This is a genomic window from Streptomyces sp. NPDC012769 (assembly GCF_042901205.1).
Lineage (GTDB): Bacteria > Actinomycetota > Actinomycetes > Streptomycetales > Streptomycetaceae > Streptomyces.
Window position 1 is genome coordinate 1 of sequence record NZ_JBIBCP010000002.1, and the last position, 57,671, is coordinate 57,671.

Sequence of the window (57,671 nt, forward strand, 5' to 3'; positions counted from 1 at the left end):
CATTCCGAACCCGGAAGCTAAGCCTTTCAGCGCCGATGGTACTGCAGGGGGGACCCTGTGGGAGAGTAGGACACCGCCGAACAATCATTGTGGGAGAGCCCCGCACCTTATGGTGCGGGGCTTTTCTGCGTTCACGGCCCGGTCGGAAAGCAGGCCGGCAGAGCTCGTCTCCGTGAGGGAGCGCGAGCTCAGAGCCGGCCGGCTGCCTTGAGGGCGAGATAGGCGTCCGCGAGGGCGGGCGCGAAGTCGTCCGGGGCGGAGTCCACGACGGTCACGCCGTGGCGCTGGAGCTGTTCCGCGGTGCGGAGACGCTGGGACTGGGCCTGTGTCGCGGCGGCGGCCTCGTAGACGCCCTCGATCGTGCCCCGGGTCGCGGCCATGCGGGCGACGTGCGGGTCGGAGGGAGAGGCCACCAGGACCGTGTGGCGCTGGGTGAGCTGGGGGAGGACCGGGAGGAGGCCCTCCTCGACGGGGGCCGCGTCCAGGCCCGTGAGCAGGACGATCAGGGAGCGGCGCGGAGCCCGGGCCAGGGCGGTGGCGGCCAGGCCGCGGGCGTCGGTCTCGACCAGTTCGGGTTCGAGCGGGGCCAGCGCGTCCACCACGGCGGGAAGGACGTCGCTCGCGGAGCGGCCCTGGACCTGGGCGCGCAGACGGCGGTCGTAGGCCAGCAGGTCGACGCGGTCGCCGGCGCGGGAGGCCAGGGCGGTGAGGAGCAGGGCGGCGTCTATCGCCGCGTCGAGGCGGGGGACGTCACCCACGCGGCCGGCGGTGGTGCGGCCGGTGTCCAGGACGATGAGGATGTGGCGGTCGCGTTCGGGGCGCCAGGTGCGTACGGCGACCGCGGTCTGACGGGCGGTGGCCCGCCAGTCGATGGAACGGGTGTCGTCGCCGGGGACGTACTCGCGGAGGCTGTCGAACTCGGTGCCCTCGCCGCGGGTGAGGACGCTGGTGCGGCCGTCGAGTTCGCGGAGGCGGGCCAGGCGCGAGGGCAGGTGCTTGCGGCTGGTGAAGGGCGGCAGGACGCGGACGGTCCAGGGCACGTTGTGGTTGCCCTGGCGGGCTGCGAGGCCGAGCGGGCCGTAGGAGCGGACCGTGACGCGTTCGGCGCGGCGGTCGCCCCGCCGGGTCGGACGCAGGGACGTGGTGACGCGGCGGCGTTCGCCGGCGGGGACGGTCAGCTTCTGACGTGCGGGGGCCTGGGCGGCGCTCGGCGGCCAGGCGTCGCGGAGCTGGGCGCGGAGGCGGCGCCGGGACGGGTTGGTGACCGTGAGCTGGACGTCGGCGCCGTCACCCAATCGAACAGCTGTATCACCAGTTCGAGTGAACTGGAGCGTTCGCACTGGCGCGGCCATGGCGTAGTCGCACAGAATTGCGAGTGTGAGGGGCGCGTTCACCGCGAGCATCCCGGCCCAGCTGGGCGCGAGGATGCCCACGGGGAGCGACCCGATGGCGGCGAGCAGGGCGGTTCGTCCGGTGAGGGCCATGGGGGCGCCGTTCTCAGCGGGGTACGGGGACGTGGGCGAGGATCGACTGGAGGACGGAGTCGGAGGTGACTCCCTCCATCTCGGCCTCGGGCCGCAGTTGGACGCGATGGCGCAGGGTCGGCAGGGCCAGGGCCTTCACATCGTCCGGGGTGACGTAGTCCCGGCCGGTGAGCCACGCCCAGGCACGGGCGGTGGAGAGCAGTGCGGTGGCGCCTCGGGGGGAGACGCCGAGGGTGAGCGAGGGGGATTCACGCGTGGCACGACAGATATCGACGACATAGCCGGCGATCTCGGCGGAGACCGTCACCTTGGCCACCGCTTCGCGGGCGGCCTGGAGTTCGGCGACCCCGGCGACGGGACGGACTCCGGCGGCCTTCAGGTCGCGGGGGTCAAAGCCCTGGGCGTGCCGGGTGAGGACATCGATCTCGTTCTCGCGTGAGGGCAGCGGGACCGTCAGTTTCAGCAGGAACCGGTCGAGTTGGGCCTCGGGCAGCGGATAGGTGCCCTCGTACTCGACCGGGTTCTGGGTGGCGGCGACGAGGAACGGCTCCGGCAGCGGGCGGGGTGTGCCGTCCACGGTGACCTGGCGCTCCTCCATGGCCTCCAGGAGCGAGGACTGGGTCTTCGGGGGCGTCCGGTTGATCTCGTCGGCGAGCAGCAGATGGGTGAAGACCGGGCCGGGCTGGAAGGAGAACTCGGCGGTCCGGGCGTCGTAGACGAGCGAGCCGGTGATGTCGCTGGGCATCAGGTCCGGGGTGAACTGCACGCGCTTGGTGTCGAGTTCGAGCGCGGCGGCGAGCGCCCGCACCAGGAGGGTCTTGGCGACGCCGGGGACGCCCTCGAGCAGGACGTGGCCCTTGCAGAGCAGGGCGACGACGAGACCGGTGACGGCGGGGTCCTGGCCGACCACGGCCTTCCCGATCTCGGTGCGCAGGGCCTCCAGGGAGGCGCGGGCGCTGTCCGAGCTCATCACGGTCTCGGGGGTCGGGGCGCTCATGAGGTGCGTACCTCTCTTTCGAGGGCGTCGAGTTGGTCCGTGAGGCGGATGAGGGCGGCGTCGTCGGCGGGAGCCGGGCCGAAGAGGAGGTCCCGGTGCTGCGCGGCGGCGGGGAGCCGGGAGGAGAGTGCGGAGAGGAGCAGATCGGGGGAGTGGGCGTCCTTGGCGGGGACGCCGAGGAGCGGGGCGATCCGGCCGCGGGTCGCGGTGCGCAGGACGGTGGCCGCGCGGTCGCGGGCGTCGGCCCTGCGGTAGAGGCGGGCGCGGCCCTCGGTGGCCTCGGAGGCACGGACGGCGACGGGCAGGCGCTCGGGAACCAGGGGGCCGAGGCGGCGGCCGCGCCAGATCGCGGCGAGGACGGCGGCGACGGCGAGCTGGAGGGTGCCCCACAGCCAGCCGGAGGGGATCAGGCCGAGGAAGGTGCCGGTGGCGTCGTCGGCGGCGTTCGGGTCGGCGGGTACGTCGGTGAGCGAGGGGAGGTACCAGACGAGATGAGGGCGGGAGCCGAGGAGTTGCAGAGCGAGGGAGGCGTTGCCCTGCTGGGCGAGACGCCTGTTGGTGAGGAGTTCGGCGGAGCCGAGGAGGACCGTGTCGGCGGTGCCGGTGCCGGGGAGGCGCACCAGGGTCGGCAGGCCGTCGGAGAGGTAGCAGGCATCGGCGGAGGTCGCGCCGGTGACATAGCGCTCGCCGCCCAGGTCGACGCTGCCGGCGCGGGTGGCGGCCGGGAGGGCGCAGTCGGGCTCCAGGGCGGAGACCGTGGTGCTGAGGTCGGCGTCGACTCCGGGGGCGAGGGTTCCGAGGGAGGCTGTGCCGGGGCCGAGGAGGACGGTGCGTCCGGCCGAACCGGTCATCGCCTGGTACAGGGCGGTCTGCTGCTCCCCGGTGAGCAGGTCCGGGGTGGTGACGAGGAGGGTGGAGTCGGCTCCGGTGGCGGCGGTGGCCTCGGCGAGGCTGTCGGAGACGGTGAGCCGCACGCCCTGGGCCTTGAGGAGCTCGGCGACGGCACGGCTGCCCTGAGGCGCGGCGGAGCGCGGGTCCAGACGGCCGTGGTGGCCCCCGGAGCGCAGGGTGGCCAGGATGACCCCGCCGATCAGGAGCAGGGCGACGATCAGCAGGGTGCCGCGGGCGCGGGTCCAGAGCCGGCGGGGCGTGAGCGAGGTCGAGGTGCTGCTCCTGGCCGGCCGGGTCATCGGGGCGCCTCCGTGAAGGCGGGCGCCGCGGCGGCGGCCGTGTCGAGGGTCGGCCTGGCCCGCTCCACGGCGGTGTCCAGCTGCTCGATGCGGCGGTACGCGGGTTCGTCGGCGGTGCGGCCGCCGTATGTGACGTCGTCGAAGGCACGGGCGGCGGACCTCAGGCCGTCGGCGTGGGCCGGCAGGGAGCGGGCGGCCTCGGCCGCCGCCTCGTCGGCGGTGCGGCCGGGCCGCGGGTCGAGCAGGGTGCGTTCTTCGAGGGAGCGGACGATCGCCCGCATGCGTTCCTGGACGGCCTGGTTCCACTGGCCGGCGGAGGCGTGGCGGGCGGCGGCGGCCCGGTGGTCGGCGGCCGTGCGGGGGCCGTCGTCGAAGAGTGAGTCGCCACCGGCCGTGGGCGTGCGGTGGGGTGTGCCCAGACGCCACCAGAGGGCGGTGACCAGGGCGAGCACGACGATGACGACGGCCACGACGCCGACGACGCCTCCCGGCGTCGCGTGTGCGGCCGTGTCGAAGAGGCCGCCGACCCAGTCCCAGAAGCGGTCGAGTCCGCGCTGGAGCAGGCTGGGATCGTTCTCGTGGTACATCGGCTTGGACAGTTCCCGCTCCGCCGCCTCCCGGGCGGGGACGCGGGGAACGTCCACCGGTACGTCGCCGGTCGTGCCCCCCGTGATGGTCACGCCATCAGCCTCCGTAGCCGGGGAGTCCGGCGGCGCGGCCGAGTTCGAGGTCGAGTGCCTCGCGGCGGATGCGCTGGTCGATGTAGAGGAGGACGGTCACCCCGGCGGAGACCGGGTAGGCGATGGCGTTGGTGATGACCCCGCCGATGCCGGTGATGATCAGGAACGACCAGCTGTTGTCCGCGACGCTGCCGTCGAGCAGGCCGCCGAGGCCGTTGCCGGAGGCGGCGCCGGCGATGAGGACGAACGGCACCGCGATGATCATCGCCAGGATGAACACCAGGAGCTGGGTCAGGATGCTGATGCCGAAGATCCGCCACCAGGAGCCCTGGACCAGCTTGGCCGAGCGCTGCAGCGCCTTCATGACGCCCTGGCGCTCCAGCATCAGCGCGGGCGAGGCGAGGCTGAAGCGGACCGTCAGCCAGAGCACGACCACGAAGGCGCAGGCACCGCCGAGGAAGGCGAGTCCCGCGCCGCCGCTGCCGCCGAGGAGCAGGCCGGGCAGCAGTCCGACGAACATGACGGCGGCGCTCAGCAGGGGCACGAGCAGGGTCAGCCCGAGCAGCTGGAGCAGCCGCGGCCGGGCCTCCTGCCAGGCGGCTCCGAGAGTGACCGGGCGGCCGAGGACGGCGCGGCTGATGACGACGGTGAGCAGGGCGGCGCTGACGAGGGTGGCGGCCACCATGATGAGGAAGGCCGGACCCATCCCGATCACCTGGGCCTGCGCGGCGTCCATGGACTGCGCGAGCGCCTCGGCGGGGCTGGCGTCCGGGTGGACCGGCTCCGGCGCGGGGACGAGATAGCGCTGGGCGAGGATCTCCGCGACCTGCATGACGACGGCGACGGTGACGCTGACGGCGAGGACGGTCTGCCAGTAGCGGCGCAGGGTCGTCACGGCGCCGTCGAGGATCTCGCCCAGGGTCAGCGGGCGCAGCGGGATCACACCCGGCTTCGCGGCCGGCGGCGGGCCCCACTGTCCGTGCGGCGGCGGGGCGCCCCAGCCGGGGCCGCTCTGCGCGCGGGCCGGCGGCGGTGCGCCGTGCACGGGGGCGGTCGGCGGCTGCCACTGCCCGGCGGGAGGCTGGTCCTTGGACCACTGGGGGGCGGAGTCGTTCGCGTCGCCGGGCGAGGAGGGCCGGGGCACGCCGGCGTTGTCCTGGCCGTCGGAGGGAGCAGATCCGGGCGAGGCCCAGCCCGGAGTGTCGTTCACGGTCGTCCACCTCGAGGAATGGTCGCGGGGCCGGATCGGCGAACCGGCTCGGTCTCTGCGGCCGACCGCCTGGCGCGGCGGGCCGGGGGCCATCGTGCCACGCGGGACCCGCCGACGGGCGGGCTCAGGCCCGGCTTCCCGGCGCGGGGCCCGCCGCCGAAGCGGCCGAGACCGTCAAGGCCCGGTCCATGGGCCGGAGCGGGCTGCGCAGGGTACGGTTCAGGACGGACACGGGGGCCACGGGGGTGACATCCACGTCTGACATCGACACCCACAGACACCGGCGGTCAACGGCGGGCAATCACGGACGTCACCGCAGGTCAGTGAGGTATCTCACCAGCCGCCTTGAGACTGATACGGAAATGGGATGATGTCGATATGAAGGGACGCGTTCTTGTCGTCGACGACGACACCGCACTGGCCGAGATGCTCGGGATCGTGCTGCGAGGTGAAGGGTTCGAGCCGTCGTTCGTCTCGGACGGCGACAAGGCTCTCGCCGCTTTCCGGGAGGCCAAGCCCGACCTGGTGCTGCTCGACCTGATGCTGCCCGGGCGGGACGGCATCGAGGTGTGCCGGCTCATCCGGGCCGAATCCGGGGTGCCGATCGTCATGCTCACGGCCAAGAGCGACACCGTCGACGTGGTGGTGGGCCTGGAGTCCGGGGCCGACGACTACATCGTGAAGCCGTTCAAGCCGAAGGAGCTCGTCGCCCGGATCCGGGCGCGGCTGCGGAGGTCGGAGGAGCCGGCGCCCGAGCAGCTGACCATCGGTGACCTGGTCATCGACGTGGCGGGGCACTCCGTGAAGCGGGACGGGCAGTCCATCGCCCTGACGCCGCTGGAGTTCGACCTGCTCGTCGCCCTGGCCCGCAAGCCGTGGCAGGTGTTCACCCGCGAGGTGCTCCTGGAGCAGGTGTGGGGTTACCGGCACGCCGCCGACACCCGTCTGGTGAACGTGCACGTCCAGCGGCTGCGCTCGAAGGTCGAGAAGGACCCCGAGCGCCCGGAGATCGTGGTGACCGTCCGCGGTGTCGGTTACAAGGCAGGACCGAGCTGACATGAGTGCGGGCAGTACTGCTCCGAAGCCCGGGAACCCGGGAGTCCGTACGGGGCGGGCTGCCGGACCGGGACGCGGGGGTTCCTCGGGTCTCGGCCGTCTGCTCCAGGACGGGACACCGGGCGGTCGGGTGTTCCGGCTCCTCGCGCGCTGGGTGCGCCGCCCGCTGCTGCCCGCCGTACGGCTGTGGCGGCGCAACCTCCAGGTGCGGGTGGTCGCGGGCACCCTGCTCATGTCGCTCGGTGTGGTGTTGCTCCTCGGCCTGGTCGTCATCGGCCAGGTCCGCAACGGTCTGCTCGACGCCAAGGAGAAGGCCGCGCAGAGCCAGGCGGCCGGCGGGTTCTCCGCCGCCCAGGACCGGGCGGCCACCACGCCGCCCGCACCGGGCGGGCAGGACGGCGGCCGCAACGGCGTCTCCGTGAACTGGCGCTCCACCCTGGTCGAGCAGCTCGCCAGCGGCGGCCAGAGCGCGTTCAACGTCGTCGCGCTCTCCCTGGAGACCGGGGACATCGCGAGCCGCGGCGCCCGCGCCTCCGGCGAGGTCGATCCGACCACGAGCATCCCCGCCGACCTGCGGCACAACGTCGCCCAGGGCACCAGCACCTTCCAGACCTACGCCCGCATCCACTACACCAGCGGCAAGGCGTCCGAGCCCGGCCTGGTGGTCGGCAAGCGGCTGAACGACGCCGACGGCATCCCCTACGAGCTGTACTACCTCTTCCCGCTGACGCAGGAGGAGGACTCCCTCGCCCTGGTCAAGGGCACCCTGGCGACCGCCGGTCTGTTCGTCGTCGTTCTGCTCGGCGCCATCGCGTGGCTGGTGGTGCGCCAGGTCGTGACGCCCGTGCGGATGGCCGCCGGGATCGCCGAACGGCTCTCGGCGGGACGGCTCCAGGAGCGGATGAAGGTCACCGGCGAGGACGACATCGCGCGCCTCGGCGAGGCCTTCAACAAGATGGCGCAGAACCTCCAGCTGAAGATCCAGCAGCTGGAGGACCTGTCGCGGATGCAGCGCCGGTTCGTCTCCGACGTCTCGCACGAGCTGCGCACCCCGCTGACGACCGTGCGGATGGCGGCCGACGTCATCCACGACGCCCGGGCCGACTTCGACCCGGTCACCGCGCGCTCGGCGGAGCTGCTCGGCGACCAGCTCGACCGTTTCGAGTCGCTGCTGGCCGACCTGCTGGAGATCAGCCGCTTCGACGCGGGCGCGGCGGCCCTGGAGGCCGCTCCGATAGACCTGCGCGAGGTCGTACGACGGGTCATCGGCGGCGCGGAGCCGCTGGCCGAGCGCAAGGGCAGCCGGATCGTCGTCATCGGCGACGAGCAGCCCGTCGTGGCCGAGGCGGACGCCCGCCGCGTCGAGCGGGTCCTGCGCAACCTGGTCGTCAACGCCGTCGAGCACGGCGAGGGCCGGGACGTGATCGTGCGGCTGGCCGCCGCGGGCGGGGCCGTCGCCCTCGCCGTACGCGACTACGGCGTGGGGCTGAAGCCGGGCGAGGCGACCCGGGTGTTCAACCGCTTCTGGCGCGCCGACCCGGCCCGAGCCCGCACCACCGGTGGTACGGGCCTGGGCCTGTCGATCGCGGTGGAGGACGCCCGGCTGCACGGCGGCTGGCTCCAGGCGTGGGGCGAGCCGGGCGGCGGCTCGCAGTTCCGGCTGACCCTGCCGCGGACCGCGGACGAGCCGCTGCGCGGCTCCCCGATCCCGCTGGAGCCGGACGACTCGCGGCGCAATCGCGCGCAGGCGGCGGCCGGTGCGACGGACGGCGCCGGTGGCTCCGGCTCGGCCGGGCGCCTGACGGCGGTGCCGGCTCAGCCGGTGGGCGACCGTCCCGCCCTGCCCGTACCGCCGAGGATGTCGCAGGTGCCGCGGGCCGCGGTGGATCCGACGGCGCTGCCGGGCAGCGGTGCGCGCGTGGTGGCCAGGCCCGCGGACGGGAGGGCCGGGGCGGACGGCGACGGTGGTGAGGCGATGGCGGCGACGCGCGCCGAGGGGGAGGACGGAACAGGTGGGCGCTGACCTTCGAGGGAAGCGGCAGGCCCTGGGGGGTGTCGTGTCGCTCGGGCCGGATCAGGGACTCGGGCCGGATCAGGGAGCGGTGCCAGGCGTCGCGAGCCCGGCGAGGTCGGCGGGACGTCCCCTGGGGCGGGGACGGTCGATGCGCGGGACGGTGCTGCTGGCGTGCGGTGCGCTGCTGGTGGCCGGCTGCGCGAGCATGCCCGACAGCGGCGACGTGCAGCCGGTGAAGGCGTCCAACGCGGGCGACTCGCAGGTGCGCGTCTACGCCGTCGCGCCACGGGAGAACGCCGACCCGGACGAGATCGTCGACGGCTTCCTGGAGGCGATGACGAGTGACGACCCCGGGTTCGCCACGGCGCGGAAGTACCTGACGACGCGGGCGGCCGCCGCCTGGCGGCCGGAGGAGAGCATCACGGTGCTCACCAACGCCCCCGACCGCGACCCGGCCGATCACCTCGCCGACCCCGAGAGCAAGGGGCGGACGTATCCGATCTCCGGGCGGCGGATCGCGACGGTGGACGCCAGCCGCGCGTACCAGCCGCAGGCACCGGCCGAGTTCAACCAGCCGATCCACGTGGTGCAGCAGCCGTCCGCGGACGGCAAGAGCAAGGAATGGCGCATCGACAGCCTGCCGAAGGGGCTGATCCTCGGCGAGGCCGACTTCCTGCGCAACTATCGTTCCGTCAACAAGTACTACTTCGCCTCCGGCGAGAACTGGGTCGTCGCCGATCCCGTCTACATCCGGCAGCGCCAGGACCCGGTCACCCGCATGGATCCGGTCACCCAGACCGTCAAGGCACTGCTCGAAGGCCCGACGGGCTGGCTGAGCCCCGCCGTCGACTCGCGCTTCCCGTCCGGTACGCAACTGCGCGCGGGCGTGCGGACGCTGACGACGGACGACCAGTCGACCCTGAAGGTCCCGCTCAACTCCAAGGCCGACCACGTCAGTGCCCTGGCCTGCAAGGGCATGGCGGCGCAACTGCTGTTCACGCTCGGCGACCTGACGTCGGTGCGGGTCGAGCAGGTCGAGATCCAGGGCAGTGACGGCAAGGCGCTGTGCCTGCTGGGCAAGGGACAGGCCATCGAGGAGTACTCGCCGGTGCGCGACCCGCGCCGCGGTGAGAACCCGTACTTCGTCGACGGGCACGGCAAGCTGATGATGCTGTCGGTCGGCGGCAGGCAGCCCGACAAGCCGACCGAGGTGCCCGGTCCGTTCGGCAAGGGCGTGGTGCCGCTGCGCTACGTGGCCGTGGACCGCGAGGAGAGCCACGCCGCCGGCATCCTGCAGGAGGGGCGCGAGCTGCGGGTCGGCTCGATCACGGCCGACGAGGAACTTCCCGCCCCGGTGGTGATCAGCAGCGCCCTGCGGCCCGACGACCGGCTGTCGGCACCGAGCTGGGACGGTCGCGGCGACCTGTGGGTCGCCGACCGCAACCCGGTGAAGCCGCGGCTGTGGATGGTGCCGGGCGGCCAGGGCGAGCGGATCGAGGTCAGCACCCCGTGGCTGAAGGACGGTGCCCGCATCGAGTCGCTGCGGGTCTCCGCCGACGGCGTGCGGATCGCGCTGCTCGTCACCAAGGACAAGCGCACGACCCTCCAGATCGGGCGGGTCGAGCGCTCCTACGCCGAGGGGCGCGCGACCGTCTCCGTCATGGACCTGCAGAACGCGGCGCCCCGTCTGGAGTCCGTCGCCGCCGTCTCCTGGGCCGGTCCGAGCCGTCTCGTCGTGGTCGGTACGGAGACCGGCGGCGTGCAGCAGGTGCGGTACGTGCAGACCGACGGGTCCACCTCCACCTCGTCGGTCCTGCCGGGCCTCAACGGGGTCACGGCGGTCGCCGCGCCGGGCAACGAGCAGGCCCCGGTGGTCGCGGACTCGGACCAGGACGGCATCGTGCGCCTGGCGCCCGGGACGAACTGGCAGCCCATGGTCAAGGAGGGCGGCCACCCGGTCTACCCGGGCTGACCGCCACCCGGGCTGACCCTCCCGGTCCACACCCGGTCCACCGCCACCCGGTCCACCGGCTGCCGGTCGGCCGGGACGCCGCCACCGCCGGGCCCCTGGCCGCCGCGCCGAGGGTTTTCCACAGGGGTGGCCGGAGGGCGCCCGCAGGAGGACAGTGGAGCCATGCGGGGGTGGTGGCGAGAGTTCGCCGGGCTGATGCTGCCGGTCTCCTGCGGAGGCTGCGGAAGACCGCGTACGGCGCTGTGCCCGCCGTGCGCGGCGGAGCTGACCGGGACCGGCGCCCGCAGGGTGCGGCCGAGTCCCGAGCCGCACGGGCTGCCGGCCGTGCACGCCGCGGCGCCGTACGAGGGCGGGGTGCGCGCGCTGCTCCTCGCCCACAAGGAGCGCGGTGCGCTGCCGCTCGCCCGGCCCCTGGGCGACGCGCTGGCCACCGCCGTGGAGGCCGCCACACGGCCCCTGCGCGCGGCGGGGGACCCGCCGCTGCTCCTCGTACCGGTGCCGTCCTCACGGCGCTCCGTGCGGGCGCGTGGCCACGACCCGACCCGGCGGATCGCGCTCGCCGCCGCCGGGCGGCTGCGGCGGAGCGGACGGGCCGCGCGGGTGCTGCCGGTGCTGCGGCAGTGCCGGCCGGTGTCCGACCAGGCGGGGCTCGGCGCGCGCGGACGGCTCGCCAACCTGGCCGGGGCCCTGGAGGTCTCCCGCGGCGGATTGCGGCTCCTGGACGAGGCCGCGCGGGCGGGCGGACGCGTGGTGCTCGTGGACGACCTGATGACGACCGGGGCGTCGCTCGCCGAGGCCGCGCGGGCGCTCGCGACGGCCCGCCACTCCGTACACCGTCCGTACATTCCTGGATTACCGGACAGCCCGGAGGGAGAGACGGCGGAAGGACTATTCGAACGGCCGGTGGCGGCCGTAGTCGCCTCTTCTCCCACCTCGTTCGAAATAAACCGGAACTCCCGGAGAAGTTGCATCGTTGCAGGTGGTGAGAGGTGAGAACACCCGAATGGAGGTAACTGACGCCAGCGGGTGCCGACACCCGTCCGAAGGAGCTATGTTCGGTTGTGAGGAATGGCGAATGCTACGCCTCACCGAATAACGGGTGCGCCTACCGGACAGGAGTTCAGGGCGAATTAACCTCAGGTTGGTGGGGTGGGGAGCTTGTCGACGGGGGAGGAGGAGGTCAGGTCGCCAAGTCCGAGACTCCGGTAATCGCCGGGGTCTGGTGCAAAGGGAGAAGCTCGCCGGCCAAGGAGCCGTACCGAGCGATCCGGGAACGGAGTTCTGCGTGGACATCGTCGTCAAGGGCCGCAAGACCGAGGTGCCCGAGCGGTTCCGGAAGCACGTGGCCGAGAAGCTGAACCTGGAGAAGATCCAGAAGCTCGACGGCAAGGTGATCAGCCTCGACGTCGAGGTGTCCAAGGAGCACAACCCGCGGCAGGCCGACCGGTCCGACCGCGTGGAGATCACCCTCCACTCCCGAGGCCCGGTGATCCGGGCGGAAGCGGCGGCAGGCGACCCGTACGCAGCGCTCGACCTCGCCCACGGCAAGCTCGAGGCGCGACTGCGCAAGCAGCACGACAAGCGGTTCACCCGCCGCGGCAGCGGCAGGCTGTCGGCCGCCGAGGTCGCCGACGTGGTGCCCGGCGTCGCCGCGCTCAACGGGAGCGGCCAGGTGGTGTCCGAGGAGACCGGCGGAGTGCCCACCACGAAGATGGGCTCGCTCGAGGTCCAGGGCGAAGGCCCGCTGGTCGTTCGCGAGAAGACCCACAAGGCAGCACCGATGACGCTCGACCAGGCGCTCTACGAGATGGAGCTGGTCGGGCACGACTTCTATCTCTTCGTCGACTCCGACACCAAGCAGCCCAGCGTCGTCTACCGGCGGCACGCGTACGACTACGGCGTCATCCACCTCGAGAGCGACCCGCTCGCCGAGGGCGGCGGTGCGGGCGGTGCGCTCGGCGGCTGAAGCCCCGGCCGCGGACCGCACCGCGGACCGGACACCGCGGCCGACGACACCGACTCGGACCTCCACACACCGCAGACATGACACGGTGCCCCTGGAGCGCCCCTCGCGCTCCCAGGGGCACCCCTGTGCGACCGCGCGCGCCCCCGTGCGACCACGGGATCACCGCACGGCCGCCGGGGCATGAAATCATGGCGTGCACGCCAACCGGTGCTCCCCGAGCAGCGGTTGGGGACCGAATGCGAATCAGCACAACGACTTCAGGCCACGGCCTTCAGGGGGAGGAACGATGGCGGACGGCTTCGGGCCGGTGCAGGGCGGGCGACAGCTCCATGACGCGGTGAATTCGGAGGTATCGGATTCGGCCACCGGCGCGACACGCGAGGAGCCGATCCGGGTCCTGGTCGTGGACGATCACGCCCTTTTCCGCCGCGGTCTGGAGATCGTCCTCGCCCAGGAAGAGGACATCCAGGTCGTCGGCGAGGCGGGAGACGGGGCCGAGGCCGTCGACAAGGCCGCGGATCTCCTTCCCGACATCGTCCTCATGGACGTCCGGATGCCCAAGCGGGGCGGGATCGAGGCCTGCACCTCCATCAAGGAGGTCGCACCCAGCGCCAAGATCATCATGCTGACGATCAGCGACGAGGAGGCCGACCTCTACGACGCGATCAAGGCGGGCGCGACCGGATATCTCCTCAAGGAGATCTCCACCGACGAGGTCGCCACCGCCATCCGCGCGGTCGCCGACGGCCAGTCGCAGATCAGCCCGTCGATGGCCTCGAAGCTGCTCACCGAGTTCAAGTCGATGATCCAGCGCACCGACGAGCGCCGGCTCGTGCCGGCGCCCCGGCTGACCGACCGGGAGCTGGAGGTCCTCAAGCTCGTCGCGACCGGGATGAACAACCGGGACATCGCCAAGGAGCTGTTCATCTCCGAGAACACCGTCAAGAACCATGTGCGGAACATCCTGGAGAAGCTCCAGCTGCACTCCCGCATGGAAGCCGTCGTCTACGCGATGCGGGAGAAGATCCTCGAGATCCGCTGAGCGGACCGGCCGCCTCGCCGTCTCAGCCGAGGGCCTTCACCAGCTCGGGCGCGAGCTCCGGAGCGTCCACCCGCTCCACGGCCACCGCGTCGCAGCCCACCCACTCGGCTGCCTCGCGCAGTGCCCGCGCCACCGCGGGCACCGCCTTGGCACCGTCCAGCGAGACCTGCCGGGCGACCAGCGTCCGGCCGTCCCGCGCCGGGTCCACCCGCCCGACGAGCCGGCCACCGGACAGGACGGGCATCGCGAAATAGCCGTACACCCGCTTCGGCTTGGGCACGTACGCCTCGAGGCGGTGGGTGAAGCCGAAGATCCGCTCGGTGCGGGCCCGCTCCCAGATCAGCGAGTCGAACGGCGAGAGCAGCGTCGTGCGGTGCCGGCCGCGCGGCTCGGTCGCGAGCGCCGCCGGGTCGGCCCAGGCCGGCTTTCCCCAGCCGGCCACCGTGACCGGGACCAGACCCGAGTCCGCCACGACCGCGTCAAAGGCCTCGGCCTTGATCCGGTGGTAGTCGGCGATGTCCGCGCGGGTGCCGACACCGAGCGCCTCGCCCGCCTGCCGTACGAGCCGGCGCAGGCACTCCGTGTCGTCCAGGTCGTCGTGGAGCAGCGCGTCGGGAATGGCCCGCTCCGCCAGGTCGTACACCCGCTTCCAGCCGCGCCGCTCGGTGACCACCACCTCGCCGTACATCAGCGCCCGCTCGACGGCGATCTTCGAGTCGGACCAGTCCCACCACTCGCCCTTGTTCTTGGCGCCGCCGAGCTCGGTCGCGGTCTGCGGCCCCTCGGCCCGCAGCTGCGCGATCACCGCCTCGTACGCCCCGTCCGACAGCTCGTGGCCCCAGTGCGGGCGGTCGCGGTAGGCGCGGCGGCGGAAGGCGAAGAGCGGCCACTCCTCGACGGGCAGGATGCAGGCGGCGTGCGACCAGTACTCGAAGGCGTGACCCTCCGTCCAGTACGCGTCCTCGACGGTGCGGCGGCCGACGGCGCCCAGGCGCGCGTACGGGATCAGCTCGTGCGAGCGGGCCAGCACGGAGATGGTGTCCAGCTGGACCTGCCCCAGATGCCGCAGCACGCCACGCACCCCGCCGCGCCGGTCGGGGGCTCCGAGGAATCCCTGGGCCCGCAGGGCGATCCGGCGGGCTTCGTCGGCGGACAGTTCGGCAGCGGGGCGCGGTGCGGCGGTCGTCATGATCCGCACCCTAGAGGGCGGCACTGACAACGGGCACGGGATTCCGACGAGAGGGGCAAGCACCACCGGTCCCCGGCCCCGCGCGCTCGGCCCGCCCCGGCTCGGGCCTCCGCCCGCGCGCTCGGCCCGCCCCGGCTCAGGCCTCCGCCCCGGCCTTCGCCGGGAGGTACGGCAGGGGCGCGGACAGGCCGAGGTCGGAAGGGAGCAGGGCGGCGAGCCAGGCGTCGCGGGCCGTGCCCTTGTTGACCAGGCCGGCGCGCTCGACGCCCTCCAGGACGAAGCCGACCCGTTCGGCCACCGCGCGCGAGGGGGCGTTGCCGACCTCGGCGCGCCACAGCAGGCGATGGACGCCGAGCGAGGTGAAGGCCCAGCGGGCCAGCGCGCCGACGGCCTCCGTCATGTAGCCGTGGCCGCGGTGCTCCCTGGCTCCCCAGAAGCCGACCTCGCGGATGCCCTCGCCCCTCGGGTGCAGTCCGACGGCGGCGATCAGCGGACCGCCCTGGAGGGGCTCGACGGCGAAGGCGTACTCCTTGTCCTCCCGCCAGCCGTCCGGCACCAGACGGGTCACGAAGAGTTCGGCGTCCGCGCGGGTGTAGGGCGAGGGGACCTGGGTCCAGCGCTGGATGTCGGGGTCCTGGCAGGCGGCGTCGACGGCGTCGATGTCCGCGGTGGTGAAGGGGCGCAGGCGCAGGCGGTCGGTGGTCAGTGTGATGGGCTCCATGACGGAATTCTGGTGACCCGCCCGGTCCGATGCGAACACTTTTCGGGCCGGGCGGCACCTTCCGGCGGCCTCGTGCGTTCTCTCTGTACGGGAGGCGTCACGGGCACGAGCGGGCTCCGGCACTGCGGGCCTCCCTTCGTGAGGGCGGTCTCGCTTACGATGGCCGTTGCGGTGGGGACCACCTGCCGTGCCCGTGCCCGAGTCATGACAAGACCCAGTGCCAGGCCCGACCGGCAAGGAGACCAGCCTCAGTGTCCGTCTTCAACAAGCTCATGCGTGCAGGCGAAGGCAAGATCCTGCGCAAACTGCACCGCATCGCGGACCAGGTCAACTCCATCGAAGAGGACTTCGTCACCCTCTCCGACGCCGAGTTGCGGGCGCTCACCGAGGAGTACAAAGAGCGCTACGCCAACGGCGAGAGCCTCGACGACCTGCTCCCGGAGGCGTTCGCGACCGTCCGCGAGGCGGCCAAGCGCGTGCTGGGCCAGCGCCACTACGACGTGCAGATCATGGGCGGCGCGGCCCTGCACCTCGGCTATGTCGCCGAGATGAAGACCGGTGAGGGCAAGACCCTCGTCGGCACGCTCCCCGCGTATCTGAACGCGCTGTCCGGCAAGGGCGTGCACCTGATCACGGTGAACGACTACCTGGCCGAGCGCGACTCCGAGATGATGGGGCGCGTCCACAAGTTCCTGGGCCTGAGCGTCGGCTGCATCCTCGCCAACATGACGCCGGCCCAGCGCCGCGAGCAGTACGCCTGCGACATCACGTACGGCACGAACAACGAGTTCGGCTTCGACTACCTCCGCGACAACATGGCGTGGTCCCAGGACGAGCTCGTCCAGCGCGGCCACAACTACGCGTGTGTCGACGAGGTCGACTCGATCCTCGTCGACGAGGCCCGTACGCCGCTGATCATCTCCGGCCCGGCGGACCAGGCCACCAAGTGGTACGGCGACTTCGCCAAGCTGGTCACCCGCCTCACCAAGGGCGAGCCCGGCAACCAGCTCAAGGGCATCGAGGAGACCGGCGACTACGAGGTCGACGAGAAGAAGCGGACCGTCGGCATCCACGAGTCCGGCGTCGCCAAGGTCGAGGACTGGCTGGGCATCGACAACCTGTACGAGTCGGTGAACACCCCGCTCGTCGGTTACCTGAACAACGCGATCAAGGCCAAGGAACTCTTCAAGAAGGACAAGGACTACGTCGTCATCGACGGCGAGGTCATGATCGTCGACGAGCACACCGGTCGTATCCTCGCCGGCCGCCGCTACAACGAGGGCATGCACCAGGCGATCGAGGCGAAGGAGGGGGTGCCGATCAAGGACGAGAACCAGACGCTCGCCACGATCACCCTCCAGAACTTCTTCCGCCTCTACGACAAGCTCTCCGGCATGACCGGTACGGCCATGACCGAGGCCGCCGAGTTCCACCAGATCTACAAGCTGGGCGTCGTGCCGATCCCGACGAACCGGCCCATGCAGCGCAAGGACCAGCCGGACCTGATCTACCGGACCGAGGTCGCCAAGTTCGCCGCCGTCGTCGACGACATCGCGGAGAAGCACGAGAAGGGCCAGCCGGTCCTCGTCGGCACCACCTCGGTCGAGAAGTCCGAGTACCTGTCGCAGCAGCTCAGCAAGCGCGGCATCCCGCACGAGGTGCTGAACGCCAAGCACCACGAGCGCGAGGCCGCGATCGTCGCGCAGGCGGGCCGCAGGGGCGCCGTCACGGTCGCCACGAACATGGCCGGCCGTGGTACGGACATCAAGCTCGGCGGCAACCCCGACGACCTCGCCGAGGCCGAGCTGCGGCAGGCGGGCCTGGACCCGGTCGAGCACGTCGAGGAGTGGGCGGCCGCCCTTCCGGGCGCGCTGGAGCGGGCCGAGAAGGCCGTGAAGGCGGAGTTCGAGGAGGTCAAGGAGCTCGGCGGGCTCTACGTCCTGGGCACCGAGCGCCACGAGTCGCGTCGTATCGACAACCAGCTGCGCGGTCGTTCCGGCCGTCAGGGCGACCCGGGCGAGTCCCGCTTCTACCTGTCGCTGGGCGACGACCTGATGCGTCTGTTCAAGGCGCAGATGGTCGAGCGCGTGATGGCCATGGCGAACGTGCCGGACGACGTGCCGATCGAGAACAAGATGGTCACCCGGGCCATCGCCTCCGCGCAGGGCCAGGTCGAGAGCCAGAACTTCGAGACCCGTAAGAACGTCCTGAAGTACGACGAGGTCCTCAACCGGCAGCGCGAGGTCATCTACGGCGAGCGCCGACGCGTCCTGGAGGGCGAGGACCTGCACGAGCAGATCCGCCACTTCATGGACGACACGATCGACGACTACATCCGCCAGGAGACCGCCGAGGGCTTCGCGGAGGAGTGGGACCTCGACCGCCTGTGGACCGCGTTCAAGCAGCTCTACCCGTGCAAGATCACGATCGAGGAGCTGGAGGACGCGGCCGGCGACCGGGCGGGCATCACCGCCGAGTTCATCGCCGAGTCGGTCAAGAACGACATCCACGAGCAGTACGACGCGCGGGAGAAGCAGCTCGGCTCGGAGATCATGCGTGAGCTGGAGCGGCGGGTCGTGCTGTCGGTCCTCGACCGCAAGTGGCGCGAGCACCTCTACGAGATGGACTACCTCCAGGAGGGCATCGGCCTGCGCGCGATGGCGCAGAAGGACCCGCTGGTCGAGTACCAGCGCGAGGGCTTCGACATGTTCACCGCGATGATGGAGGGCATCAAGGAGGAGTCCGTCGGCTATCTGTTCAACCTGGAGGTCCAGGTCGAGCAGCAGGTCGAGGAGGTCCCGGTGCAGGACGCGGCCCCGTCGCTGGAGAAGCAGGACGCCGTCCCGGCCGGCGCCGGCCGCCCGGAGATCCGCGCCAAGGGCCTGGACGCCCCGCAGCGCCCGGACCGCCTGCACTTCACCGCGCCGAAGGTCGACGGTGACGGCTCGGTCATCGAGGGCGACTTCGCCTCGGACGGCGGAGCGGACTCGGGTGACGGCATGACCCGCGCGGAGCGCCGCAAGGCGCAGAAGAGCGCGGGCGGGCGTCGCCGCAAGAAGTAGCGAGAAGTGGCGTCGAGCACGACGCCACCACCGGAAGGGCCGGTCGCCAGGAGGCGACCGGCCCTTCCGGCATGCGGGGGGCGCGGGCCAGGTGTGCCTGCGCCGCTCGGGGCCGTGGTCCCAGATCCCTGGGGTTCATCCGATCGGGTACGGGGAGGGGCTGATCCGGCGGTCGGACACGGGACGAGGAGGTCGCCCAGGAGGGAAGCCTGACCGGGCTCTCGGCGGGGGCTCTCGGCGGCGCCCTCCGCGCGTCCTTCGGACGGGCCCCGTGGGGCCGTGGCGAGGGCCTCGGCCATGCCCCCAGGCGTACGGACAGCGGCGCCGGCTGATGGCAGCGCCGCTGGGCCCGCGTCCCACATGAAGGGCCGAGGGGCCGCTCGCTCGTTGGCGGCGGCTCCTCGGCCCTTCATGAAGCTGGTGCTCGGCCCTCTACGGCCCCGTCACGGCCCCGGGCGGCCCTGAGGGAGGTGCCAGGGGAGGCCGTCGAGTTCGACGGCCGCGCAGCGCCAGCGGCGGTCGGGGCCGCGCTCGAGGCGGAAGGCCATGGCGCGGACGCGTTCGCCGGTGGTGATGGTGGCGCAGGCTTCGACGGCGTCGGTGTGGCCCGGGAGGTGGGCCGAGCAGCGGCGCAGGACCGGGCGGGGGCCGGGGGAGCGGAGAGGGGTCGCGGGGGCGAGCTGGACGAGCTGTTCGTAGGCCTCGCCGATCGTGTGGCCCAGCATCCAGTGGACCGGGCGTTCCCCGCTCAGGACGGCGAGGAGGCGCTCGGCGAACATGACGTGCGGCGGCTGTGTCCGCCGCGGGCCGGTGCCCGCGCGGCCGCGCGGGCGGGTGCCGGCCGGACCGGAGGGGTGTCGGGTGTACGTGGTCATGCGGGTCCCCGTTCGTCGCGATGGGCCACCGGCTACTGGCCGGTAACTTCGTCGGGGGATCTTGTACGAGCCGGGGCCGGACCCCGGCAAGAGCTCTCCGTCACCACGCCCCGACACAGGGTGATTCACCTATCCGGGGGACCCGGGCCCCGTGCGCGCTCCCCGCGTATCCTGAGGGCGTCTCCGACTACGAAAGCGGCCAGCCATGCGCGTGTACGTCCCCCTGACCCTTCCCGGTCTCGCACAGGCGCACAAGGCGGGCGAGCTCGGACCCGGGCCGCTCACCGCCTACGCCGTCACCCCGGCGTTGCGCGAGTGGTACGTCTCCGACGACATCGAGGAGCTGGAGTACGCCGCCCTCAGCCGCGCCGCCGCCGCCTCGCTCCGGCTGCTCGCCGGCGACCCCGAGGCCGCCCGGCGCAGGGTCGTCGTCGCCGTGGACGTCCCCGACAAGGCCGCCGTCGTCGACCCCGACCGCGGGCTCGACGCGAGCGCCCTCGGCGAGGTCCGTATCGCCGCCGCCGTACCGCTGGCGAAGGCCGCCGCCGTGCACGCCGACGCCGACGACGCCGAGGCCGACGTGTCGGCCGCCGCCGCCGCGCTCGGGGCCGCCGACCAGGGCGACGACGACGCGCAGTTCGTCGTCGACGGGGCCGACGACCACGAGCTGCTCTGGTACGGGGTGCAGGAGATCCCGGGCCTGCTCGGCTGAACCTGCCGGTACCGTGGCTCCCCATGGGGAAGCATGCGAAGCACCTGGTCTGGGACTGGAACGGCACTCTGCTCGACGACATCAGCGCCGTCATCGGCGCCACCAACGCCGCCTTCGCCGAACTGGGGCTCGAACCGATCACCCTGGAGCGGTACCGCGACCTCTACACGGTGCCGGTGCCCAAGTTCTACGAGCGTCTGATGGGGCGCCTGCCCACCGGTGAGGAATGGATCGTCATGGACGACGCCTTCCACCGGCACTACTGGGCCCTGGCCGAGGCCTGCGTGCTCGCCGCCGGTGCCGCGGAGCTGCTGGCCGCCCGGCAGGCGTCCGGCTTCACCCAGTCGCTGCTCTCCCTCGCACCCCACGAGGAGCTGGTGCCGCTGGTGCGGCGGCACGGGATCGCCGAGCGGTTCGTGCGCGTCGACGGACGCACCGACCGCTCCACGGAAGGCAAGTCCGGGCACATGGTGCGCCACCTCGCCGCGCTCCAGGGCGTCGCGCCCGAGCGGGTCGTGGTGATCGGCGACGCGGCGGACGACGCCCGCGCGGCGGCGCACGTCGGGGCGAAGGCGGTGCTCTACACCGGCGGCTCGCACAGCCGGCGCAGCCTGGAGGCGGCCGGGGTCCCGGTCGTCGACTCCCTCGAAGAGGCCGTCGCCGTCGCGGAGGAGCTGGTCTAGGGGGCCTCCTGGGGGCGGCCGGGCGGCGGCGCGGTCGGCCGCACCGTCCCGGCCGGCGCGCCCCGGTGGGCCGCACCTCGGCCGTGCGGCCCCGGAGGGCGCGCCCAGCGGCCGCCCCCGGTCACCCCGTACCCGGCCCCCCTACTCCTCCGTCTCCCTCAGCACCTTCAGGAACTCCCGCATCCACATCGGGTGGTCCGGCCACGCCCGCGACGACACCAGGCGGCCGTCCACCACCGCCGCCGTGTCCCGGAAGGTCGCGCCCGCGGCCTGCATGTCGAGTTCCAGGGCGGGGTACGCGGTGACCCGGCGGCCCTCCAGGCTGCCGACCGCCGCCGTGAGGAGAGGTCCGTGGCAGATCTGGGCGACCGGTTTGTCCGCGTCGAAGAAGGACTTCAGGATCTTGCGGAGCTCCGGGTCGTTGCGCAGGTACTCCGGCGCCCGCCCGCCCGGGATGACCACGGCCGCGTAGGAGCCCGGGTCGACCTCCGAGAAGGCCAGGTCCGCCGGCCAGGTGTAGCCGGCCTTCTCCGTGTACGTGTCGAAGCCCGGCTCGAAGTCGTGGACCACGAACCGCAGCCGTTTGCGGGCCGGGGCCGCGATGTCGACCTCGTAACCTTCTTCGAGCAGTCGCTGATACGGGTACAACACCTCCAGCGACTCCGCCGCGTCCCCGGTCACGATCAAGATCTTCGCCATGGCGACTCCCAGATCCGTCAGATCCCTAGATCCCTGATGTCGATGTGCCCGGATAACCCTGCGTCGCTGTCCACACTGTCAAACTTCGCGCCCCGCTTTTGTACACATAAGGCTCATGACGGCCGGGGGGTCAACAGCGATAGGCTTTTCTCGTGATCAGCGCGATACGCCGAGGGGGCAGCGCAGCCCCCGGCTTCCGCCCGGTCCGCCACAGCGGCCGGGCCGACGGTGCGTTCGCCGATCCCCAGGGCCGGGTGGCCGAGAACCGCCCGGACATCTCTCATCGCGGCACAACGCCGACTTCGACCGGTACGACCGCGTCGTGGCGTTGTGTCCTTTCTTCCACCGACGTCACGCAATGGCGCGCGACAGGAGTCAGAGGACATGCAGACCAAGCTGGACGAAGCCAAGGCCGAGCTGCTCGATCGGGCTGCCCGGGTAGCTGAGAACAGCCCGGTCGGGGGGCGACTTCCGACAGGGCCGGAGAACGGGGAGCGTCCGGACCACGCGAGCCTGCTCGACTACCTCCAGCGCTACTACCTGCACACCGCGCCCGAGGACCTCACCGACCGCGACCCCGTCGACGTGTTCGGTGCCGCCCTGTCGCACTACCGCCTCGCGGAGAACCGCCCCCAGGGCACCGCGAACGTCCGCGTCCACACCCCCACGGTGGAGGAGAACGGCTGGACCTGCAGCCACTCCGTCGTCGAGGTGGTCACCGACGACATGCCGTTCCTCGTCGACTCCGTCACCAACGAGCTGTCCCGCCAGGGCCGTGGCATCCACGTCGTCATCCACCCGCAGGTCCTCGTCCGCCGCGACGTGACCGGCCGCCTCATCGAGGTCCTCGCCAAGCAGCTCCCCAAGGACGCCCTGCCGCACGACGCGCTCACCGAGTCCTGGATCCACGTCGAGATCGACCGCGAGACCGACAAGGCCGACCTCAAGCAGATCACCAACGACCTGCTGCGCGTCCTGTCCGACGTCCGCGAGACCGTCGAGGACTGGGAGAAGATGCGCGACGCCGCGCTGCGCATCGCCGACGGCCTGCCCGACGAGCCCACCGCCTCCGACCTGCGGCCCACCGAGGTCGAGGAGGCCCGCGAGCTGCTGCGCTGGCTCGCCGACGACCACTTCACCTTCCTCGGATACCGCGAGTACGAGCTGGTCAACGGTGACGCCCTGGCCGCCGTCCCCGGCACCGGCCTCGGCATCCTGCGATCCGACCCGCACCACAGCGGCGACGACCACCACGCCCACCCCGTCTCGCCGTCCTTCAACCGGCTGCCCGCCGACGCCCGCGCCAAGGCCCGCGAGCACAAGCTGCTCATCCTGACGAAGGCCAACAGCCGCGCGACCGTGCACCGCCCCTCGTACCTCGACTACGTGGGCGTGAAGAAGTTCGACGCCGACGGCAACGTCATCGGCGAGCGCCGCTTCCTCGGCCTGTTCTCCTCGGCCGCCTACACCGAGTCCGTTCGCCGCGTCCCGGTCGTCAAGCGCAAGGTCCAGGAGGTCCTCGACGGCGCCGGCTTCTCGCCCAGCAGCCACGACGGCCGCGACCTGCTCCAGATCCTGGAGACCTACCCGCGCGACGAGCTGTTCCAGACCCCGGTCGACCAGCTCCAGGCCATCGTCACCAGCGTCCTGTACCTCCAGGAGCGGCGGCGGCTGCGGCTCTACCTGCGCCAGGACGAGTACGGCCGCTACTACTCGGCGCTCGTCTACCTGCCGCGCGACCGCTACACCACCCGCGTCCGGCTGCGGATCATCGACATCCTCAAGGAGGAGCTGCACGGCACCAGCGTCGACTTCACGGCCTGGAACACCGAGTCGATCCTCTCCCGCCTCCACTTCGTCATCCGCGTCGAGCCCGGCACCGCGCTCAGCAAGCTGACCGAGGCCGACGTCGACCGGATCGAGGCCCGGCTCGCCGACGCCGCCCGCTCCTGGTCCGACGGCTTCGCCGAGGCGCTCAACTCCGAGCTGGGCGAGGAGCGCGCCGCCGAGCTGCTGCGCCGCTACGGCAACGCCTTCCCCGAGGGCTACAAGGCCGACCACTCGCCGCGCGCCGCCGTCTCCGACCTCGTCCACATGGAGGCACTGGCCGACAGCGACAAGGACTTCTCGCTCTCGCTGTACGAGCCGGTCGCCTCCGGCAGCGGCGAGCGCCGCTTCAAGATCTACAAGACGGGTGACCAGATCTCCCTCTCCGCCGTGCTGCCGGTCCTCAACCGGCTCGGCGTCGAGGTCACCGACGAGCGCCCGTACGAGCTGCGCTGCGCCGACCGCACCCACGCCTGGATCTACGACTTCGGTCTGCGCATGCCGCTCCCGACGGGCAACGGCGGCGACTACCTCGGCGACGACGCCCGCGAGCGCTTCCAGGAGGCCTTCGCCGCCACCTGGAACGGCGAGGCCGAGAACGACAACTTCAACTCGCTCGTCCTGTCCGCCGGGCTCACCTGGCGCGAGGCGATGGTGCTGCGCGCCTACGCGAAGTACCTGCGCCAGGCCGGTTCGACGTTCAGCCAGGACTACATGGAGGACACCCTCCGCAACAACGTCCACACCACCCGGCTGCTCGTCTCCCTCTTCGAGGCCCGGATGGCGCCGGAGCGCCAGCGCGCCGGCACCGAGCTGATCGACGGCCTCCTGGAGGAGCTGGACGGTGCCCTCGACCAGGTCGCCTCCCTCGACGAGGACCGCATCCTGCGTTCCTTCCTCACCGTCATCAAGGCGACGCTGCGGACGAACTTCTTCCAGAAGTCCGTGGACGGCAAGCCGCACTCCTACGTGTCGATGAAGTTCGACCCGCAGGCCATCCCCGACCTGCCGGCCCCGCGCCCCGCCTTCGAGATCTGGGTGTACTCGCCGCGCGTCGAGGGCGTCCACCTGCGCTTCGGCAAGGTCGCCCGAGGCGGCCTGCGCTGGTCCGACCGGCGCGAGGACTTCCGTACCGAGATCCTCGGCCTGGTCAAGGCGCAGATGGTGAAGAACACCGTCATCGTGCCGGTCGGCGCCAAGGGCGGCTTCGTCGCCAAGCAGCTGCCGGACCCGTCGCTCGACCGTGACGCGTGGCTGGCCGAGGGCATCGCCTCGTACAAGACCTTCATCTCGGCGCTGCTCGACATCACCGACAACCTGGTCGGCGGCGAGGTCGTGCCGCCGGTCGACGTGGTCCGCCACGACGAGGACGACACCTACCTGGTCGTCGCCGCCGACAAGGGCACCGCGACCTTCTCCGACATCGCCAACGGCGTCGCGGAGTCGTACGGCTTCTGGCTCGGCGACGCGTTCGCCTCCGGCGGCTCGGCCGGCTACGACCACAAGGGCATGGGCATCACCGCCCGCGGCGCCTGGGAGTCGGTCAAGCGGCACTTCCGCGAGCTCGGCCACGACACCCAGACCGAGGACTTCACCGTCGTCGGCGTCGGCGACATGTCCGGCGACGTCTTCGGCAACGGCATGCTGCTCTCCGAGCACATCCGCCTCGTCGCCGCCTTCGACCACCGGCACATCTTCGTCGACCCGAACCCGGACGCGGCCGTCTCCTACGCCGAGCGCCGCCGCCTCTTCGAGCTGCCCCGCTCGTCCTGGGCCGACTACGACACCACGCTCCTCTCGCCCGGCGGCGGCATCCACCCGCGTACCGCCAAGTCGATCCCGGTCAACGCGCACATGCGGGCCGCCCTCGGCATCGAGGACGGGATCACCAAGATGACCCCGGCCGAGCTGATGAAGGCGATCCTGCAGTCGCCGGTCGACCTGCTGTGGAACGGCGGCATCGGCACGTACGTGAAGTCCTCCGTCGAGTCCAACGCGGACGTCGGCGACAAGGCCAACGACGCCATCCGCGTCGACGGCCAGGACGTGCGCGCCAAGGTCATCGGCGAGGGCGGCAACCTCGGCGCGACCCAGCTGGGCCGCATCGAGTTCGCCCGCTCCGGCGGACCCGAGGGCGAGGGCGGCAAGGTCAACACCGACGCCATCGACAACAGCGCCGGCGTCGACACCTCCGACCACGAGGTCAACATCAAGATCCTGCTGAACGGTCTGGTCACCGAGGGCGACATGACCGTCAAGCAGCGCAACGTGATCCTCGCCGAGATGACCGACGAGGTCGGCTCGCTCGTGCTGCGCAACAACTACGCGCAGAACACGGCCCTGGCCAACGCGGTCGCCCAGTCGCCGTCCCTGCTCCACGCCCACCAGCGCTTCATGCGCCGCCTGGGCCGCGACGGGGCCCTCGACCGCTCGCTGGAGTTCCTGCCCAACGACCGGCAGATCCGTGAGCTGCTGGGCGGCGGCAAGGGCCTGACGCAGCCGGAGCTCGCCGTCCTCCTCGCGTACACCAAGATCACGGTGGCCGACGAGCTCATCGGTACGGAGCTGCCCGACGACCCGTACCTGCGCGGGCTGCTCCACGCCTACTTCCCGACGCTGCTGCGCGAGCGGTTCCCCGAGGCCGTCGACCACCACCCGCTGCGCCGGGAGATCATCACCACGGTCCTGGTCAACGACACCGTCAACACCGGTGGCTCGACCTTCCTGCACCGCCTCCGCGAGGAGTCGGGCGCGTCGATCGAGGAGATCGTCCGCGCGCAGACCGCCGCCCGGGTGATCTTCCGTCTGGCCGAGGTCTGGGACGCCGTCGAGGCGCTCGACAACAAGGTCCCGGCCGAGTTCCAGACCCGGATGCGCCTGCACTCGCGTCGTCTGGTCGAGCGCGGCACCCGCTGGCTGCTCAACAACCGGCCGCAGCCGCTCCAGATCGGCGAGACCATCGACTTCTTCTCGGAGCGGGTCGAGCAGGTCTGGGAGAAGCTGCCGCAGCTGCTGCGCGGCGCGGACCTGGAGTGGTACGAGTCGATCTTCGAGGAGCTGACCGCGGTCGGCGTCCCGGAGGAGCTGGCGCTGCGCGTGGCCGGGTTCTCCTCCGCCTTCCCGACGCTCGACATCGTCGCGATCGCGGACCGCGTCGGCAAGGACCCGCTGGCGGTCGCCGAGGTCTACTACGACCTGGCCGACCGGCTGCGGATCACCGACCTCATGGACCGGATCATCGAGCTGCCGCGGGCCGACCGCTGGCAGTCGATGGCCCGCGCCTCCATCCGCGAGGACCTGTTCGCGGCGCACGCCGCGCTCACCTCGGACGTCCTCGCGGTCGGGAACGGCACCTCCACGCCGGAGGAGCGGTTCAAGGCGTGGGAGGAGAAGAACGCGGCGATCCTGGGCCGGGCGCGCACGACCCTGGAGGAGATCCAGGGCTCGGACGCCTTCGACCTGGCGAACCTGTCGGTGGCCATGCGGACGATGCGCACGCTGCTCCGTACGCACAGCTGACCCTGTTCGTGGAGGAGCCCCCGCCGGTACGGACCGGCGGGGGCTCCTCCCGTTACGCCTCGTCTCTCTACGACTCGTCTTTCTGCGGGTCGACCGATGACGTCCACAGGCGGCGGGCGGCCAGCAGTGCGGCCGCGAGCAGCAGCCCGTTGCGCAGCACCATGACGCCGAGGCCCTCCGGGGTGCCCGCGACGACGTCCAGGTAGAGGACCGGGTACGCGAGGGAGCTCAGGGCCGCGGCCGGCAGGAGCAGCAGCGCGACCGGGCGCATCACCGTGCGACGCGAGGTCAGACAGACGGCGGCCAGGCCGAGCAGCCAGACCATGTACTGGGGGCTGATGACCCGGCTGGTGACGGTGAAGAGCAGGACGGCGGCGAAGGCCGCGTCGAGCGGGGTGGCCTCGGTCCAGCTGTCGGCCCGCAGCCGCCACAGCAGGAGCCAGATGAAGGCCAGGGCGGTCAGCAGCAGGGCGAGGTGCCCGACGGTGGAGACGTAGGGGCCGACGTACTCGAAGGCGCCGTAGCGGAACCGGACCTCGCCGGTCCAGCCGCCGAAGGCCCTGGCCAGGGCCAGGGCGGTGCCGCCGAGGGACTCGATCTGGATGCCCCGGTTGCCCTGCTGGCGCAGGAAGCCGAGGGACTCGGAGAACAGCAGCCCCAGCGTGAGGAGCAGGGTCACGGCGGTGACGGCGGCGGCCGTCCAGGCCTCGCGGGTGGTGCGCCCGCGCGGGGTGCCGATGAGGGTCAGGGCGGGCCAGACCTTCACCAGGGCGCCGAGTCCGGCGAGTGCGCCGCCGATCCGGTGGGCGGCGGTGGAGCGGCACTTCAGGGCGAGCAGGGCGAGCACGGCGAGGGCGGTGCTCTGGACGTCGTACCGGGCGAGCGGCAGGTGCAGGAGCAGCGGGAGGCCGAGCACCCAGTACCAGGCGCCGTGGGTGAGGCGGGCGCTGTCGGCGCGGGCGAGGGCGGCGGCGACGGCGAGGTCGGCGAGCAGGGTGAGGAGGACGAAGCCCTGGAAGTACGTGAGCCAGGGCAGGATCCCGGGCGACATGATGACCAGGCCGGCGCCGGGCGGGTACTGCCAGGTGACGTCGCCGGGCGGGAAGGTGCCCTGCGCGAACTGGCCGTACCAGTGCCGGTAGAGGGAGTGCACCTCGCCGGCGACGCCGCCGATGCCGAGGCTGTCGCGGTACAGCAGGAGCAGCATGCCGACGCGGGTGAGCACCCAGACCACGGCGAGGGTGAGCAGCGGGCCGCGGCCGACGGCCACGAAGGTGGCGGAGGTGAACGTCTCCGACTCGAAGGGCGAACGGGTGAGGGACGGCGGCGCCGCCCCGGTGCGCGCGGGGGCACCCGCACCGGGTCCGGGGTCGGGACCGGTGTCGGCGGGGCCGGGGGCGGCTTCGTGCGGAGAGGGCTCGGGAGTCATCCCTCCGCACTTTAGTCAGGTATGTCCTAGTTCTTCCCGGTCTCGACGGCCGACCGGGTGCCATCCCTGGTGAATTCCTCGTACGCCGCCACGACCTCACCCGCCGGCCCGTCCATCCGCAGGGTGCCCGCCTCCAGCCACAGCGCGCGGTCGCAGGTCTCGGTGATCGTCGCGTTCGAGTGGCTCACCAGGAAGACGGTGCCCGCCTCGGCGCGCAGCTCGTCGATCCGTTGCCGGCTGCGGCGGCGGAAGGCCGCGTCGCCGGTCGCAAGGGCCTCGTCGATGAGGAGCACGTCATGGCTGCGGGCGGCGGCGATGGAGAAACGCAGCCGGGCGCCCATGCCGGAGGAGTAGGTGCGCATGGGGCGGGAGATGGCGTCGTCGCCCTTGTCGTCGATGCCGGAGAAGGCGACGATGTCGGCGTAGCGGGCGGTGATCTCCTTGCGGCTCATGCCCATCGCGAGGCCGCCCAGGATCACGTTCCGCTCCCCGGTCAGATCTCCCATCATGGCCGCGTTGACGCCGAGCAGGGCGGGGCGGCCTCGCGTGTAGACGTGGCCCGCGCTGGTGGGCAGCAGGCCCGCGACGGCCTTCAGGAGGGTCGATTTCCCTGATCCGTTCGAACCGATCAGGCCGATCGCCTCGCCCCGGTAGGCGGCGAAGGAAACGCCCCTGACCGCGTGGACGGTGCGGGTGCCGCCCCGTTCGGTGTAGGTGACATGGACGCCGTCGGCGACGACCGTCGGTTCTCGTTCCTCGCTCACGCGCGGGTGCTCAGCCACGGCCGTACGTCTCCTCGGCCTGCCAGAAGAAGAGGAAGCCGCCCGCGAAGGCCAGGGCCGCCCAGCCGGCGGCGAGGGGCCAGGCGTGGGGCGGGAGCTGGGAGCCATGGAAGCTCTCGATCAGCGCGAGGCGCATGAGGTCGATGTACACGGCGGCGGGGTTGCACTGGAGCAGGACGATCACCGCGTGCGGCAGGTCGCGGCCGTGGGTGAGGTGGGCGAGGGACCACATGATCCCGGAGGCGTACATCCAGGTGCGCAGCACGAACGGCATCAGCTGAGCGATGTCCGGCGTACGGGCGGCCAGCCGGGCGGTCGCCAGCGCGAGCCCGGTGCCGAAGAGGGTCTGGAGCGCCAGGGCGGGTACCGCGAGGAGCCAGCTCCAGCGCGGGAACTCGCCGAAGCAGAACAGGATCGCCACCAGGGCGCCCAGGGAGAAGACCAGCTGCTGGAGCTGCTGGAGCGCCAGGGCCAGGGGCAGGCCGGCGCGGGGGAAGTGCAGGGCGCGGACCAGGCCCAGGTTGCCGCTGATCGCGCGGGTGCCGGTCATGATCGTCTGCGAGGTGAAGGTCCAGGTGAAGACGCCCGTGATCAGGAACGGGACGTAGTCGGGGATGCCCCGCCGCACATCCATGAGGACGCCGAAGATCGCGTAGTAGACGGCCGCGTTGAGCAGGGGCGTCATCACCTGCCAGACCTGGCCGAGGCGGGCCTGGCTGTACTGCGCGGTCAGCCTGGCGGTCGCGAAGGCGGCGATGAAGTCGCGCCGCGACCAGAGCTGCCGCACATACGCGGGGAGCGAGGGGCGGGCACCGCTCACGGTGAGCCCGTGGCGCCGGGCGAGTTCGCGCAGCTCATCGGAGGAGAGGGGTGCCGGTGGTGCTGGTGGGGCGAGGGTTTCGGTCGTCACGGTCATCGCCTTCGGTGGAACGGGTCCGTATCGTCGCTACGTGGACGTTAGGCCACCTTGGCGTCGGAACGCAACCGTTTCGTCGTCTCGTGACGGGCGGGTTCGCCGCTGGCTAAGATCCTGTGCATGACGACACCCTCCGGACCTTCGGGAACTCCTCGCCGTGCCCCCGCGGGAGCCGCCGTGCTCCGGGAGGACGTCACCGAGGCCATCCGCGCCGCCGTCTTCGACGAGCTGGCTGCCGTCGGCTTCGCCCGTATGTCGATCGAGGGCATCGCCCGCCGCGCCGGAGTCGGCAAGACCGCCGTCTACCGGCGCTGGAAGTCCAAGCTCTCCCTCGTCCTCGACCTCGTCGGCGCCGTCACCGTCCAGGGCCTGCCCGCGCCCGCCACCGGCTCCCTGTACGGCGACGTCCGCGCCCTCCTGGAGGTCGCCGCCCAGGCCCTGCGCCACCCGGTGGCCTCGCAGGTCATCCCCGACCTCCTCGTCGAGGCCGTGCGGCACCCCGAGATCGCCGACGCGCTCAAGGCCGCCCTGCTCGACCCCCAGCAGGGGGTCGTGGCCCAGGTCGTCCGCGCCGCCGTCGAGCGCGGCGAGCTGCCCGGGGGCGCCGACCCCGACCGGGCGCTCGACCTCGTGGTCGGCCCGCTCTACTGGCGGCTGGTCGTCGTCCGCACCGAGCCGCCGCAGGGCCACGAGGGCTACCTCGACGACCTGGCGCGCTCGGCGGTGGCCGCCCTCACCGCGTAACAGCCGCCGCGTCACACCCGCCGGGCGCGGCTACTTCACCGCGCCCGCCATCACCCCGGACACGAACTGCCGCTGGAACGCGAAGAAGACCAGCAGCGGGACCACCATCGACACGAACGCGCCCGGCGCGAGCACGTCCACGTTGTTGCCGAACTGCCGGACCTGCTGCTGGAGCGCCACCGTGATCGGCGGCGACTGCGCGTCCGCGAAGATCAGCGCCACCAGCATGTCGTTCCACACCCACAGGAACTGGAAGATCCCCAGCGAGGCCAGCGCCGGGCCGCCCAGCGGCAGCACCACCCGGGCGAACAGACGGATCTCGCCCGCCCCGTCGAGCCGCGCCGCCTCCAGGAGCTCGCGCGGGATCTCCGCGAAGAAGTTCCGCAGCAGGAAGATCGCGAACGGCAGCCCGAAGGCCGTGTGGAACAGCACCACGCCCAGCGTCGTCTCGAAGATCCCGACCGCGCCGAACAGCTTCGAGACCGGGACCAGCGCCACCTGCACCGGCACCACCAGCAGCCCCACGACGAGCAGGAACCACCAGTCCCGGCCCGGGAAGTCCAGCCAGGCGAAGGCATAGCCGGCGAACGCGCCGATCACCACCACGAGGAGGGTGGCCGGCACGGTGATCAGGACCGTGGCGACCAGCGAGTCGGTGATCGCCCCGTCGGACAGCAGGGCCCGGTAGTTCTCCGTGGTCAGCTGCGCCGGGGCCGAGAAGACCCGCCACCAGCCGTCCGAGGCGATGTCGGACGGGGAGCGCAGCGAGGAGATCAGCAGCCCGGCCGTCGGCATCAGCCAGAACAGCCCGACCAGGACGAGCAGGACACGCACCGCTCCGGAGGCGGTGCGGGAGGCGATCCGGGCGGCGACCCGGGAGGCCGGGAGGCTCATCGGCGGGCCTCCCTTCGCGTACGGCGGACACGGCGGATGTTGACCGCCATCACCGGCAGGACGAGCAGCAGGAGCAGCACCGCGATGGCCGAGCCGACCCCGAGGTCGGCGTCGGTGCCGAAGGAGGAGCGGTACAGCTGGAGCGCGAGCACGTTCGCGTCGTCCTGGGCCGAGCCCGGCGCGATGATGAAGACCAGGTCGAAGACCTTCAGGACGTTGATCATCAGAGTGACGAGGACGACGCCGAGGACCGGCGCGAGCAGCGGCACCGTGATCCTGCGGAACACCTGCCACTCGTTCGCCCCGTCGACCCGCGCCGCTTCGAGGAGTTCACGCGGCAGGCCGGCGAGCCCGGCGGCGATGAGCACCATCGCGAAGCCGGCCCACATCCACACGTAACTGCCGATGATCGCCGGGGTGACGAGCGAGGGACCGAGCCAGGACACTCCGTTGTACTGCTCGCGGAAGTTGTTCTCCGGCAGTCGCAGGACCGCCCCGTCGGCGGCGGCCGGGAGCGTGAAGCCGCCGTCGGCGGCGGCCGTGGTGCGCGCGACCACCGCGCCGTCCTTCACCGCCTCGATCCGCAGCCCCTTCAGGCCGAGTTCGTTCGGGTCGACGGCGTTGGGCCTTCCGCCGCCGCCCCGGGTGAAGTCCAGCCAGGCGGTGCCGCTGATCCCCTCACCCGCCGGGGCGGCGGTACGGGCCGGGCGGGCGTCCTCGGGCATCTGCGCGGGCGGGACCCCGACCAGCGGCAGCAGGGCGACCTCCCCCGTACGGACCGGGGACTTGGTGACGTACGCCCCGCCGACCGCCGGTTTCAGCGGGTGCACGGGCAGCGGGCGGGCCCGGGGGAAGCCGGACGACTCGGCGAAGGTGTCGTGCACGCCGACCCAGACGGCGTTGGCGACCCCGCGGTCCGGGTCCTGCTCGTACACCAGACGGAAGATGATGCCCGCGGCGAGCATCGAGATCGCCATCGGCATGAAGACGACGAGCTTGAACGCCGTTCCCCAGCGCACCCGTTCGGTGAGCACCGCGAAGACCAGACCGAGGGCCGTCGCCACGGTGGGCGCGACGACCACCCAGATCAGGTTGTTGCGGACGGCGGTGCGGATGGACTCGTCCGTGAAGAGCGTGACGTAGTTGTCCAGGCCGGCGAAGGAGTCGCCCGCCTTGTCGAAGAAGGAGCGCTGCACCGAGTACCCGATGGGGTAGACGACGAGCGCGCCGAGCAGCACGAGGGCGGGCAGGAGGAAGGCCGCCGCGACGACCGCGGCGCGGCGCGCGCGGGCGCGGCTCGCGGGCGTGGCGCGCCGGCCACGGGAGCCGGGCGTGCCGGACGTCCCGGGGGGCCTTCGGCCGGTGGTGCCCGGCGTGGGGGTCGCGGTGGTGCTCTCCTCGCGGGCCACCGGTCAGCCCTTGTACGCCTTGGCGGCCTCGGCCTCCAGTCTGGCCTGGGTCCCCGCCACGTCCTTCGGGTTCTTCAGGAAGTCCTGGAGCGCCTTCCACTCGCCCTTGCCGGGCGTCCCGCCGAACGACTGCGGCATCTGGTCCGACATGTCGAAGCGGAAGTCGTCGCCCGCGCCGATCAGCGACGTGGCGATCTCCCGCTGGACGTCGTTCGGGTACGCGGCCGGGTCGAGCGCCTTGTTGGGGGAGAGGAAGCCGCCCTCGGCCGCCCAGATCCGCGCCGCGTCGGGCGAGGCGAGGAAGGTCAGCAGGGCCTGCGCGCCCTTCGAGTCCTTCAGCGCCACGGCCGCGTCGCCGCCGGTCACCACCGGGGCCGTGCCGGCGTCGCCGACGGCCGGGAAGGGGAAGACCTTCGCGTCCGTGCCGATCTTCGCGCCGGTCTCCGCGATGTTGATCGCCGAGAAGTCGCCCTCGAAGACCATCGCCGCCTTGGCCTGGTCGCCGCCGGTGAAGGTCTGGGTGACGGACACCGGGAACTCGGTCTGCAGCGCGCCGTTGGTGCCGCCCGCCAGCAGGCTCGGCTTGCCGAACAGCTCGCCGAGGGTGGTCAGGGCCTGGGCGACCGAGGGATCCGTCCACTTCAGCTCGTGCCGGGCCAGCCGGTCGTACTTCTCCGGGCCCGCCTGCGAGAGGTAGACGTTCTCGAACCAGTCGGTGAGGGTCCAGCCGTCCGCGCCGCCGACCGAGACCGGGGTGACGCCGGAGGCGGAGATCGTCTCGGCGGTGGCGAGGAACTCCTTCCAGGTCTTCGGCTCGCTCGCGCCCGCGTTGTCGAAGGCGGCGGTGTTGTACCAGATCAGGGACTTGTTGGCGGCCTTGAAGTAGACGCCGTACGGCGTGCCGTCGACCGCGCCGAGGTCCTGCCAGCCCTTGGAGTAGTTCTTGGCGAGCTGCGCCTTCGCCTCGGGGCCGAGCGGCTTGATCCACTTCTGGGCCGCGGCCTGATGGATCGCGCCGACCTGCGGCAGCATCGCCACGTCGGGCGGCGAACCGCCCGCGATCTTCGTGCCGAGGAAGTTCACGATCGGGTCCTGGGCGGGCACGAAGGTGACCGTCGCGCCCGTGCGCTTCTCGAACTCCTTCAGGACCTTGGTGAAGTTCTCCTGCTCGGGGCCGGTCCAGACGGCGGCGACCTCGATCTTCTCGCCCCTGAGGGACGGCAGCGACAGCCCCGAGCCGCCGCTGGGCGTGCCCGTGCCGGGCTTCGCGCCCTTGCCGCCGTCCCCGTCTCCGCACGCCGCCGCCGTGAGAACGGCCAGCGCCGCCACGGCGACGAGTCGAAGAGTTCTGCCGTTACGCATCCGAGCCCCGCCTCTCCCGCGTTTTCCGGTCCCGTGCGCTCAGGTCTACGCCGGGTGCCCGAGGCCCGCAATACCGCCTTCGGTGTCAAGTGCCCGATCGTGATCGGCTCGTGACGTGACATCAGGGGTGCGGGGCCGAGGGCCCGACGGTGCCGGGGTGCACGGTCCGGGGCGCTTCCGGATGGCTTCCGGGCGGGCCCTCAGGCGTGGGTGGGCGAGGTCAGCGGCGGTATCGGGCTGGCGTCGACGGACCGGGCGGCGCGGTCGAGGGCGCTGGCGAGCAGGGCCAGATCCGTCGGGCCGTTGCCCAGCTCGCGGACCGGGCGCCGGGTGGGCGGGTCGCCCATGCGCTCCCACTCCAGCGGGACGACCGTCGGCCGCAGGGTGGCCGTGCGCGGGATGCGCCCGGTGACCCGGCCACCCTGGAACGGCGTCACCCGCCCGTCCGGATGGCCGAGCCGGCCGCGTCCCGGCTGGGGGCCCTCCGGGCCGGGCGCGGCGGGCGGCGCGTCCAGCACGATCCGCAGCCGCGCGCCGTGCGCCAGCTCCGTGTCCGCCGTGCGGTCCGGCCGCGCCGAGGTCGCGACCAGGTGCACCCCGAGCCGTGCCCCGTGGCGCGCGACCGCCTCCAGGGCCCGCACCACGGACCCGGCCGCGGGCCGCCCGGGGGCGCCGAGCGCGGGCGCGACCAGAGCGTCGAAGTCGTCCACGAGCACCACCAGCCGCGGCAGCGAGCCCGCTCCTTCGCCCGCCGGTCCGCTCCGGGCCCCCGGCAGCTGCGTGTCCGGCGCGTCGGCACGGTCGCCGTCGGGGCGCCCCGAGTCGGTGCGCAGGGTGCGGCTGCTGTGCCGGTCGCCGAGGAGGTCGGAGCCGGGCGGCGGGGTGCTGCGGTACGAGGGCCCGCCGGTCGGGTCGTACACGGCACCGGCCGGGGTGCGATAGGTCCGTCCGCTCGGCCGGTCGCCGAGGAGGTCGGAGCCGGGCGCGGGGGTGCGGTCGGTGAGGGAGGCGGTCGCCGGTGCGGGCAGCCGGCCGCTCGGGGTGTCGCCCACGGCGCCGTCGGCCGCCACGCGCAGGGTGCGGCCGCTCAAGCGGTCGCCGAGGAGGTCGGAGCCGGGGGGCGGGGTGCGCTCGTCGCCGGTTCCGACAGCGGAGCCGTACGCCGTACCGGACCAGGAGGCGGCGCTCGCTCCCGTACCGGCGCCGGGTCTGGGGGCGCGGCCGCTGCCGCCGTCGGCCGGCTCCGCCGCGCCGGTCCGGGCGTCCGGGACACGGGCGACGGCGCGCGCGGGGGCCGGGACGGACTCGGCGGCGCTCGCGGTGCGCTGGCCGATCAGGCGGCCCGAGCGGCGGTCGGCGAAGTGGGTGTCGCCGAGGAGCTCGGCGCGGCGCTTCAGCTCGGCGCCCAGGGCCTGGGCGAACTCCCGCATCCGCACCGGATCGGAGGCGACCAGGTGCTCGGTGACATGCGGCAGCTCCGTGCACGCGGCGAGGCCCTCGCCGCGCTCGCCGCCCGCGCCGTCGACCAGGAGCAGGCCGAGCCGGTCGGGGCGGCCGCCGGCCGCGAGGGAGGCGGCGACGGCGCGCAGCAGTTCGGTGCGGCCGCTGCCCGCCGGGCCCTCGATCAGCAGGTGCGGGCCCTCCTTCGTGAGGTCGACCGCGACCGGTCCGCGCGGTCCCGCGCCCAGGACGGCCGTGCCGTCGGACGAGGAGGCCCAACGGGCCATCAGGGACGCGGGCGTGGCCCGGGCCAGGCCCAGCTCGTCGAGGAGCCGGGCCGACGGGGGCAGCACGGCCGAGGCCCGGCCGTGCCCGGCGCCGCCCGCCGCGTCCGTGCGCAAGGGGGCGAGGGCGCGTCCGAACCGGTCGGCCCAGGCCACCGAGACGGCGTCCACCACGCCGACCGTGCCGTGTCCGGCGGCCCGGCCGCCGGCCGTCCGCAGCAGGCGAAGGGCGGTCGCCACATCACCGCTGAGCAGCGCCGCGGCCCCGCACTCGCGGAAGGCGAAGGAGGCCGCGCACGCCTCCTCGTACGTCGCCGCGACGGGCGAGGCGGGGGAGGCGGAGGGCGCCTCCGCCAGGCAGATCAGATGGATGCCGGCGGCGGCGCCCGCGCCGGCGAGCCGGGCCGCCGTCTCGCGCAGCGCGGCGGAGCCGGGGTCGCCGTCGAGGATCACGACCGTCGCGGGCCCCTCGTGGCGCGCGGCGGCCTCGGCGACCGCCGTCCGCTCGGCGCTGGCCCAGCCGGGGCCGAGCGGACCGTCGTCCAGGCGGCGGGTCAGCTCGGTCAGCCGGGCGTGCGCCTGGTCCCGGTCGTAGGCGAGGAGGAGCCGGCAGTCCTGGCCGTGCGCGGGCCGCACGTGCGGGAGCCAGCCGAGCCAGCCCCAGGCCCGGCGCCGCTCCTCGAGGGGGCGGTTCCGGTCGGCGCTGACCAGCACGATCTCCAGGTCGCCCGGGGAGTGCAGGGCGGCGAGCTGGGCCACCACCGAGCGGGCGAGCCCGGCGAGACGCGGCGCGGGCCCGGCCAGGCCGAGGGAGCCGGCCTCGCGCAGTCCGACGGTGACGGGCACTCCGGACAGCTCGGCCCGGTCCGTCGTGCCGAGCCGGACCGCCAGGGCCTCGGGGTGGTCGAGGCCCCGCTCCCACAGGCGCGGTCCCGGGCCGAGCGCGGTGAGCAGGACGGCGGCCGGGTCGGGCCAGCTGTCGGGGGAGGCGCCGGGGCCGCCGCCGGACGCGGGGTCGGACAGGGCGCCCGAGAAGGCCGGCACGGGGGCAACGCCGTACTCGGAGGAGGCCGCGTCCTCCCGGCCGCCCGCGAGCCGACGGGCCCACGCGCCGAGACCGCGGCGGCGGACCTGCCGGGTCCTGCTGTGGGCCTCGATCCCGCCCTCGGGCTCGCCGGGCTCCTCCGCCCGCGCGTGCCCGTCGGCGGAGGCCGCGGCGGCCGGGGCCCCGGGACCGCCGCCGTGGGTGGCGTCCGAGGAGGGCGCGGCCTCCGGGGGCGCGTACCTCCCGGCGCTCGCGCTCGTACGCGCGCCCGAGCCCGCACCCGTACGCGAGCCCGTGTCGGCCCCTGTGCCGGCACCCGGGACCGCGCCTCCGTCCCCGCCGGCTCCGGCGGGGCGCGTCACGCGCAGATGGCCCTCGCCGTCCGGCGCGGTGGACAGCGCCTGCTCGGGGCCGCCCGGCCCGGTGGTCGCCGGGGCGTCGGGGCCGGTCAGGCGCAGCGCGGACTCGCCGACCCGCAGGACCGCTCCGGGCGGGAAGCGGACGGGCTCGGGGCCGACCGGGACGCCGTCGAGGGTCGTCCCGTTCGTGGAGCCCCGGTCGGTGACCGTGACGCGGCCGTCGGCGCCCACCGTCACCGTGCAGTGGGAGCGGGAGACGTCCGGGTCGTCGAGCGGCACGTCCGCGTCCACGGAACGGCCGATCCTGATCGCTCCGCCGTGCAGCAGGTGCACGCCGCCCGCGTCGGGGCCGGCGACCACATGGAGCCGGGCCGGGGCGCCCTCGCCGACGCCGTCGTCCGCGCCGGGCACCTGGAGCGAGAGCACGGCCCCGTCGACCAGCGGTGGCACTCCCAGCAGACAGCGGCGGGTGTCGAGCCGCTCGCCGCCCGCGTACAGCACGGTGGTCCCGGAGGAGGAGGTGTCGGGGCCGGAGACGGCCGCGGCGAGCGAGGAGGCCACGGCGGCCAGCTCGGTCCCCGCGGGCGCGGTGACGAGCACGTCGCAGGCGCGCCCGAGGCCGTGGCCGGCGTGCGGCGCGAGGACGGTCAGCCGGATCTGCATCGCCGTCAGCGGTCCCTTCTGCGCGGCGCGCCCGGCAGGGGAATCGCCCACTCGCCCCCCACCCGGCACGGACGCGTCGTCCGGTACAGGTCGGCACGGCGCGGGGGCTCCCGACCCCCGACACGACGTGCTGTAGGCATCCTCGCACCTGCCACTGACAACCCGCCCGCGGGTCGCCCAGAAGTGATCTTGTTCGGTCGTCTCTCGACGTGAAAACGCCTGGTTGCGTATGTCTCGCGTCGCTTCCGGCAACCTCGGGTAGGCGCCCGACGTCTCCTTTTCGGACAGCAAGAGTGGGGAAATCGGCCTTCCTGGAGACGGCCGATGACCCGTTCGGCGGCACTAAAGTGGGTCGGACACCCGGACGGGTCACAGAACACACAGGAACCCCGGGGATCCTCCACGTACGACCCCAGGACCACGATCAGCAGGGAGCGCGTGACGTGCGGCCTATCGGCAGCAAGTACCTGCTCGAGGAGCCGCTCGGCCGCGGCGCCACGGGCACCGTCTGGCGAGCCCGCCAGCGGGAGACGGCCGGCGCCGAGGCAGCAGTGCCCGGCCAGCCCGGCGAGACCGTCGCGATCAAGGTCCTCAAGGAGGAGCTGGCCAACGACGCGGACATCGTGATGCGCTTCCTGCGCGAGCGCTCCGTGCTGCTCCGGCTCACCCACCCCAACATCGTGCGCACCCGCGACCTCGTCGTGGAGGGTGACGTCCTCGCCCTGGTCATGGACCTCGTCGAGGGCCCCGACCTGCACCGCTACATCCGCGAGAGCGGCCCGCTCACCCCGGTCGCCGCCGCCCTGCTCACCGCGCAGATCGCCGACGCCCTCGCCGCGAGCCACGCCGACGGCGTCGTCCACCGCGACCTCAAGCCCGCCAACGTGCTGCTCGCCGAGCGGGACGGCGCCATGTTCCCGATGCTCACCGACTTCGGCATCGCGCGCCTGGCCGACTCTCCGGGCCTGACCCGCACCCACGAGTTCGTCGGCACCCCCGCGTATGTGGCGCCCGAGTCCGCCGAGGGCCGCCCGCAGACCTCCGCCGTCGACATCTACGGCGCCGGCATCCTGCTCTACGAACTGGTCACCGGCCGTCCGCCGTTCGCCGGCGGCACGGCGCTCGAGGTCCTCCACCGCCACCTGAGCGAGGAGCCGCGCCGCCCGTCGACCGTGCCCGGACCGCTGTGGACGGTGATAGAGCGCTGCCTCAGCAAGGACCCGGACCGGCGGCCGAGCGCCGAGAACCTGGCCCGCGGTCTGCGCACCGTCGCCGCCGGCATCGGCGTGCACGCCACCCCGGCCCAGATCGAGGCCGCCGAGGGCGTCGGCGCGCTGCTCGCCCCCGACCCGGCCCCGGCCCCCGTCCCGGAGACCCCCGGCGTCGACCCGGCCGGCGCCACCCAGGTGCTGCCCGGCGGCATGGGCGCCGGTGCCCCGCAGCCCCCGCAGTACGACCCGGCCGCGCCGACCAGCGTGATGCCGACCAGCGGCCCGGCGGGCGCCTCCGACCCGACCTCGGTGCTTCCCGCCACGGGGGCCGCCGACCCGACCGCGGTCATGCCCCCCGTACCGGAGAACCCGCCGGGGGAGCAGCCGCACCCCTGGCAGTCCCAGCTGCGCGCGGCCCGCGACCGCAACGAGCAGACGCAGGTGCAGTACCTGGACCCGAGCCAGGACCCGCTGCGCCGCCGCCCCCAGCGCCAGCCGCAGCCGCAGCAGTACCCGCAGCGTCCGCCGCAGGCACCTCCGCATCAGCAGCACCAGCAGCACCAGCAGTCGCAGCACCAGCCGCAGCAGTACCGGCAGCAGCCTCCGCCGCCCCAGCCGTACGCCCCGCAGCCCCCGCAGCGGCAGCAGTACGCGCCCCAGCCGCAGCAGCAGTACACGCCGCCGCAGCCGCCGCCCCAGGCCCCCGCGCCCGCCCCGGCCCCGCGCGAGCCGCGCCCGCCGCGTCAGCGCAGCGCCAACCCGATGCGCATCCCGGGCCTCGGCTGCCTCAAGGGCTGCCTGTTCACGGTCCTGCTGTTCGTGATCGCCGGCTGGCTCATCTGGGAGCTCACCCCGCTCCAGGACTGGGTCGCCCAGGGCAAGGGCTACTGGGAGGCGATCGGCGACGGGATCTCCTCGTTCACCGGCTGGGTCTCGGACCTCATCGACAGCGTGAACACGGGTGCTACCGGCGGTACGGGCCAGTAGTCCACGGCCACGGCATCGATTTGTCGACTTCCGAGGGGTGATTTCCCCTCGGAAGTGCCGGTCGGCGCCTTCGGACGCGTAACTTTGACGCGAACCGCAGCCGCTGAGGGAGCAGTCTTGGCACGGAATATCGGCAGCCGCTACACGGCCCACCAGATCCTCGGGCGGGGCAGCGCCGGCACGGTGTGGCTCGGCGAGGGCCCCGAGGGCCCCGTCGCCATCAAGCTGCTGCGCGAGGACCTCGCCGCCGACCAGGAGCTCGTCGGCCGCTTCGTCCAGGAGCGCACCGCCCTGCTCGGACTCGACCACCCGCACGTCGTCTCCGTCCGCGACCTCGTCGTCGACGGCAACGACCTCGCCCTCGTCATGGACCTCGTCCGCGGCACCGACCTGCGCACCCGCCTCGACCGCGAGCGCCGGCTCGCGCCCGAGGCCGCCGTCGCGATCATCGCCGACGTCGCCGACGGCCTCGCCGTCGCCCACAAGGCCGGCGTGGTCCACCGGGACGTGAAGCCCGAGAACATCCTGCTCGACATGGAGGGACCGCTCGGGCCCGGCGGCGCCCACCCGGCCCTGCTCACCGACTTCGGCGTCGCCAAGCTCATCGACACCCCCGGCCGCACCAAGGCCACCCGGATCATCGGCACCCCCGACTACCTCGCCCCCGAGATCGTCGAGGGCCTGCCGCCCCGCGCCGCCGTCGACATCTACGCCCTCGCGACCGTCCTGTACGAGCTGCTGGCCGGCTTCACCCCGTTCGGCGGCGGCCACCCCGGCGCCGTCCTGCGCCGCCACGTCACCGAGACCGTCGTCCCGCTGCCCGGCATCCCCGAGGAGCTGTGGCAGCTGATCGTCCAGTGCCTCGCCAAGGCCCCCGCCTCCCGGCTGCGCGCCTCGGAGCTCGCGACCCGGCTGCGCGACGTGCTGCCCACGCTCAAGGGCATCCCGCCGCTCGACGTGGACGAGCCGGACGCGGACCCGGCGGCGGATCCGTCGTACGAGGAGGACCCCTACCCCACCGGTGGTGCGGGCCCCGGGGAGCCCGCGCCGCGCCGGGCCGCCGTCCCCCTCGTCCCCGGCGCCTCCACCGACTCCAACCGGGACACCCACACCTCCATGCGGGTCCCCGGCCCGGACGAGCTCTCCGGCGGCCCGCTGGGCACCGCCCGCGCCCCGCGCCCCGCGGGCGCCCGGCGGCCCGGCTCGGCCCGCCACAAGGCCGACGCCGTGCGCAAGCGCCGGATCACGCTCACCGTCGCCGCGGTCGTGATCGCGGGCGCGCTGGGCGCGGGCGGCTATCTGGCGGCGTCCGGCGACGCGGACGCGCCGCCGCAGGACTCGAAGACGTCTTCCCAGCCGTAGCAGCCGGGCGCCGGGACCCCGAGCGGACCGGGCCCATCGGGCCGAACGCGGGCTCCGGCCCGGGTGCCGGGCCCGGGTGAGCGGGGCGGGACGGACCGGCCCACCGGACGGAGAGCGGCGCCCGGCCGGGCATCGGGAACGGGGGCCGGGGCCCGGCTCGCGGTCCCGCTTCGGAGCGCGCCCCGGATCGCACCTTCGATCCCGCCCGCGATCACGGCTCGGGATCGCAGGTCCGGGTCCTTGCCCGGAGCCGTTACGCTGGACGCGTGGCAGTCGTCGATGTATCCGAAGAGCTGAAGTCCCTCTCCTCGACCATGGGGTCGATCGAGGCCGTCCTGGACCTCGACAAGTTGAGGGCAGACATCGCCGTGCTCGAAGAGCAGGCCGCGGCCCCGTCCCTGTGGGACGACCCGGAGGCGGCGCAGAAGATCACGAGCAAGCTTTCGCACCTCCAGGCCGAGGTGCGCAAGGCCGAGGCCCTGCGCGGACGGATCGACGACCTCGCGGTCCTCTTCGAGCTGGCCGAGGAGATGGACGACCCGGACACCCGGGCCGAGGCCGAGACCGAGCTCGCGGCCGTCCGCAAGGCCCTGGACGAGATGGAGGTCCGCACCCTCCTCTCCGGCGAGTACGACGAACGCGAGGCGCTGGTCAACATCCGCGCCGAGGCCGGCGGCGTCGACGCCTCCGACTTCGCCGAGCGCCTCCAGCGCATGTACCTGCGCTGGGCCGAGCGCCACGGCTACTCGACGGAGGTCTACGAGACCTCGTACGCGGAGGAGGCGGGCATCAAGTCGACCACCTTCGTGGTCAAGGCCCCCTACGCCTACGGCACCCTCTCCGTCGAGCAGGGCACCCACCGCCTGGTCCGCATCTCGCCCTTCGACAACCAGGGCCGCCGCCAGACCTCCTTCGCGGGTGTCGAGATCCTTCCGGTCGTCGAGCAGTCCGACCACGTGGAGATCGACGAGTCGGAGCTGCGCATCGACGTCTACCGGGCCTCCGGCCCCGGCGGCCAGGGCGTCAACACCACCGACTCGGCCGTGCGCATCACGCACATCCCGACCGGCATCGTGGTCTCCTGCCAGAACGAGCGCTCCCAGATCCAGAACAAGGCGAGCGCCATGAACGTCCTCCAGGCCAAGCTCCTCGAGCGCCAGCGCCAGGAGGAGCGCGCCAAGATGGACGCCCTGAAGGGCGACGGCGGCAGCTCCTGGGGCAACCAGATGCGCTCGTACGTCCTGCACCCGTACCAGATGGTCAAGGACCTCCGTACGGAGTTCGAGGTCGGCAACCCGCAGGCCGTCCTGGACGGCGAGATCGACGGCTTCCTGGAGGCCGGCATCCGCTGGCGCAAGCAGCAGGAGCAGACGCAGTAACCGGCGCCCCGGCACACGTCCACGCAGGCCCCGCTCACCGCACCAGGTGAGCGGGGCCCGGTGCGTTCCGGATTCGCGGGCGCAAGCGGAGGACAGGCGTTCCTGACGCTTTGTCGACATGGGAACTGGTGTGGCAGAGCCGGGAGTTCCGGGTTTACGTCACAGTTGCATCCCCGCATGGCGGGCAGAAGGTGATCTTTCGGGCATCGCACGCGCAACGACCTTGACGCGCCCTCGGAAACTCGGAAGGGTGGCCCGCGGCATGCGTATTTCTGGGGCGCGTGTGAACGGGGGCAGGTCCAGTGCATGTGACGGCCCCCGGTGTCCGCAGCCCCCGAGCGCGGCTCTACAGACGATTTCAGCTACTGGGGGTAGCAGCCAGATGACCAAGAAGACGCGGGTCCGCGTCGCGCGGATAGCTGCCGGTGCCGTGATCGCGGCCGGCGCGTCGCTCACCGTTGCCGGTGCCGCCCAGGCCGTGAACGGCATCGAGGCCGAGGTCACCGTGACCAACGAGGGCCTGGACGCCGGCCTCGGCATCGGTGACACGGAGGGCAACACGTCCGTCGGCCAAACCGAGGGCACCTCGACCGGCACCTCGACGGGCACGTCCACGGGCACCTCGACCGGTACGTCCACGGGCACCTCGACGGGCACCTCGACGGGTACGTCCGAGGGCACGTCCACGGGCACCTCGACCGGTACGTCCACGGGCACCTCGACGGGCACGTCCACCGGTACCTCGACCGGTACGTCCACGGGCACCTCGACGGGCACGTCCACCGGTACCTCGACGGGTACGTCCACCGGTACGTCCACGGGCACCTCGACCGGTACCTCGACGGGTACGTCGACCGGTACCTCGACGGGCACCTCGACGGGTACGTCGACCGGTACCTCGACGGGTACGTCCACGGGCACCTCGACGGGTACGTCGACCGGTACCTCGACGGGTACGTCCACCGGTACCTCGGCGGGCACCTCGACCGGTACCTCGGCGGGTACGTCCACCGGTACCTCGGCGGGCACCTCGACCGGTACCTCGACGGGTACGTCCACCGGCACGTCCACCGGCACCTCCGCCGGCACCGGCAACAACGGTGGCACCGGCAACAACGGCGGTTCCGGCGACAACGGCGGTCAGGGCGGCAACGGCGGCAACGGTGGTTCCTCCACCGACGGTGGCGCCGGCACCTGCACCGTCGACCTCGACGGCGCCGAGTGCGTGGACAACAACCCCGACACCAACAACGCCGGCTCGCAGCCCGTCGAGCAGGGCAAGGCCAAGGAGGAGCTGGCGGAGACCGGCGCCGCCGAGACCTCGTTCCTGATCATCGGCGCCGCCACCATGATCGCCGGTGGCATCGGCTTCCGCTTCCTGCCGCGCCTCGTGGGCGGCGGTCGCGCCGCCGTCTGAGCCGTAAGGGTCACAGGCGGCCGGTGACGGCACACAGAAGGGCCGGAGGTGCTCCCGAGCACCTCCGGCCCTTCCACGTACTCCTAGGGGCCCCTACACGCCCCGCACCGCCGCCAGCAGGGCCATCGCCGCCACCAGGGCGATCACCAGGCTCAGCAGCATCGCCGGGGTCAGGCCCGACGGCTGGGGCAGCCGCTCGCGGTTGGCGCGGCAGACGGGACAACGGCCCTCCGCGACGGGGGCCGCGCAGTTGGCGCACACCAGTCGGTCATAGGTCATGCGCTCTCCTCCTCCCGCACAGGGGTCCTCACAAGAAGAACGCTCCGGGTGACCCGCGCGTTCCCCCTACCACTGTGCCAGCTCCGGAGCTTTTCGGCGCGCCCCGCGCGACCGCCGACGAAGGACGAAAAGGATAAAGCACACAAGCCCGGACCGCGACTGCGCGGGCCGACCCCGTTCGCGTATGGTCACGCACACCTACTCCCGGCCGACCGTGGTGCATCCGTGATCCGATTCGACAACGTCTCCAAGTCCTATCCGAAGCAGAACCGCCCCGCGCTCCGGGACGTGTCCCTGGAGATCGAGAAGGGGGAGTTCGTCTTCCTCGTCGGTTCCTCCGGCTCCGGAAAGTCGACCTTCCTGCGGCTGATCCTGCGCGAAGAGCGCGCCAGCCACGGTCAGGTGCACGTCCTGGGCAAGGACCTCGCCCGGCTCTCCAACTGGAAGGTGCCGCACATGCGCCGCCAGCTGGGGACGGTCTTCCAGGACTTCCGGCTCCTGCCCAACAAGACCGTCGCCGAGAACGTGGCCTTCGCCCAGGAGGTCATCGGGAAGCCGCGCGGCGAGATCCGCAAGGCCGTGCCCCAGGTGCTCGACCTGGTCGGCCTGGGCGGCAAGGAGGACCGCATGCCGGGCGAGCTGTCCGGCGGTGAGCAGCAGCGCGTCGCCATCGCGCGGGCCTTCGTCAACCGCCCGATGCTGCTGATCGCGGACGAGCCCACCGGCAACCTCGACCCGCAGACCTCCGTCGGCATCATGAAGCTGCTCGACCGCATCAACAGGACAGGGACCACCGTCGTCATGGCGACCCACGACCAGAACATCGTCGACCAGATGCGCAAGCGCGTCATCGAGCTCGAAAAGGGCCGCCTCGTCCGCGACCAGGCGCGCGGCGTCTACGGCTACCAGCACTGACGGGCGGGGAGAGATCACATGCGCGCTCAGTTCGTGCTCTCGGAGATCGGGGTCGGTCTCCGGCGCAACCTCACGATGACCTTCGCCGTCATCGTGTCCGTGGCCCTCTCGCTCGCCCTCTTCGGCGGGGCCCTGCTCATGCGCGAGCAGGTCAGCACGATGAAGGACTACTGGTACGACAAGGTCAACGTCTCCATCTTCCTCTGCAACAAGAGCGACGGCGCCACCTCGGCCAAGTGCGCCAAGGGCGCGGTCACCGCGCAGCAGAAGGAGCAGATCGAGGCCGATCTGAAGGAGATGGACATCGTCGAGACGGTCCATCACGAGACCGCCGACGAGGCCTACAAGCACTACAAGGAGCAGTACGGCGACACGGCCATCGCCTCGGTCGTGACGCCGGATCAGATGCAGGAGTCCTTCCGCGTGAAGCTGAAGGACCCGGAGAAGTACAAGGTGGTCGCGACCGCGTTCGCGGGCCGTGACGGCGTGGAGTCGGTCCAGGACCAGCGCAACATCCTGCAGAACCTCTTCGACCTGATGAACGGCATGAACATCGCCGCCCTCGGCATCATGGGCCTCATGCTGGTCATCGCGCTGATGCTGATCGTCAACACGGTGCGCGTCTCCGCCTTCAGCCGCCGCCGCGAGACCGGCATCATGCGGCTGGTCGGCGCGACCAACTTCTACATCCAGATGCCGTTCATCATGGAGGCCGCCTTCGCCGGTCTCCTCGGTGGCGCCGTCGCCTGCGTGATGCTCCTCGTCGGCCGGTACTTCCTCATCGACCACGGCATCGCGCTCGCCGACAAGATGCAGCTGGTCAACTTCATCGGCTGGGACGCCGTCTTCGCCAAGCTGCCGCTCGTCATCGCGATCGGCCTGCTGATGCCGGCCCTGGCCGCCTTCGTGGCGCTGCGCAAGTACCTGAAGGTGTGACGGAGCCCTCGGGAGAGCACACGGCGTCGTCCGGCCAACCGCCGTACGACGCCGTTCGCTTGTCCTAGAGTGGGCGACATGCGTGCCGGTGCCGGCCCCGAGTTCTGTCGACGGCCCCGCGGAGTCCTCCGTGGGGCCGCCCTGACGTTGGTCTTCGCCGGAGTGCTCGGTACGGCCGCGGCGACCGGTTCCCTGCCGCGCCGGGAGCAGGCGTACGAGCCGGCGTCCGCGCCGGTGGCGGCCGACCGGGCCGGTGCGGACCGTGCCGGTGCGGACCGGGACACCGTCGACCGGGCGGCGCTCGCCCGGGCCGCCGCCGAGGCCATGGCCGACGGCAAGTCGGGTACGAAGGCGGCCGAGGACTTCGTCAGCCGCAGCGGCGACCGCTGGGGCGCGGTGTACGACAAGCGGGAGTACGCGGAGTTCGAGCAGGCCCTCGACGGCGCGTACACCGGGGTCGGCCTTTCCGCCCGCAAGGCCGGGCCCGACCGGGTGGAGATCAGCCGCGTGCAGGCGGGCGGGCCCGCCGCGCGGGCCGGGCTGCGGCCGGGGGACCGGCTCACCGCCGTCGACGGCCGGCCGGTCGGCGGGCTCTCCGTCTCCGAGGTCGTCTCGCTGCTGCGCGGCGGAGGCGTCCCCGGCTCCACGATCACCCTGCGCGTGGAGCGCGGCCGGGCCGTCTGGACCGAGACCCTGCGCCGGGCGCGGCTCGCGACCGACCCGGTCACCGTCCGCCGGCTCGACGACGGCGCCGTACTGATCCGGGTCAGCGCCTTCACCAAGGGCACCGGGGAGCGGGTGCGGGCGGCCGTCCGTTCCGCGCCGCCCGGCGCCGGGGTCCTGCTGGACCTGCGCGGCAACTCCGGGGGACTGCTCGCGGAGGCCGCGACCGCCGCCTCCGCCTTCCTCGACGGCGGCCTCGTCGCCACGTACGACGTGGACGGCGAGCAGCACGCGGTGTACGCGGAGGGCGGCGGCGACACCGTACGGCCCCTGGTGGCGCTGGTCGACGGCGGCACGATGAGCGCCGCCGAGCTGCTGACCGGAGCGCTGAAGGACCGGGGCCGGGCGGTCACGGTCGGCTCGCGGACCTTCGGCAAGGGCGCGGTGCAGATGCCGAGCACGCTTCCCGACGGTTCCGTCGCCGAGCTGACCGTCGGGCACTACCGGACGCCCGCCGGTCACGCGGTGGACGGCCGCGGCATCGTTCCGGACCTCGTCGTCGGCGACGCGGGCGGCGACCGGGCCGAGAAGCGGGCCCGTACGGTATTGAGTGGCCTCGGAGGGGGCTCGTAGTGCGAAAATGACCGCACTATGGCAAAGGGACTCGTCAACGTGCAGGGCAAGCCTGCGAAGAAGAAGAGCCAGGACAAGGGGCCGGAGCGCAAGCTCATCGCGCAGAACAAGAAGGCGCGGCACGACTACCACATCCTCGACACCTACGAGTGCGGTGTGGTGCTCATGGGCACCGAGGTGAAGTCGCTGCGGATGGGCCGGGCGTCGCTGGTCGACGGCTTCGTCCAGATCGACGGCGGAGAGGCGTGGCTGCACAACATCCACGTCCCGGAGTACTCCCAGGGCAGCTGGACCAACCACTCGGCGAAGCGGAAGCGCAAGCTGCTGCTGCACCGGGCGGAGATCGACAAGCTGGAGCAGAAGGCCTCGGAGACGGGTCACACGATCGTGCCCCTGGCGCTGTACTTCCTGGGCAGCCGGGTGAAGTGCGAGATCGCGCTGGCCAAGGGCAAGAAGGAGTACGACAAGCGGCAGACCCTGCGCGAGAAGCAGGACACGCGCGAGGCGAGCCGCGCCATCGCGGCGGCGCGCCGCCGGGAAAGGGCGGCGAAGCTCGCCGTGGGCGGCTGACGCCCGGGAATACGCTGGCACGCGTGGCCGTTGGTCACGTACGATGGGCCACGCACCTCACAGAGGGTGCGCGGATTGAACTGTTGTAAATTAAACACAGCAACATGGGGATGATCGGTTTCGACAGCGGATGTCGAAGCAGGGGAAGCGTGTCGAGGAAGCGGCAATGATCTCGTTAACCACGCGCCGAAACCAATAATCGCCAACACCAAGCGCGATTCCTTCGCCCTCGCTGCCTAAGTAGCGACTCGCGAAGTGTCAGCCCGGGGCTGTTCCCGACCCGGATCCTGGCATCATGCAGGGAACTAAACCTTGATCCCGGTCACGGGGTGAAGAGGGAAATCTAACAGTGACTGAGCCCGTTCCGGACTTGTCTGGGTGATCCGGAGGGCTGAGAAACTCGTACCAGACTGCACACGGAGAAGCCCTGGTTCCGCACCGTTGGACGCGGGTTCGATTCCCGCCATCTCCACTCATCCCATGTGGGCACAGGCCCGGTGGTCGCACGCGACCGCCGGGCCTTTGTCATGCCCGGCGGCCCACCCGGGCCGTCAGGCAGAGGGTCAGGGCCAGGGCTGCCGAGGTGGTCGGGATCAGGTAGCCGTAGGTGGGGGAGGGGGCGTGGTCGGCGAGCCAGCCGCCGGAGGCGGAGCCGGCCGCGATGCCGCCGAGGAGGGCGGTCACGGCGAGGGTCATGCCCTCGTTGAGCTGGGCCGGCGGGGTCAGGCGCTGGACCAGGGCCATGCCGGTGACCATCGTCGGGGCGGTGGCCATGCCCGCCGCCAGCAGGGCGCCCGCGAGGGCGAGCAGGGAACCGGTGAGGGCGGCGAGCAGGGGCAGGGCCATCAGGACCGTCATCGCGGCGAGGCAGCTCGCGAGTCGTGCCGAGCGGCGGACGCGGCCGTAGACCAGGCCGGCCGCGAAGGAGCCGGCGGCCTGGAGGGCGAGCACGGGACCGGCGACGGGGCCGTCCACGTACGCGAGGGTGACGACCTCCATCGCGCCGAAGACCGCCCCGGTGGCGAGGAAGACCGCCAGCAGGGCCGGCATGCCGGGGGCGCGCAGCGGGGAGCCGGCCGCGGTGCGCGGGGCGACCGGCGGTTCGGTGGCGCGCTGCGCGGCGAACAGCAGCACTCCGCCGAGGAAGAGGGCGGCCGCGACGAGGGTGCCGGCCTCCGGGAACAGCGCCGAGCAGAGGAACGCGGCGAGCACCGGGCCGAGCATGAAGCACAGCTCGTCGGCGGCCTGTTCGAAGGCGTTGGCGGTGTGCAGGGCGTCCGGGTCGTCCTTCAGTAGATGGGTCCAGCGGGCCCGGGACATGCCGCCGGTGTTGGGCGCGGTGGCGCTCAGCGCGGCGGTGACGGCCAGGGCCCAGGCCGGGGCGTGGGCATAGGCGCACAGCAGCAGGACCAGCTGGCCGAGGACGGCCCAGACGGTGGCGGGCACCGCGATCCGGGCCTGGCCGTGGCGGTCGACGAGACGGGCGATCCAGGGCGCGGTGAGTGCCCCGGCGACCATGCCGGCGGCGCTGACGGCTCCGGCGAGGGCGTAGGAGTCGTACCCCTCGGCGATCATGACGACCGTGCTGACGCCGAACATGCCCATGGGGAGCCGGGCGATCAGGTTGCCGGCGGTGAAGGCGCGGGCCCCGGGGAGGGTGAAGAGCCGGAGGTAGGGGTCGGCGGGTGTCTTCGGGGCCTTGCGAGTCCTGGGCGCCTTGGGGGCGGTCTCGCGGTAGCGGGGGGCCAGGGCGGGGCCGGTGGGGGTGAGCGTCAGTTCGGGGTGGGGCATGGATCAAGGTTCTTTTGGCATGACCCTGCCGGTCCAACACCTATTCGGTGGCGATTCACGCACCCGGGTTGTTGAATGCGGCGGTGACCACCCCGTACGGACAGAGCAACGACCTCGACCCCCGGCTGCTGCGCGCCTTCGTCGCCGTCGCCGAGGAGCTCCACTTCACCCGCGCCGCCGGCCGGCTCTTCGTCGCCCAGCAGGCCCTCAGCCGGGACGTCCGGCGGCTCGAACGGGAGCTGGCCGCCGAGCTGTTCGTGCGGACCACCCGCCAGGTCGCCCTCACCCCGGACGGCGAACGGCTCCTCCCGTACGCCCACAAGGTCCTCGCCGCGCAGGACGAACTCGCCGACGCCTTCCGCGGCGCGCCCCGCCCGCTCCTCGTCGACCTCAACAGCCCCGACCTCGGCCACGAGTCCGTGCTCCACCGCGCCCGCGAACTCGCCCCGGAGCTGGAGCTGATGGCCCGCTACGAGAGCGGACTGACCGGCGCCGTGCGCGAGATCCTCGCGGGCCGGCTGGACGCCTCCTTCGGACGGTACGGAGGGCTCGCGCCCGAGCTGCGGGCGCGCCTGGAGACGCAGTTCGTCCGGTACGAGCCGATGGCCGTGCTGCTGCCCGAGGACGACCCGCTGGCCGAGCTGACCGCCGTACCGCTGGACGCCCTCGCCGGCCGGGACGTCTACGCGGGCGCCGGCAACGACCGCACGCCCGAGTGGACCGACCTCGCCGCCCGGCTGTTCGCAGGACGCGGGATCCGCGTCGCACCGCCCGCGCCGCTCGCCGTCGGCAAGGAGGAGTTCCGCCGGATCATGGAGAAGGCCCGCGTCTCGGTGCTCGCCGTCGTCGACTTCCCGCCCATGCCGGGCAGTGTCCTGCGGCCGCTCGTCGACCCCGTACCGCTGTCGCCGGTGAGTCTGGTGTGGCGGAAGGGACTGCGCCACCCCGGCCTCGACGCCCTGCGCGGGGCGGCCGCCGAACTGGCCACCCGCGAGGGCTGGCACGTCCGGCCGCCCGGCTCCTGGCTGCCGGAGAACGAGCCGGGGCTGCCCGGCACCCCGTAGGGTCGACCCCGGACCGCTCCGGGTGCCACCGGACGTCCTGGAGACGCACGGCCCGGGGGCGCTCACACCAGCGCCGCGCTCCGGGTGAGAGCAAGGTTCCCCACCCGTCACCTCAGAGCACCGCCCTGAAACGCGGCGTTCCTAGCGTCGGCTGCACAGGGACCCGAGCACTCGGGCAAGGGGACCGACAGCGTGGAGGTGCGAGATGGGCGGCCGGTGGATCGAACGCTGGGAGCCGGAGGACGAGACCTTCTGGCGTGAACAGGGGGAGCGGATCGCGCGCCGCAACCTGTGGTTCTCGGTGCTGGCGGAGCACATCGGCTTCTCCGTCTGGACCCTGTGGTCCGTCATGGTCCTCTTCATGGGGCCCCAGTACGGCGTCGACCCGGCGGGCAAGTTCTTCCTCATCGCCACCGCCACCCTCGTCGGCGCCTTCATCCGCATCCCGTACACCTTCGCCGTCGCCCGCTTCGGCGGCCGCAACTGGACGATCTTCAGCGCCCTGCTGCTCCTGCTGCCGACGGGCCTCGCCTACGCGGTGATGGAGCCGGGCACCTCGTACGGCACCTTCGTCCTCGTCGCCGCCCTCACCGGCGTCGGCGGCGGCAACTTCGCCTCCTCCATGACCAACATCAACGCCTTCTTCCCGCTGCGGAAGAAAGGCTGGGCGCTCGGCCTCAACGCGGGCGGCGGCAACATCGGCGTCCCCGTCGTCCAGCTCGTCGGCCTCCTCGTCATCGGCACCGCCGGCGCGATGCACCCGCGGATCGTCCTCGGCGTCTATCTGCCGCTGATCGTCGTCGCCGCCGTGTGCGCCGCCCTGTTCATGGACAACCTGGCCCCCGTCAGGAACGACACCGGTGCCGTCAAGGAGGCCGTGCGGGCCCGCCACACCTGGATCATGGCCTTCCTCTACATCGGCACCTTCGGCTCCTTCATCGGCTACAGCTTCGCCTTCGGTCTCGTCCTGCAGACCCAGTTCGGGCGCACCCCGCTCCAGGCCGCCTCGCTCACCTTCATCGGCCCGCTGCTCGGTTCGCTCGTCCGGCCCGTCGGCGGCGCGCTCGCCGACCGGCACGGTGGCGCCCGGATCACGCTGGCCACCTTCGCCGCGATGGCCGCCGCGACCGGGGTCGTCCTCTACGCCTCCGTCGTGGAGTCCCTCACCGTCTTCCTGATCGGTTTCATCGGCCTCTTCGCCCTCAGCGGCCTCGGCAACGGCTCCACGTACAAGATGATCCCGGCCATCTTCCTCACCCAGGGGCACCGCAAGGGCCTCGCGGGCGAGGAGGCCGAGGCGTACGGCCGGCGCCTGTCCGGTGCCTCCATGGGGCTCATCGGCGCGGTCGGCGCGATCGGCGGCCTCGGCATCAACCTCGCCTTCCGCCAGTCCTTCCTCACGGTCGGCTCCGGCACCGGCGCCTTCGTCGCCTTCCTCGCCTTCTACGCGGCGTGCATCGTCGTCACCTGGGCGGTATACCTTCGCCGGCCCTCCGCCGTGGCCCCCGTCCCGGACACCGCCGCCGGTGCGGAACCGGACCGCGCACCCGCCGAGGTATGAGTCACAGTGGGCGCGTACGGCCGTAACGACCAGGAAATACGCGCGAACCGAGACGGACACGCGGCCCCGGCAGTCTCGGCCGACAGGGACGAGCACGACAGGGGCGAGCACGACATGGGCGATCAGCACGACATGGACGAGCGCGACAGGGGCGGGCGCGAGACGGACGGCGGGGAGAGGGCCGGGTGGGCCCCCTCCGGGCCTGCCACCGAGGGGCGTGATCCGGCCGAGCCCGGCCCGGCCGAGCCCGGCCCGGCCGCACCCGAGCCGGCCGCACCCGGCCCGGCGCCGCACGGCCCCGGCGGGCAGCGGGAGGAGGGCCCCCTGGCGGGCTTCACCGTCGGCGTCACGGCGGCACGGCGGGCGGACGAGCTGATCGCCCTGCTGCGCCGCCGCGGCGCGGGCGTCCTCCACGGCCCCGCGCTGCGGATCGTGCCGCTCGCCGACGACACCGAGCTGCTCGCCGCCACCAAGGACCTCATCGACCACGCCCCGGACGTCGTCGTCGCCACCACGGCGATCGGCTTCCGCGGCTGGGTCGAGGCGGCCGACGGCTGGGGGTTCGGCGAGCGGCTCCTCGACCGGCTGCGCGGGGTCGAACTGCTCGCCCGGGGCCCCAAGGTCAAGGGCGCGGTGCGGGCGGCCGGGCTCACCGAGACCTGGTCGCCGTCCTCCGAGTCGATGGCCGAGGTCCTCGACCGGCTCCTCGACGAGGGCGTCGACGGGCGGCGGATCGCCCTCCAGCTGCACGGGGAGCCGCTGCCCGGATTCGTGGAGGCGCTCTGCGCCGGCGGGGCGGAGGTCGTGCCCGTCCCGGTCTACCGCTGGATGCCGCCGGAGGACATCGGCCCGCTCGACCGGCTGCTCGACGCGACCGTCGGCCGCGCCCTGGACGCGGTGACCTTCACCAGCGCCCCGGCCGCCGCCTCGCTCATCGACCGGGCCCGCGACCGCGGGCTCCTCGACGACCTCCTCGCCGCCCTGCGGCACGACGTGCTGGCGGTGTGCGTGGGCCCGGTGACGGCGCTGCCGCTGCAGGCCCTGGCCGTCGACACCCACCAGCCCGAGCGCTTCCGGCTCGGCCCGCTGGTGCAGCTGCTGTGCCAGGAACTGCCCGCCCGGGCCCGGGTCCTGCCGGTGGCCGGCCACCGCATCGAGATCCGCGGCCACGCGGTCCTCGTCGACGGCACCCTGCGCCCGGTCCCGCCGGCCGGCATGGCCCTGCTCGGCCTGCTCGCCCGCCGCCCCGGCTGGGTCGTCGGCCGCCCCGAACTCCTGCGCGCCCTGCCGGGCGCGGGCCGCGACGAGCACGCCGTGGAGACGGCGATGGCCCGCCTGCGTACGGCTCTCGGCACCCCGAAGCTGATCCAGACGGTGGTAAAGCGCGGCTACCGGCTGGCACTGGACCCGGCGGCGGACACGAAGTACGGCGAGGACGCCGGGTCGTAACGAGGCGCACCCCGCAGGGTGCCGCCGGGACGGGGACGCCCGGCGGTGTGCGGGCGGGAGGCGACCCGTCGGCCGATGCCACCGGGGCGGGGGAGCGACCCGTCGGCCGCGCGACCCGCGCGGACGCGCGTGGCCGCCGAGGCGGCGGCCCGCTCCTACCCGGCCGCCCGCTCCCGCTGCCCGCTCCCGCGGCCCGCTCGTACCCGCCCGCCCGCTCCCGCGGCTACCGTACGCGGATGACCACGGTCCCCGACGCCGTCCGCATCCGGTCGGCCACCTCCGACGACGCCGCGGCGCTCGCGGCCGCACTGCTGCGCAACCGGGCGTACATGCGCCCCTGGGAGCCGCACCGGAGCGAGGCGTACTACACGCCCGAGGGGCAGGCCGCCCGGCTCGGCGACGGGGCGCGGCGGTGGTTCGCCGTGGTCGAGGGACCGGAGGGGCCGGAAGGGTCGGAAGAGTCGGAAGGGCCGGGGAGCGAGGTGATCGTCGGCGCGGCGACGCTCTCCGGGATCGCGCTGGGCCCGTTCCGCAGCGGCTCGCTCGGCTACTGGGTCGACGGGGACCACGCGGGCCGAGGCCTGGCCACCGCCCTGGTCGAGGAGGTCTGCCGCGCCGCACGCGAGGAGCTCGGCCTGCACCGGATCGAGGCCGGCACCCTGCTCCACAACCACGCCTCCCAGCGGGTCCTCGCCAAGTGCGGCTTCGAGCGGATCGGTACCGCCCCCCGCTATCTCCACATCGACGGCGACTGGCGCGACCACCACCTCTTCCAGCGCATCCTGCACGACGACCCGCCGCCGGCCCTCTAGGGGGTGTCTTCGGTGCGGGCCGCCCGCAGCATCGGCGCCCTCGGGTGGGACTTACGGGGGCCCGGGCGGAACAGCATGATGATCAGGCGGGCGCCGGGGGCCGTGAGGGGCTGGGCGGCGCAGATGGTGACATGGCCCGGGCCCTGGAGGGCGTGGCGGAGCGGGCGTTCGTCGCCGTCCGGGTGGATGTGGGCGCCGCCCGCCTCCCACAGCGGGCCGAGGTCGGGGTCGGCGCGGACCTCCCGCTCGATCTGCCGCAGCGTCTGGTCCTCGCGGCGCGCGGCGAGGGCGGCGCGCAGCTGCGGCAGGATCAGCGGGGCCCACACGGTGGGCCAGTCGACGAGGCTGGTTTCGCGGGCCTCCTTGTCGAGGAGCATCCAGCGCATGGTGTTCGCGGGGACCCGGCCGCCCGGGTACAGGTCGGCGAAGTGCCGGTTGTGGGCGAGCAGGTTCCAGGAGGCGTCGGTGATGTACGCCATGTGGCCGATGCCGTCGACGGCCTCCTGCCACGCCCCGGGGACCTCCAGGCCGGAGGAGGGGTTGAGCGGTCCCGGCGGGTCGCCGATCCCCGCGTACCGGCAGAGCATCACCCACTCCTGCTCGTTGAGGCCGAAGAGCCGGCCGATCTGCCGCAGGTAGTCGGCGGGCGGGTTCGGGTAGCGGCCGGTCTCCAGGCGGTTGTACGTGTCGACCGCGCGGCAGGTCAGCTCGTCGACCTGCTGCTGGGACAGGCCGCGGGCGCGCCGGCCGCGGCCCGTGGGGCGGGTGAGGCCGTGGGCCTCGGGGGCGATCAGTTCGCGGCGTTCCTTCAGGAGGGCCCGTAGCGCCGTCTTGTTCACCACACCCCCCGTGTGTCCGTACGCGAATTATCAGGAAAAACAGTCCGTAGATAATAAACAGTTGAACGTTCATGCTGTGGGTGCCTCGCGCTGACCTGCGGGGACACCAGGACAACCGGACGGCACTCCCCCGAGCGGTCCGGTTCCGGTCGGCCCGGGCGGCTCCCCCGTACGCCCGGGCCGACCCCTGTCGGGTGCCCCCCTAGTCAGCTCCGCTCCCCGGGAGCACTCTGGTCGGGACGTCCCCGGGCCGGGGCGGACCCGAGCGGTGGGGGTGGCAGGGGCATGCCAGAGCGCTATGTGTCCGGACGCGTCTGTCTGGACCTCGCCGCCGAACCGCTCGACCGTCCCGAAGCCCTCGCCCGCTTCCTCCGCGCCGGCGGACTCGTCCCGCCCGCCGTCCCGTTGCGCGCCCTCGACGGCCGCTGGCTGGCCCCCTTCCGGGAACTGCGCGACTGCGTCGCCGAGCTCGTCTCCGCCCAGATCGAGGGCCGTCCCGCCAGGCCCGCCGCACTCGAACTCCTCAACGCCCTCGCCGCCGCCTCCGCCCCGCCCGCGCCCCGCGCCCTGCGCACCCGGTCCGGCCTGCTCGTCCGCACCCTCAGCGGCGAACCCGACTGCCGCGCCCTGCTCGCCGCCGTCGCCCGCGACGCCGTCGACCTGCTCACCGACCCCGCGGCGCGCGCCCTGCTCCGCCGCTGCGAGGGGCCCGGCTGCCGCCGCTGCTACCTCGACACCTCACGCGGCCGGCGCCGCCGCTGGTGCTCCAGCGGGAGCTGCGGCAACCGCGCCCGGGTCGCCCGGCACCGCGCCGCCCATCCCCGGCCCGCCCGCCACCGCCGCTGACCCGGCCGAACCGGATGCCTGACACGGCACCAGGCCTGACACGGCGCCCCCCGGTGGCGTAGCCTCGAAGGCTGCCCAGTGCACGTCAGAAGGGGGCCCGGTGGCCGCGCAGGAAGCCGTCGACACGGTCAGAGACCGCGAGATCGGTGTCGAACAGGAACATCTGGATCAGGTCTACCGCCGCCTGGAGGAGAAGATCCACGAGGCCGAGTTCCTGATGAACGACGCCGCCAAGCGGGGCCAGGTCGGCACACCCGGCGCCCTCGCCGAGCGCGACGCCCAGGTCTTCCGCGCCGGAGTCCACCTCAACCGGCTCAACAACGAGTTCGAGGACTTCCTCTTCGGACGGATCGATCTGCTGTACGGCAAGGACGGCGAGAAGGGACCCGACGGCGCCTACACCTCCGTCGAGCCCGCCGAGGACGCCGTGCGGACCGAAGGCACCCAGCAGTACGCCGAGATCGGCGAGACCCTCCACATCGGCCGCATCGGCGTCCTCGACGCCGACTACGCGCCGCTCGTCATCGACTGGCGGGCGCCCGCCGCCGCCCCCTTCTACCGCTCCACCCCCGTCGACCCCGGCCGGGTCGTGCGCCGCCGGGTCATCCGCTCCAAGGGCCGCAAGGTCCTCGGCGTCGAGGACGACCTGATGCGCCCCGAGCTGAAGGCCACCCTCGACGGCCACGAGCTCCCCGTCATCGGCGACGGCGCCCTCATGGCCGCGCTCGGCCA

44 protein-coding genes, 1 rRNA gene and 1 other RNA gene (1 of these 46 running past the window's edge) are annotated in these 57,671 nt (G+C 72.8%); 27 read left to right on the forward strand and 19 right to left on the reverse strand.

The window, feature by feature from the left end; all coding sequences use genetic code 11:
- Positions 1 to 82: ribosomal RNA gene (gene rrf / locus ACFY7C_RS08875) — 5S ribosomal RNA — on the forward strand; the annotation flags it as partial.
- Between the two features lie 106 nt (positions 83 to 188).
- On the opposite strand, the gene ACFY7C_RS08880 is transcribed toward rrf, so the two are convergent.
- From ACFY7C_RS08880 to ACFY7C_RS08900, 5 genes are read right to left on the reverse strand one after another with little or no spacing between them, the layout of a single operon-like run.
- Complete coding sequence (locus ACFY7C_RS08880) at positions 189 to 1,484, reverse strand: DUF58 domain-containing protein (protein ID WP_389646127.1); 1,296 nt, start codon at positions 1,482 to 1,484, stop codon at positions 189 to 191.
- A gap of 13 nt (positions 1,485 to 1,497) precedes the next feature.
- Entirely contained in the window at positions 1,498 to 2,481 is a 984-nt protein-coding gene (locus ACFY7C_RS08885; protein WP_389646129.1) for an AAA family ATPase, read from the reverse strand.
- Positions 2,478 to 3,671, reverse strand: a complete 1,194-nt coding sequence (locus ACFY7C_RS08890) for a DUF4350 domain-containing protein (protein WP_389646132.1) — start codon at positions 3,669 to 3,671, stop codon at positions 2,478 to 2,480. Before ACFY7C_RS08890 ends, ACFY7C_RS08885 begins: the two co-directional genes overlap by 4 nt.
- The gene (locus tag ACFY7C_RS08895) at positions 3,668 to 4,351 is read right to left on the reverse strand and encodes a DUF4129 domain-containing protein (RefSeq protein WP_389646135.1); all 684 of its coding nucleotides are present in this window, start codon (positions 4,349 to 4,351) and stop codon (positions 3,668 to 3,670) included. The genes ACFY7C_RS08890 and ACFY7C_RS08895 overlap by 4 nt, the downstream gene beginning before the upstream one ends.
- A gap of 4 nt (positions 4,352 to 4,355) precedes the next feature.
- Positions 4,356 to 5,561 (reverse strand): glycerophosphoryl diester phosphodiesterase membrane domain-containing protein, encoded by a 1,206-nt coding sequence (locus ACFY7C_RS08900; protein ID WP_389646138.1) that lies wholly within the window; start codon positions 5,559 to 5,561, stop codon positions 4,356 to 4,358.
- A 378-nt stretch (positions 5,562 to 5,939) separates the two neighbouring features.
- Here ACFY7C_RS08900 and mtrA point away from each other — a divergent pair, with 378 nt between their 5' ends.
- The 6 genes from mtrA (at position 5,940) to ACFY7C_RS08930 (ending at position 13,611) form a co-directional block, all read left to right on the forward strand.
- Positions 5,940 to 6,617, forward strand: a complete 678-nt coding sequence (gene mtrA, locus ACFY7C_RS08905; RefSeq protein WP_197990047.1) for a two-component system response regulator MtrA — start codon at positions 5,940 to 5,942, stop codon at positions 6,615 to 6,617.
- 1 nt (position 6,618) lies between these two features.
- Entirely contained in the window at positions 6,619 to 8,640 is a 2,022-nt protein-coding gene (gene mtrB / locus ACFY7C_RS08910) for an MtrAB system histidine kinase MtrB (RefSeq protein ID WP_389646142.1), read from the forward strand.
- A gap of 139 nt (positions 8,641 to 8,779) precedes the next feature.
- Positions 8,780 to 10,603: an LpqB family beta-propeller domain-containing protein gene (locus ACFY7C_RS08915; protein ID WP_389646145.1), complete on the forward strand. Its 1,824-nt coding sequence runs from the start codon at positions 8,780 to 8,782 to the stop codon at positions 10,601 to 10,603.
- 162 nt (positions 10,604 to 10,765) lie between these two features.
- The gene (locus tag ACFY7C_RS08920) at positions 10,766 to 11,596 is read left to right on the forward strand and encodes a ComF family protein (RefSeq protein WP_389646148.1); all 831 of its coding nucleotides are present in this window, start codon (positions 10,766 to 10,768) and stop codon (positions 11,594 to 11,596) included.
- 292 nt (positions 11,597 to 11,888) lie between these two features.
- Entirely contained in the window at positions 11,889 to 12,569 is a 681-nt protein-coding gene (gene hpf / locus ACFY7C_RS08925) for a ribosome hibernation-promoting factor, HPF/YfiA family (RefSeq protein ID WP_389646151.1), read from the forward strand.
- A gap of 286 nt (positions 12,570 to 12,855) precedes the next feature.
- Positions 12,856 to 13,611 carry a response regulator gene (locus tag ACFY7C_RS08930; protein ID WP_389646154.1) on the forward strand — a complete coding sequence of 252 codons (756 nt, stop codon included), beginning with the start codon at positions 12,856 to 12,858 and terminating at the stop codon, positions 13,609 to 13,611.
- A 22-nt stretch (positions 13,612 to 13,633) separates the two neighbouring features.
- Here the strand turns inward: ACFY7C_RS08930 and ACFY7C_RS08935 are convergent, their stop codons facing one another.
- Both ACFY7C_RS08935 and ACFY7C_RS08940 read right to left on the reverse strand, forming a co-directional pair.
- Positions 13,634 to 14,800, reverse strand: a complete 1,167-nt coding sequence (locus ACFY7C_RS08935) for a winged helix-turn-helix domain-containing protein (protein ID WP_389646157.1) — start codon at positions 14,798 to 14,800, stop codon at positions 13,634 to 13,636.
- A gap of 136 nt (positions 14,801 to 14,936) precedes the next feature.
- Positions 14,937 to 15,521, reverse strand: a complete 585-nt coding sequence (locus ACFY7C_RS08940; RefSeq protein ID WP_389646160.1) for a GNAT family N-acetyltransferase — start codon at positions 15,519 to 15,521, stop codon at positions 14,937 to 14,939.
- A gap of 251 nt (positions 15,522 to 15,772) precedes the next feature.
- Between ACFY7C_RS08940 and secA the strand changes: the two genes are divergently transcribed.
- Complete coding sequence (gene secA, locus ACFY7C_RS08945; RefSeq protein ID WP_389646163.1) at positions 15,773 to 18,583, forward strand: preprotein translocase subunit SecA; 2,811 nt, start codon at positions 15,773 to 15,775, stop codon at positions 18,581 to 18,583.
- A gap of 443 nt (positions 18,584 to 19,026) precedes the next feature.
- Here secA and ACFY7C_RS08950 read toward each other — a convergent pair whose 3' ends face one another.
- Positions 19,027 to 19,458 (reverse strand): Rv3235 family protein, encoded by a 432-nt coding sequence (locus tag ACFY7C_RS08950; protein ID WP_389646166.1) that lies wholly within the window; start codon positions 19,456 to 19,458, stop codon positions 19,027 to 19,029.
- A 205-nt stretch (positions 19,459 to 19,663) separates the two neighbouring features.
- On the opposite strand from ACFY7C_RS08950, the gene ACFY7C_RS08955 reads away from it, so the two are divergent.
- Entirely contained in the window at positions 19,664 to 20,170 is a 507-nt protein-coding gene (locus tag ACFY7C_RS08955) for a DUF6912 family protein (protein WP_389646168.1), read from the forward strand.
- Positions 20,171 to 20,193: 23 nt separating this feature from the next.
- Positions 20,194 to 20,853, forward strand: coding sequence for an HAD family hydrolase (locus tag ACFY7C_RS08960; protein ID WP_389646171.1), 660 nt, complete (start codon positions 20,194 to 20,196; stop codon positions 20,851 to 20,853).
- A 141-nt stretch (positions 20,854 to 20,994) separates the two neighbouring features.
- On the opposite strand, the gene ACFY7C_RS08965 is transcribed toward ACFY7C_RS08960, so the two are convergent.
- Positions 20,995 to 21,552, reverse strand: coding sequence for a DJ-1/PfpI family protein (locus ACFY7C_RS08965; RefSeq protein WP_389646174.1), 558 nt, complete (start codon positions 21,550 to 21,552; stop codon positions 20,995 to 20,997).
- Positions 21,553 to 21,936: 384 nt separating this feature from the next.
- Between ACFY7C_RS08965 and ACFY7C_RS08970 the strand changes: the two genes are divergently transcribed.
- Positions 21,937 to 26,898, forward strand: coding sequence for an NAD-glutamate dehydrogenase (locus tag ACFY7C_RS08970; protein ID WP_389646176.1), 4,962 nt, complete (start codon positions 21,937 to 21,939; stop codon positions 26,896 to 26,898).
- A 67-nt stretch (positions 26,899 to 26,965) separates the two neighbouring features.
- Here ACFY7C_RS08970 and ACFY7C_RS08975 read toward each other — a convergent pair whose 3' ends face one another.
- The 3 genes from ACFY7C_RS08975 to ACFY7C_RS08985 are packed head-to-tail and all read right to left on the reverse strand — an operon-like array spanning position 26,966 to position 30,025.
- A complete protein-coding gene (locus ACFY7C_RS08975) occupies positions 26,966 to 28,327 on the reverse strand; it encodes a glycosyltransferase 87 family protein (protein WP_389646179.1) in 1,362 nt (453 codons plus the stop codon).
- Between the two features lie 26 nt (positions 28,328 to 28,353).
- On the reverse strand, positions 28,354 to 29,109 hold the full coding sequence (locus tag ACFY7C_RS08980) for an ABC transporter ATP-binding protein (protein WP_389646181.1): 756 nt from the start codon (positions 29,107 to 29,109) through the stop codon (positions 28,354 to 28,356).
- Positions 29,102 to 30,025 carry an ABC transporter permease gene (locus tag ACFY7C_RS08985; protein ID WP_389646184.1) on the reverse strand — a complete coding sequence of 308 codons (924 nt, stop codon included), beginning with the start codon at positions 30,023 to 30,025 and terminating at the stop codon, positions 29,102 to 29,104. Before ACFY7C_RS08985 ends, ACFY7C_RS08980 begins: the two co-directional genes overlap by 8 nt.
- Positions 30,026 to 30,145: 120 nt before the next feature.
- On the opposite strand from ACFY7C_RS08985, the gene ACFY7C_RS08990 reads away from it, so the two are divergent.
- Positions 30,146 to 30,769 (forward strand): TetR/AcrR family transcriptional regulator, encoded by a 624-nt coding sequence (locus ACFY7C_RS08990; RefSeq protein WP_389646187.1) that lies wholly within the window; start codon positions 30,146 to 30,148, stop codon positions 30,767 to 30,769.
- 30 nt (positions 30,770 to 30,799) lie between these two features.
- On the opposite strand, the gene ACFY7C_RS08995 is transcribed toward ACFY7C_RS08990, so the two are convergent.
- From ACFY7C_RS08995 to ACFY7C_RS09010, 4 genes are all read right to left on the reverse strand, one after another.
- Complete coding sequence (locus ACFY7C_RS08995) at positions 30,800 to 31,663, reverse strand: carbohydrate ABC transporter permease (RefSeq protein ID WP_389646190.1); 864 nt, start codon at positions 31,661 to 31,663, stop codon at positions 30,800 to 30,802.
- Positions 31,660 to 33,072, reverse strand: coding sequence for a carbohydrate ABC transporter permease (locus ACFY7C_RS09000; protein ID WP_389646193.1), 1,413 nt, complete (start codon positions 33,070 to 33,072; stop codon positions 31,660 to 31,662). The genes ACFY7C_RS08995 and ACFY7C_RS09000 overlap by 4 nt, the downstream gene beginning before the upstream one ends.
- A 3-nt stretch (positions 33,073 to 33,075) precedes the next feature.
- A complete protein-coding gene (locus ACFY7C_RS09005) occupies positions 33,076 to 34,434 on the reverse strand; it encodes an ABC transporter substrate-binding protein (RefSeq protein WP_389646196.1) in 1,359 nt (452 codons plus the stop codon).
- Positions 34,435 to 34,634: 200 nt separating this feature from the next.
- Positions 34,635 to 38,225: an FtsK/SpoIIIE domain-containing protein gene (locus ACFY7C_RS09010; protein ID WP_389649397.1), complete on the reverse strand. Its 3,591-nt coding sequence runs from the start codon at positions 38,223 to 38,225 to the stop codon at positions 34,635 to 34,637.
- Between the two features lie 443 nt (positions 38,226 to 38,668).
- Here ACFY7C_RS09010 and ACFY7C_RS09015 point away from each other — a divergent pair, with 443 nt between their 5' ends.
- From ACFY7C_RS09015 to ACFY7C_RS09030, 4 genes are all read left to right on the forward strand, one after another.
- On the forward strand, positions 38,669 to 40,423 hold the full coding sequence (locus tag ACFY7C_RS09015) for a protein kinase (protein ID WP_389646199.1): 1,755 nt from the start codon (positions 38,669 to 38,671) through the stop codon (positions 40,421 to 40,423).
- Positions 40,424 to 40,540: 117 nt separating this feature from the next.
- Positions 40,541 to 41,785, forward strand: coding sequence for a serine/threonine-protein kinase (locus ACFY7C_RS09020; RefSeq protein ID WP_389646202.1), 1,245 nt, complete (start codon positions 40,541 to 40,543; stop codon positions 41,783 to 41,785).
- Between the two features lie 266 nt (positions 41,786 to 42,051).
- A complete protein-coding gene (prfB, locus tag ACFY7C_RS09025) occupies positions 42,052 to 43,164 on the forward strand; it encodes a peptide chain release factor 2 (protein WP_389646205.1) in 1,113 nt (370 codons plus the stop codon).
- Between the two features lie 382 nt (positions 43,165 to 43,546).
- Positions 43,547 to 44,581 carry a hypothetical protein gene (locus ACFY7C_RS09030; RefSeq protein ID WP_389646208.1) on the forward strand — a complete coding sequence of 345 codons (1,035 nt, stop codon included), beginning with the start codon at positions 43,547 to 43,549 and terminating at the stop codon, positions 44,579 to 44,581.
- A gap of 93 nt (positions 44,582 to 44,674) precedes the next feature.
- Here the strand turns inward: ACFY7C_RS09030 and ACFY7C_RS09035 are convergent, their stop codons facing one another.
- Positions 44,675 to 44,860, reverse strand: a complete 186-nt coding sequence (locus tag ACFY7C_RS09035; RefSeq protein WP_389646211.1) for a hypothetical protein — start codon at positions 44,858 to 44,860, stop codon at positions 44,675 to 44,677.
- Positions 44,861 to 45,085: 225 nt separating this feature from the next.
- Between ACFY7C_RS09035 and ftsE the strand changes: the two genes are divergently transcribed.
- The 5 genes from ftsE to ssrA all read left to right on the forward strand — a co-directional run bounded on the left by ftsE (position 45,086) and on the right by ssrA (position 49,052).
- Complete coding sequence (gene ftsE / locus ACFY7C_RS09040) at positions 45,086 to 45,775, forward strand: cell division ATP-binding protein FtsE (RefSeq protein ID WP_345487862.1); 690 nt, start codon at positions 45,086 to 45,088, stop codon at positions 45,773 to 45,775.
- An 18-nt stretch (positions 45,776 to 45,793) separates the two neighbouring features.
- Entirely contained in the window at positions 45,794 to 46,711 is a 918-nt protein-coding gene (gene ftsX / locus ACFY7C_RS09045; protein ID WP_389646214.1) for a permease-like cell division protein FtsX, read from the forward strand.
- A 78-nt stretch (positions 46,712 to 46,789) separates the two neighbouring features.
- Entirely contained in the window at positions 46,790 to 48,007 is a 1,218-nt protein-coding gene (locus ACFY7C_RS09050) for a S41 family peptidase (RefSeq protein WP_389646216.1), read from the forward strand.
- An 18-nt stretch (positions 48,008 to 48,025) separates the two neighbouring features.
- Positions 48,026 to 48,577 (forward strand): SsrA-binding protein SmpB, encoded by a 552-nt coding sequence (gene smpB / locus ACFY7C_RS09055; RefSeq protein WP_389646219.1) that lies wholly within the window; start codon positions 48,026 to 48,028, stop codon positions 48,575 to 48,577.
- A gap of 106 nt (positions 48,578 to 48,683) precedes the next feature.
- Positions 48,684 to 49,052, forward strand: a transfer-messenger RNA (tmRNA) gene (gene ssrA, locus ACFY7C_RS09060).
- 50 nt (positions 49,053 to 49,102) lie between these two features.
- Here ssrA and ACFY7C_RS09065 read toward each other — a convergent pair.
- Entirely contained in the window at positions 49,103 to 50,368 is a 1,266-nt protein-coding gene (locus ACFY7C_RS09065; protein WP_389646222.1) for an MFS transporter, read from the reverse strand.
- 83 nt (positions 50,369 to 50,451) lie between these two features.
- Here ACFY7C_RS09065 and ACFY7C_RS09070 point away from each other — a divergent pair, with 83 nt between their 5' ends.
- The 4 genes from ACFY7C_RS09070 (at position 50,452) to ACFY7C_RS09085 (ending at position 55,254) form a co-directional block, all read left to right on the forward strand.
- Positions 50,452 to 51,432: a LysR family transcriptional regulator gene (locus ACFY7C_RS09070; RefSeq protein WP_389646224.1), complete on the forward strand. Its 981-nt coding sequence runs from the start codon at positions 50,452 to 50,454 to the stop codon at positions 51,430 to 51,432.
- A gap of 205 nt (positions 51,433 to 51,637) precedes the next feature.
- Positions 51,638 to 52,993, forward strand: coding sequence for a nitrate/nitrite transporter (locus ACFY7C_RS09075; RefSeq protein WP_389646227.1), 1,356 nt, complete (start codon positions 51,638 to 51,640; stop codon positions 52,991 to 52,993).
- A 114-nt stretch (positions 52,994 to 53,107) separates the two neighbouring features.
- A complete protein-coding gene (locus ACFY7C_RS09080) occupies positions 53,108 to 54,442 on the forward strand; it encodes a uroporphyrinogen-III synthase (protein ID WP_389646230.1) in 1,335 nt (444 codons plus the stop codon).
- Between the two features lie 236 nt (positions 54,443 to 54,678).
- Entirely contained in the window at positions 54,679 to 55,254 is a 576-nt protein-coding gene (locus ACFY7C_RS09085; protein ID WP_389646233.1) for a GNAT family N-acetyltransferase, read from the forward strand.
- Here ACFY7C_RS09085 and ACFY7C_RS09090 read toward each other — a convergent pair.
- On the reverse strand, positions 55,251 to 56,093 hold the full coding sequence (locus ACFY7C_RS09090) for a helix-turn-helix domain-containing protein (protein WP_389649400.1): 843 nt from the start codon (positions 56,091 to 56,093) through the stop codon (positions 55,251 to 55,253). The genes ACFY7C_RS09085 and ACFY7C_RS09090 overlap by 4 nt on opposite strands.
- Positions 56,094 to 56,378: 285 nt before the next feature.
- Between ACFY7C_RS09090 and ACFY7C_RS09095 the strand changes: the two genes are divergently transcribed.
- Both ACFY7C_RS09095 and ACFY7C_RS09100 read left to right on the forward strand, forming a co-directional pair.
- Positions 56,379 to 56,939, forward strand: coding sequence for an ABATE domain-containing protein (locus ACFY7C_RS09095; RefSeq protein ID WP_389646236.1), 561 nt, complete (start codon positions 56,379 to 56,381; stop codon positions 56,937 to 56,939).
- Positions 56,940 to 57,039: 100 nt separating this feature from the next.
- Positions 57,040 to 57,671 carry the 5' portion of a HelD family protein gene (locus tag ACFY7C_RS09100; protein WP_389646238.1) on the forward strand. The gene runs 1,723 nt beyond the window's last position, so only the first 632 of its 2,355 coding nucleotides appear in the window; the start codon lies at positions 57,040 to 57,042; its stop codon lies off the right edge, out of view.

What these genes read in the sequence shown, in the direction of transcription:
- ACFY7C_RS08880 (WP_389646127.1), bottom strand. Translation starts at nt 1,484, where the DNA reads ATGGCCCTCACCGGACGAACCGCCCTGCTCGCCGCCATCGGGTCGCTC.
- ACFY7C_RS08885 (WP_389646129.1), bottom strand. Translation starts at nt 2,481, where the DNA reads ATGAGCGCCCCGACCCCCGAGACCGTGATGAGCTCGGACAGCGCCCGC.
- ACFY7C_RS08890 (WP_389646132.1), bottom strand. Translation starts at nt 3,671, where the DNA reads ATGACCCGGCCGGCCAGGAGCAGCACCTCGACCTCGCTCACGCCCCGC.
- mtrA (WP_197990047.1), top strand. Translation starts at nt 5,940, where the DNA reads ATGAAGGGACGCGTTCTTGTCGTCGACGACGACACCGCACTGGCCGAG.
- mtrB (WP_389646142.1), top strand. Translation starts at nt 6,619, where the DNA reads ATGAGTGCGGGCAGTACTGCTCCGAAGCCCGGGAACCCGGGAGTCCGT.
- ACFY7C_RS08915 (WP_389646145.1), top strand. Translation starts at nt 8,780, where the DNA reads ATGCGCGGGACGGTGCTGCTGGCGTGCGGTGCGCTGCTGGTGGCCGGC.
- ACFY7C_RS08920 (WP_389646148.1), top strand. Translation starts at nt 10,766, where the DNA reads ATGCGGGGGTGGTGGCGAGAGTTCGCCGGGCTGATGCTGCCGGTCTCC.
- ACFY7C_RS08930 (WP_389646154.1), top strand. Translation starts at nt 12,856, where the DNA reads ATGGCGGACGGCTTCGGGCCGGTGCAGGGCGGGCGACAGCTCCATGAC.
- ACFY7C_RS08935 (WP_389646157.1), bottom strand. Translation starts at nt 14,800, where the DNA reads ATGACGACCGCCGCACCGCGCCCCGCTGCCGAACTGTCCGCCGACGAA.
- ACFY7C_RS08940 (WP_389646160.1), bottom strand. Translation starts at nt 15,521, where the DNA reads ATGGAGCCCATCACACTGACCACCGACCGCCTGCGCCTGCGCCCCTTC.
- ACFY7C_RS08950 (WP_389646166.1), bottom strand. Translation starts at nt 19,458, where the DNA reads ATGACCACGTACACCCGACACCCCTCCGGTCCGGCCGGCACCCGCCCG.
- ACFY7C_RS08955 (WP_389646168.1), top strand. Translation starts at nt 19,664, where the DNA reads ATGCGCGTGTACGTCCCCCTGACCCTTCCCGGTCTCGCACAGGCGCAC.
- ACFY7C_RS08960 (WP_389646171.1), top strand. Translation starts at nt 20,194, where the DNA reads ATGGGGAAGCATGCGAAGCACCTGGTCTGGGACTGGAACGGCACTCTG.
- ACFY7C_RS08965 (WP_389646174.1), bottom strand. Translation starts at nt 21,552, where the DNA reads ATGGCGAAGATCTTGATCGTGACCGGGGACGCGGCGGAGTCGCTGGAG.
- ACFY7C_RS08970 (WP_389646176.1), top strand. Translation starts at nt 21,937, where the DNA reads ATGCAGACCAAGCTGGACGAAGCCAAGGCCGAGCTGCTCGATCGGGCT.
- ACFY7C_RS08975 (WP_389646179.1), bottom strand. Translation starts at nt 28,327, where the DNA reads ATGACTCCCGAGCCCTCTCCGCACGAAGCCGCCCCCGGCCCCGCCGAC.
- ACFY7C_RS08985 (WP_389646184.1), bottom strand. Translation starts at nt 30,025, where the DNA reads ATGACCGTGACGACCGAAACCCTCGCCCCACCAGCACCACCGGCACCC.
- ACFY7C_RS08990 (WP_389646187.1), top strand. Translation starts at nt 30,146, where the DNA reads ATGACGACACCCTCCGGACCTTCGGGAACTCCTCGCCGTGCCCCCGCG.
- ACFY7C_RS08995 (WP_389646190.1), bottom strand. Translation starts at nt 31,663, where the DNA reads ATGAGCCTCCCGGCCTCCCGGGTCGCCGCCCGGATCGCCTCCCGCACC.
- ACFY7C_RS09005 (WP_389646196.1), bottom strand. Translation starts at nt 34,434, where the DNA reads ATGCGTAACGGCAGAACTCTTCGACTCGTCGCCGTGGCGGCGCTGGCC.
- ACFY7C_RS09010 (WP_389649397.1), bottom strand. Translation starts at nt 38,225, where the DNA reads ATGCAGATCCGGCTGACCGTCCTCGCGCCGCACGCCGGCCACGGCCTC.
- ACFY7C_RS09030 (WP_389646208.1), top strand. Translation starts at nt 43,547, where the DNA reads ATGACCAAGAAGACGCGGGTCCGCGTCGCGCGGATAGCTGCCGGTGCC.
- ACFY7C_RS09035 (WP_389646211.1), bottom strand. Translation starts at nt 44,860, where the DNA reads ATGACCTATGACCGACTGGTGTGCGCCAACTGCGCGGCCCCCGTCGCG.
- ftsX (WP_389646214.1), top strand. Translation starts at nt 45,794, where the DNA reads ATGCGCGCTCAGTTCGTGCTCTCGGAGATCGGGGTCGGTCTCCGGCGC.
- ACFY7C_RS09050 (WP_389646216.1), top strand. Translation starts at nt 46,790, where the DNA reads ATGCGTGCCGGTGCCGGCCCCGAGTTCTGTCGACGGCCCCGCGGAGTC.
- smpB (WP_389646219.1), top strand. Translation starts at nt 48,026, where the DNA reads ATGGCAAAGGGACTCGTCAACGTGCAGGGCAAGCCTGCGAAGAAGAAG.
- ACFY7C_RS09065 (WP_389646222.1), bottom strand. Translation starts at nt 50,368, where the DNA reads ATGCCCCACCCCGAACTGACGCTCACCCCCACCGGCCCCGCCCTGGCC.
- ACFY7C_RS09075 (WP_389646227.1), top strand. Translation starts at nt 51,638, where the DNA reads ATGGGCGGCCGGTGGATCGAACGCTGGGAGCCGGAGGACGAGACCTTC.
- ACFY7C_RS09080 (WP_389646230.1), top strand. Translation starts at nt 53,108, where the DNA reads ATGGGCGATCAGCACGACATGGACGAGCGCGACAGGGGCGGGCGCGAG.
- ACFY7C_RS09085 (WP_389646233.1), top strand. Translation starts at nt 54,679, where the DNA reads ATGACCACGGTCCCCGACGCCGTCCGCATCCGGTCGGCCACCTCCGAC.
- ACFY7C_RS09095 (WP_389646236.1), top strand. Translation starts at nt 56,379, where the DNA reads ATGCCAGAGCGCTATGTGTCCGGACGCGTCTGTCTGGACCTCGCCGCC.